The sequence below is a fragment of the Rhizobium sp. NPDC092011 genome (genome assembly GCF_044756305.1).
In the GTDB taxonomy this organism is placed as follows: domain Bacteria; phylum Pseudomonadota; class Alphaproteobacteria; order Rhizobiales; family Rhizobiaceae; genus Rhizobium.
In genome coordinates this window covers 57166-114231 of the sequence record NZ_JBIVSO010000008.1, presented here as the reverse complement: position 1 = coordinate 114231, position 57066 = coordinate 57166, and the positions used below count along the sequence as shown (strand labels likewise).

53 protein-coding genes and 1 pseudogene (2 of these 54 cut by a window edge) are annotated in these 57066 nt (G+C 60.2%); 18 read left to right on the top strand and 36 right to left on the bottom strand.

Translation table 11 applies throughout. From position 1 onward, the window contains the following. The 9 genes from ACIQJ2_RS26340 to ACIQJ2_RS26300 form a co-directional block, all read right to left on the bottom strand. Positions 1–443 carry the start of an ABC transporter permease gene (locus tag ACIQJ2_RS26340; protein ID WP_400670482.1) on the bottom strand. Its footprint begins 454 nt before the window's first position, so 443 of the gene's 897 nt are visible here — the first part of the coding sequence; its start codon is at positions 441–443; the stop codon falls past the left edge of the window. 11 nt (positions 444–454) lie between these two features. After that, the gene (locus ACIQJ2_RS26335) at positions 455–1390 is read right to left on the bottom strand and encodes an ABC transporter permease (protein WP_400670480.1); all 936 of its coding nucleotides are present in this window, start codon (positions 1388–1390) and stop codon (positions 455–457) included. Between the two features lie 2 nt (positions 1391–1392). After that, a complete protein-coding gene (locus ACIQJ2_RS26330; protein WP_400670478.1) occupies positions 1393–2388 on the bottom strand; it encodes an ABC transporter ATP-binding protein in 996 nt (331 codons plus the stop codon). Next, entirely contained in the window at positions 2385–3401 is a 1017-nt protein-coding gene (locus tag ACIQJ2_RS26325; protein WP_400670476.1) for an ABC transporter ATP-binding protein, read from the bottom strand. The genes ACIQJ2_RS26330 and ACIQJ2_RS26325 overlap by 4 nt, the downstream gene beginning before the upstream one ends. Continuing rightward, complete coding sequence (locus ACIQJ2_RS26320; RefSeq protein WP_400670474.1) at positions 3394–4257, bottom strand: metallophosphoesterase; 864 nt, start codon at positions 4255–4257, stop codon at positions 3394–3396. Before ACIQJ2_RS26320 ends, ACIQJ2_RS26325 begins: the two co-directional genes overlap by 8 nt. A 66-nt stretch (positions 4258–4323) precedes the next feature. Next, positions 4324–5964 carry an ABC transporter substrate-binding protein gene (locus ACIQJ2_RS26315; protein ID WP_400670472.1) on the bottom strand — a complete coding sequence of 547 codons (1641 nt, stop codon included), beginning with the start codon at positions 5962–5964 and terminating at the stop codon, positions 4324–4326. A 136-nt stretch (positions 5965–6100) separates the two neighbouring features. Beyond that, positions 6101–7630: an alkaline phosphatase family protein gene (locus ACIQJ2_RS26310; protein WP_400670469.1), complete on the bottom strand. Its 1530-nt coding sequence runs from the start codon at positions 7628–7630 to the stop codon at positions 6101–6103. Next, on the bottom strand, positions 7623–8432 hold the full coding sequence (locus ACIQJ2_RS26305) for a DeoR/GlpR family DNA-binding transcription regulator (RefSeq protein ID WP_199147230.1): 810 nt from the start codon (positions 8430–8432) through the stop codon (positions 7623–7625). The genes ACIQJ2_RS26310 and ACIQJ2_RS26305 overlap by 8 nt, the downstream gene beginning before the upstream one ends. A 134-nt stretch (positions 8433–8566) precedes the next feature. After that, positions 8567–9094: a GNAT family N-acetyltransferase gene (locus ACIQJ2_RS26300; protein WP_400670466.1), complete on the bottom strand. Its 528-nt coding sequence runs from the start codon at positions 9092–9094 to the stop codon at positions 8567–8569. 466 nt (positions 9095–9560) lie between these two features. Here ACIQJ2_RS26300 and ACIQJ2_RS26295 point away from each other — a divergent pair, with 466 nt between their 5' ends. After that, on the top strand, positions 9561–10211 hold the full coding sequence (locus tag ACIQJ2_RS26295; RefSeq protein ID WP_400670464.1) for a Pr6Pr family membrane protein: 651 nt from the start codon (positions 9561–9563) through the stop codon (positions 10209–10211). Positions 10212–10327: 116 nt separating this feature from the next. Here ACIQJ2_RS26295 and ACIQJ2_RS26290 read toward each other — a convergent pair whose 3' ends face one another. The 12 genes from ACIQJ2_RS26290 to ACIQJ2_RS26235 form a co-directional block, all read right to left on the bottom strand. Next, the gene (locus tag ACIQJ2_RS26290; RefSeq protein WP_199147233.1) at positions 10328–11095 is read right to left on the bottom strand and encodes an SDR family oxidoreductase; all 768 of its coding nucleotides are present in this window, start codon (positions 11093–11095) and stop codon (positions 10328–10330) included. A gap of 289 nt (positions 11096–11384) precedes the next feature. After that, positions 11385–12134, bottom strand: coding sequence for a 2OG-Fe(II) oxygenase (locus ACIQJ2_RS26285; RefSeq protein WP_400670462.1), 750 nt, complete (start codon positions 12132–12134; stop codon positions 11385–11387). 170 nt (positions 12135–12304) lie between these two features. Continuing rightward, positions 12305–16006 carry an autotransporter domain-containing protein gene (locus ACIQJ2_RS26280; RefSeq protein ID WP_400670460.1) on the bottom strand — a complete coding sequence of 1234 codons (3702 nt, stop codon included), beginning with the start codon at positions 16004–16006 and terminating at the stop codon, positions 12305–12307. A gap of 169 nt (positions 16007–16175) precedes the next feature. Further along, positions 16176–17252 (bottom strand): ABC transporter ATP-binding protein, encoded by a 1077-nt coding sequence (locus tag ACIQJ2_RS26275; RefSeq protein WP_400670458.1) that lies wholly within the window; start codon positions 17250–17252, stop codon positions 16176–16178. 82 nt (positions 17253–17334) lie between these two features. Next, positions 17335–18633 (bottom strand): D-tagatose-bisphosphate aldolase, class II, non-catalytic subunit, encoded by a 1299-nt coding sequence (locus ACIQJ2_RS26270; protein ID WP_400670456.1) that lies wholly within the window; start codon positions 18631–18633, stop codon positions 17335–17337. Beyond that, entirely contained in the window at positions 18630–19583 is a 954-nt protein-coding gene (locus ACIQJ2_RS26265; protein ID WP_400670454.1) for an SIS domain-containing protein, read from the bottom strand. Before ACIQJ2_RS26265 ends, ACIQJ2_RS26270 begins: the two co-directional genes overlap by 4 nt. 12 nt (positions 19584–19595) lie before the next feature. Then, positions 19596–20453, bottom strand: a complete 858-nt coding sequence (locus tag ACIQJ2_RS26260) for a carbohydrate ABC transporter permease (RefSeq protein ID WP_400670452.1) — start codon at positions 20451–20453, stop codon at positions 19596–19598. Then, a complete protein-coding gene (locus ACIQJ2_RS26255) occupies positions 20453–21370 on the bottom strand; it encodes a carbohydrate ABC transporter permease (RefSeq protein ID WP_199147249.1) in 918 nt (305 codons plus the stop codon). Before ACIQJ2_RS26255 ends, ACIQJ2_RS26260 begins: the two co-directional genes overlap by 1 nt. Next, complete coding sequence (locus tag ACIQJ2_RS26250; RefSeq protein ID WP_400670449.1) at positions 21367–22623, bottom strand: ABC transporter substrate-binding protein; 1257 nt, start codon at positions 22621–22623, stop codon at positions 21367–21369. The genes ACIQJ2_RS26255 and ACIQJ2_RS26250 overlap by 4 nt, the downstream gene beginning before the upstream one ends. Further along, the gene (locus ACIQJ2_RS26245) at positions 22616–23614 is read right to left on the bottom strand and encodes an N-acetylglucosamine kinase (protein ID WP_400670447.1); all 999 of its coding nucleotides are present in this window, start codon (positions 23612–23614) and stop codon (positions 22616–22618) included. Before ACIQJ2_RS26245 ends, ACIQJ2_RS26250 begins: the two co-directional genes overlap by 8 nt. Next, positions 23611–24405 (bottom strand): DeoR/GlpR family DNA-binding transcription regulator, encoded by a 795-nt coding sequence (locus ACIQJ2_RS26240; protein ID WP_400670444.1) that lies wholly within the window; start codon positions 24403–24405, stop codon positions 23611–23613. The genes ACIQJ2_RS26245 and ACIQJ2_RS26240 overlap by 4 nt, the downstream gene beginning before the upstream one ends. Before the next feature lie 182 nt (positions 24406–24587). Next, positions 24588–25904, bottom strand: a complete 1317-nt coding sequence (locus tag ACIQJ2_RS26235) for an alpha-glucosidase/alpha-galactosidase (RefSeq protein ID WP_400670442.1) — start codon at positions 25902–25904, stop codon at positions 24588–24590. 107 nt (positions 25905–26011) lie between these two features. Here ACIQJ2_RS26235 and ACIQJ2_RS26230 point away from each other — a divergent pair, with 107 nt between their 5' ends. Continuing rightward, positions 26012–26881 carry a helix-turn-helix domain-containing protein gene (locus ACIQJ2_RS26230; RefSeq protein WP_400670440.1) on the top strand — a complete coding sequence of 290 codons (870 nt, stop codon included), beginning with the start codon at positions 26012–26014 and terminating at the stop codon, positions 26879–26881. A gap of 24 nt (positions 26882–26905) precedes the next feature. Here ACIQJ2_RS26230 and ACIQJ2_RS26225 read toward each other — a convergent pair whose 3' ends face one another. From ACIQJ2_RS26225 to ACIQJ2_RS26190, 8 genes are all read right to left on the bottom strand, one after another. Further along, entirely contained in the window at positions 26906–28468 is a 1563-nt protein-coding gene (locus tag ACIQJ2_RS26225; protein ID WP_400670438.1) for a glycosyltransferase family 39 protein, read from the bottom strand. Between the two features lie 186 nt (positions 28469–28654). Further along, positions 28655–29542, bottom strand: a complete 888-nt coding sequence (locus ACIQJ2_RS26220) for a cation diffusion facilitator family transporter (protein WP_400670436.1) — start codon at positions 29540–29542, stop codon at positions 28655–28657. Positions 29543–29686: 144 nt separating this feature from the next. Continuing rightward, on the bottom strand, positions 29687–30253 hold the full coding sequence (locus ACIQJ2_RS26215) for a manganese efflux pump (RefSeq protein ID WP_199149390.1): 567 nt from the start codon (positions 30251–30253) through the stop codon (positions 29687–29689). 425 nt (positions 30254–30678) lie between these two features. Next, positions 30679–31413, bottom strand: coding sequence for a tyrosine-protein phosphatase (locus ACIQJ2_RS26210; RefSeq protein WP_400670433.1), 735 nt, complete (start codon positions 31411–31413; stop codon positions 30679–30681). Continuing rightward, positions 31413–32267 carry a carbohydrate ABC transporter permease gene (locus tag ACIQJ2_RS26205; RefSeq protein WP_400670431.1) on the bottom strand — a complete coding sequence of 285 codons (855 nt, stop codon included), beginning with the start codon at positions 32265–32267 and terminating at the stop codon, positions 31413–31415. The genes ACIQJ2_RS26210 and ACIQJ2_RS26205 overlap by 1 nt, the downstream gene beginning before the upstream one ends. After that, positions 32257–33198 (bottom strand): carbohydrate ABC transporter permease, encoded by a 942-nt coding sequence (locus tag ACIQJ2_RS26200; RefSeq protein ID WP_400670429.1) that lies wholly within the window; start codon positions 33196–33198, stop codon positions 32257–32259. Before ACIQJ2_RS26200 ends, ACIQJ2_RS26205 begins: the two co-directional genes overlap by 11 nt. Positions 33199–33308: 110 nt before the next feature. After that, complete coding sequence (locus ACIQJ2_RS26195) at positions 33309–34616, bottom strand: ABC transporter substrate-binding protein (protein WP_400670427.1); 1308 nt, start codon at positions 34614–34616, stop codon at positions 33309–33311. A gap of 17 nt (positions 34617–34633) precedes the next feature. After that, positions 34634–35506, bottom strand: coding sequence for a metallophosphoesterase (locus ACIQJ2_RS26190; protein WP_400670424.1), 873 nt, complete (start codon positions 35504–35506; stop codon positions 34634–34636). Positions 35507–35622: 116 nt separating this feature from the next. On the opposite strand from ACIQJ2_RS26190, the gene ACIQJ2_RS26185 reads away from it, so the two are divergent. Further along, positions 35623–36228, top strand: a complete 606-nt coding sequence (locus ACIQJ2_RS26185; protein WP_400670422.1) for a TetR/AcrR family transcriptional regulator — start codon at positions 35623–35625, stop codon at positions 36226–36228. Between the two features lie 67 nt (positions 36229–36295). Here ACIQJ2_RS26185 and ACIQJ2_RS26180 read toward each other — a convergent pair whose 3' ends face one another. Further along, on the bottom strand, positions 36296–37045 hold the full coding sequence (locus tag ACIQJ2_RS26180) for an SDR family oxidoreductase (RefSeq protein WP_199149384.1): 750 nt from the start codon (positions 37043–37045) through the stop codon (positions 36296–36298). Between ACIQJ2_RS26180 and ACIQJ2_RS26175 the strand changes: the two genes are divergently transcribed. Both ACIQJ2_RS26175 and ACIQJ2_RS26170 read left to right on the top strand, forming a co-directional pair. Beyond that, complete coding sequence (locus ACIQJ2_RS26175) at positions 37046–37423, top strand: hypothetical protein (protein WP_199149383.1); 378 nt, start codon at positions 37046–37048, stop codon at positions 37421–37423. It begins immediately after the preceding gene. 216 nt (positions 37424–37639) lie between these two features. Continuing rightward, complete coding sequence (locus ACIQJ2_RS26170) at positions 37640–38125, top strand: hypothetical protein (RefSeq protein ID WP_400670420.1); 486 nt, start codon at positions 37640–37642, stop codon at positions 38123–38125. A 137-nt stretch (positions 38126–38262) separates the two neighbouring features. On the opposite strand, the gene ACIQJ2_RS26165 is transcribed toward ACIQJ2_RS26170, so the two are convergent. Together ACIQJ2_RS26165 and ACIQJ2_RS26160 are read right to left on the bottom strand one after the other, a co-directional pair. Next, positions 38263–39492: a dihydrolipoamide acetyltransferase family protein gene (locus ACIQJ2_RS26165; RefSeq protein ID WP_400670417.1), complete on the bottom strand. Its 1230-nt coding sequence runs from the start codon at positions 39490–39492 to the stop codon at positions 38263–38265. Between the two features lie 2 nt (positions 39493–39494). Next, positions 39495–41573: a transketolase C-terminal domain-containing protein gene (locus tag ACIQJ2_RS26160; RefSeq protein ID WP_400670415.1), complete on the bottom strand. Its 2079-nt coding sequence runs from the start codon at positions 41571–41573 to the stop codon at positions 39495–39497. A 119-nt stretch (positions 41574–41692) separates the two neighbouring features. On the opposite strand from ACIQJ2_RS26160, the gene ACIQJ2_RS26155 reads away from it, so the two are divergent. The 11 genes from ACIQJ2_RS26155 (at position 41693) to ACIQJ2_RS26105 (ending at position 51248) form a co-directional block, all read left to right on the top strand. After that, the gene (locus tag ACIQJ2_RS26155) at positions 41693–42172 is read left to right on the top strand and encodes an Lrp/AsnC family transcriptional regulator (protein WP_199149379.1); all 480 of its coding nucleotides are present in this window, start codon (positions 41693–41695) and stop codon (positions 42170–42172) included. 95 nt (positions 42173–42267) lie between these two features. Beyond that, entirely contained in the window at positions 42268–43158 is an 891-nt protein-coding gene (gene paaX / locus ACIQJ2_RS26150) for a phenylacetic acid degradation operon negative regulatory protein PaaX (protein ID WP_400670413.1), read from the top strand. Positions 43159–43457: 299 nt separating this feature from the next. Beyond that, on the top strand, positions 43458–44465 hold the full coding sequence (paaA, locus tag ACIQJ2_RS26145; protein ID WP_400670411.1) for a 1,2-phenylacetyl-CoA epoxidase subunit PaaA: 1008 nt from the start codon (positions 43458–43460) through the stop codon (positions 44463–44465). Positions 44466–44496: 31 nt separating this feature from the next. Continuing rightward, a complete protein-coding gene (gene paaB, locus ACIQJ2_RS26140) occupies positions 44497–44781 on the top strand; it encodes a 1,2-phenylacetyl-CoA epoxidase subunit PaaB (protein ID WP_069061017.1) in 285 nt (94 codons plus the stop codon). Continuing rightward, a complete protein-coding gene (gene paaC, locus ACIQJ2_RS26135; protein WP_400670406.1) occupies positions 44781–45563 on the top strand; it encodes a 1,2-phenylacetyl-CoA epoxidase subunit PaaC in 783 nt (260 codons plus the stop codon). The genes paaB and paaC overlap by 1 nt, the downstream gene beginning before the upstream one ends. 9 nt (positions 45564–45572) lie before the next feature. After that, on the top strand, positions 45573–46097 hold the full coding sequence (gene paaD / locus ACIQJ2_RS26130; protein WP_199149375.1) for a 1,2-phenylacetyl-CoA epoxidase subunit PaaD: 525 nt from the start codon (positions 45573–45575) through the stop codon (positions 46095–46097). Between the two features lie 25 nt (positions 46098–46122). Beyond that, entirely contained in the window at positions 46123–47199 is a 1077-nt protein-coding gene (gene paaE, locus ACIQJ2_RS26125; RefSeq protein WP_400670402.1) for a 1,2-phenylacetyl-CoA epoxidase subunit PaaE, read from the top strand. A 29-nt stretch (positions 47200–47228) separates the two neighbouring features. Then, a complete protein-coding gene (locus ACIQJ2_RS26120) occupies positions 47229–47984 on the top strand; it encodes a Phenylacetic acid catabolic protein (protein ID WP_400670400.1) in 756 nt (251 codons plus the stop codon). A gap of 68 nt (positions 47985–48052) precedes the next feature. Continuing rightward, the gene (paaZ, locus tag ACIQJ2_RS26115) at positions 48053–50110 is read left to right on the top strand and encodes a phenylacetic acid degradation bifunctional protein PaaZ (protein ID WP_400670398.1); all 2058 of its coding nucleotides are present in this window, start codon (positions 48053–48055) and stop codon (positions 50108–50110) included. Between the two features lie 4 nt (positions 50111–50114). Further along, positions 50115–50633 carry an acyl-CoA thioesterase gene (locus tag ACIQJ2_RS26110; RefSeq protein ID WP_184706203.1) on the top strand — a complete coding sequence of 173 codons (519 nt, stop codon included), beginning with the start codon at positions 50115–50117 and terminating at the stop codon, positions 50631–50633. Next, positions 50634–51248 carry a transferase hexapeptide repeat family protein gene (locus ACIQJ2_RS26105; protein WP_400670391.1) on the top strand — a complete coding sequence of 205 codons (615 nt, stop codon included), beginning with the start codon at positions 50634–50636 and terminating at the stop codon, positions 51246–51248. A 73-nt stretch (positions 51249–51321) separates the two neighbouring features. On the opposite strand, the gene ACIQJ2_RS26100 is transcribed toward ACIQJ2_RS26105, so the two are convergent. The 4 genes and pseudogenes from ACIQJ2_RS26100 to paaG form a co-directional block, all read right to left on the bottom strand. Continuing rightward, positions 51322–51918 carry a TetR/AcrR family transcriptional regulator gene (locus ACIQJ2_RS26100; protein ID WP_400670389.1) on the bottom strand — a complete coding sequence of 199 codons (597 nt, stop codon included), beginning with the start codon at positions 51916–51918 and terminating at the stop codon, positions 51322–51324. A gap of 110 nt (positions 51919–52028) precedes the next feature. Continuing rightward, a pseudogene (paaK, locus tag ACIQJ2_RS26095) lies at positions 52029–53337 on the bottom strand (phenylacetate--CoA ligase PaaK). A gap of 145 nt (positions 53338–53482) precedes the next feature. After that, the gene (gene paaI / locus ACIQJ2_RS26090; RefSeq protein ID WP_400670386.1) at positions 53483–53926 is read right to left on the bottom strand and encodes a hydroxyphenylacetyl-CoA thioesterase PaaI; all 444 of its coding nucleotides are present in this window, start codon (positions 53924–53926) and stop codon (positions 53483–53485) included. Then, a complete protein-coding gene (paaG, locus tag ACIQJ2_RS26085) occupies positions 53923–54711 on the bottom strand; it encodes a 2-(1,2-epoxy-1,2-dihydrophenyl)acetyl-CoA isomerase PaaG (RefSeq protein ID WP_400670384.1) in 789 nt (262 codons plus the stop codon). The genes paaI and paaG overlap by 4 nt, the downstream gene beginning before the upstream one ends. A gap of 100 nt (positions 54712–54811) precedes the next feature. Here paaG and paaN point away from each other — a divergent pair, with 100 nt between their 5' ends. Then, positions 54812–56473 carry a phenylacetic acid degradation protein PaaN gene (gene paaN, locus ACIQJ2_RS26080; protein WP_400670381.1) on the top strand — a complete coding sequence of 554 codons (1662 nt, stop codon included), beginning with the start codon at positions 54812–54814 and terminating at the stop codon, positions 56471–56473. A 50-nt stretch (positions 56474–56523) separates the two neighbouring features. Beyond that, positions 56524–57066: the 5' end (the start) of a 3-hydroxyacyl-CoA dehydrogenase NAD-binding domain-containing protein gene (locus tag ACIQJ2_RS26075; RefSeq protein ID WP_400670378.1), read on the top strand. It continues 1506 nt past the right edge of the window; 543 of the gene's 2049 nt are visible here — the first part of the coding sequence; its start codon is at positions 56524–56526; its stop codon lies beyond the right edge, outside the window.

The window sequence follows — 57066 nt, the reverse complement described above, 5'->3', positions numbered from 1 at the left end:
ATGATCATGAAAGGCATGGCCAACTGCGCGTCGACCATCATAAGGATCACCTGGTCGACCCAGCCGCGAAAATAGGCGGCGAGAAATCCCAAGGTCACCCCGATGGCCGTTGTGATGATGGTGGCGGCCACCGCGATGATGATCGATATGCGGATCGAAGCTATGACGCGGGAAAACACGTCGCGCCCGAGCTGGTCGGTTCCGAGAAGATGTGCGAATGAGCCGCCAAACAGGGCAGGCGGGCGAAGGCGCGCCAGAACGTTGGTGGCCATGAAATCATAAGGCGTCAACCAGTAGGCGAACAGCGCGACGAAGAGCATCAGCGCGAGCCAGAAAATCGCAATCAGTACCAGCGGCGGCCAGGCGGAAAAAAAGGCGCTAAGACTGCTCTTGCGCCGTACAACGCCGCCAAGGGGTGCTGCGTGTTCGATTTCGGCAGACATCGGTAATGCTCCTATGTTTCAGCTTGCTGCGGGGCGCGCATGCGTGGGTCGATGACGCCGTAGAGGAGATCGACAAGAAAATTGGACACGACCATCATCGCGCCGATGAGCAGAAGGATGACCTGAACGACGGCAAGGTCGCGCGAGGTGACCGAGGAAATCAGCAGGCGACCGATCCCCGGCCATGAGAACACGCTTTCGACCACGACAGCGCCGCCAACCATCGAGCCGAGCATGAAGCCGAAAATGGTCACGATGGGCACGGCGGCGTTGAGCAAGACGTGGCGAACGACGATTCTGGTCCATGGCACACCTTTGGCGCGGGCAGTCCTTACGAAAGGTTGCCCAAGCACCTCGACCATGGCCGAACGGGCGTAGCGCGCGATGACCGCTGCGCCGGCGATGGACAGCGTGACGACGGGCAATACCATGTGGAGCGGGGTCGCATAGCCGCCGGACGGCAGCCACCGCAATTGAACCGCAAAGACAAGTGCCAGCACAAGGGCGAGAACGAAGGTCGGTACGGTAAAGCCCAGCACCGAAATCGACATGATCAGCCGATCGAACACGGAATTGCGATGCAGAGCGGCGGTGATCCCTGCCAGGAGACCGAGTGCGGTCTTCAGCAGTAGCGTGGGTGCCATGATGGCAAGTGTTGCCGGAAGCCGGTCAAGTACGACATCAAGGGCAGGCCGGTTCTCGCGCATCGAATTGCCGAGATCGCCGTGAAGTATGGCGCCCAGATATTTATAGAATTGCACCCAGATCGGCTGATCGAGACCCCATTGACGGCGGAATGCCTCGATGACCTCAGGCGGGGTCGTCGAGACGTCGAAAAACCGGCTAAGCGGATCGCCCGACAGACGCATCACGAAAAAGGCAAAGGTAACGATGATGAACAATGTCATCAACGCCCGCAAAAGCCTGGAGAGAATAAACTGCGCCATGCTCACACCGCCTCCATACCGGAGAGGGAAGGGTTGTTGACCAGGTGGCATGCCGCGGCTCGTCCGCCCTTCCCAACAAGTTCGGGACGGATAGAACGGCAGGCGGCGCGCATCTCCGGGCAACGGGTATGGAACGGACAGCCTCTGGGCATATCTATAGCACTCGGTGGATCACCGTTCAGCACGATCCGACTGCGCCGGCTGCGTCCCGGTACAGGCACAGCCGAGACAAGCGCCCGCGTGTAGGGATGGGCCGGATTGGAGAAGATATCGTCGACATCTCCGATCTCGACGATACGCCCCAGATACATGACGGCGACGCGCTCGGCGATCTGACGGATCACCTTGAGGTCATGGCTGACGAACACGCCGGTGAAACCGCTACGGGTACGGATATCCTCGAGCACGTTGAGGACTTGCGCCTGTACGGATACGTCGAGCGCTGAAACGGGCTCGTCGAAGACAAGCAGTTCCGGATCGGTGACGAGCGCGCGGGCGATGATCACGCGCTGGCGCTGACCGCCCGACATTTCATGCGGATAGCGATTGCCGTGATGGGCAAGCAGGCCGATTTGCTCCATCATCTCCGCAACGAGCGCGCTGCGGTCGGCAGCCGGGAGTTCCGGTCGACGGACGATGAGCGGTTCCTCGATCTGGCGCCACACAGGGATACGAGGATCAAGCGCTGCAAGCGGATCCTGGTAGACCATTTGCATGCGCCGGCGCATGCGACGCCAATTGGCGTCCACCCTGGCGCTGACCCGCTCGCCTCCAAAGCGGATCTCGCCGCCGCTTGCTGGAATATGTCCAAGCAGTAGCCGGGCAGTCGTCGACTTGCCGGAGCCGCTCTCGCCGACGATGCCAAGCATTTCGCCAGGTGCAACGGTGAAGGAAATGCCATCGACCGCTTTTAGTCGCTTGGTCGCGGAGAACAACAGGCCGCGTTCGCGCAGTTTGAAAGTGCGGCTCAGATTCTGGACTTCGAGCATGCCCTTCATGAAATGGCCCCTGCTGCGACATGCGTCGGCACGATTGATGGAGCTATGAGCATGCAGGCAGCGCGATGCGTGATCTGGTCGCCCACCGCCCGGAGTGTCGGCACGGCAAGCGAACAGGTTTGCATCGCCAGGGAACAGCGCGGGGCGAAGGGGCAGCCGGACGGCAGACGGTCGGGCGGCGGCACCGTGCCGGGGATCGCCGTCAGCCTGCGGCGCGGCCCTTCGAGATCCGGCAAGGCGGCGATCAGGCCGCGCGTATAGGGATGGGCAGGCCTGGAAAACAGCGCTGTCGTCGGCGTGTCCTCGACGACACGACCGCAATACATGACGACGACGCGCTCGGTCATTTCCGATACCATGCCGAGATCGTGAGAAATCAGCACGAGCGCCATGTTGCGCTCGCGGCGCAAATCATCGAGCAGGTCGAGGATCTGCGCCTGAATGGTCGCATCCAGCGCCGTCGTCGGTTCATCGGCCACCAGAAGCTCGGGATCGCCGGCCAAAGCCATGGCAATCATTACGCGCTGGTTCATGCCACCGGAAAACTCATGCGGATATTCGCCCATACGGCGAGAGGCATTGGCAATGCCGACACGGTCGAGCAGGCGTTCCGCTTCCTTGCGGGCTGCCGCGCCATGCAGGTTTCGGTGCAGCGCCAGGGCTTCGGTCAATTGCCAGCCGATCCGGTGCAGCGGGTTCAGGGAGCTGGCCGGATCCTGGAAAATCATGGCGACGCGCCCGCCGCGGATCGCATTGAGCTCCGCTTCAGCCAATCCGAGGAGTTCGCGGCCATTCAGTTTCACCGAACCCTCGACCCGGGCATTGGCGCCAAGCAGGCCAAGGCTTGCCATCCAGGTGACCGACTTACCACAGCCGCTTTCACCGACGATGCCAAGGGTCTCGCCACGATGGACAGACAGGCTGACGCCGTGCAGGGCGCGCGCAACGTTATGCCTGCTGCTGAAATCGACAGAGAGGTTGGAGATCTGAACAAGCGGGCCAGTGTCAGCCATGTTGCGGTTCCATCTGCTGCTCGCGCAATTTGCGCAGGACGTTGCGATCGACGGTGATGAGATGCCGTGCGGCACCTTCGAGCACCACGCAGCTCAAAACACCCGTTGCGTAGATTCCGGTGTCGACATTGATGCGATTGGGCAGGCTTTCAACGGAAGCGCCTGACGTGTGGCCATGCACCACGACCTTCCCAAAGTCCGTCATCGAGGTCAGAAACGGGTCGCGGATCCATGTCAGGTCTTCCTTGCGCTGGTTCGTCAGACTGCGGTCAGGATTGACGCCGGCATGGGCGAAAAAATAGCCGCCCTGCTGATGAGATAGCGGCAGTCCGGCGATAAAATCCCTGTGATGCTGAGGCATGCGGGCAATCAGCGCCAATCGCAGGACTTCGGCCGCCACGGGATCGGCCATCGCGCACAGGACCTCCTCGGGAGGAAAGCCATAGGATGCCAGGGTCTCAAGCCCGCCCTTGCGGCCCCAGAGCGGCAGGATGGTTGCGTCGGTCAGGAACTCATTGAGCCAGGCATCGTGGTTGCCGCTGATGCAGACGACGCCCGTCGTGTCGTCGGCGGCACTTTGCTGGGCAGCGACCCGCTCGATGACCGACCGGGAATGCGGTCCGCGATCGATCAGGTCTCCCAGGTAGACGATGGTTGCGCGCTCGACGGGATGCCTTGCGCGATCGGCATCGATCGCCGCCTGCATGGCCAGGAGGTGATCGAGATGGCCGTGGATATCGCCAATGGCATAGATGCGTCCATTCTTGGTATCGGCGGGCGGCACATCGCAAAAATGGCTCCAGCTACCGCTGCTCATATCGATCGGGAGGGGCTGCCGCATGAAATGGTTGGTCACAAAATTCGTCCTGGAGGGTCGGGAATGCGGCGGGCAGGCGCCAAAGCGCCCGCCCGCTTGATCTTTCTAGTTCTTGACGGCGAAATGGCCGGGCGTGAAATCCATCGCGAACATGGCGGACGGCGCCCATTCGATATTGGCCTTCTTGCCGTAAAGAATGGCGTTCTGGTGCAGCACGATCATGCCGGGATCTTCATTCTCGATGATGTCGAGCGCGCGTGAGAAGGCTTTCTTGACCTCGGCACGGTCGGTGGAGGTGTTGAGCACGTTGCAGAGGCGGTCGAACTCGTCATTCTGCCACATGCCGGCTTTCGGATTGGTCTTGGAATTGTAAACGCCGTTCGGGCAGTTGTTGGCGAGAAGGGCTGCCGGGAAGGCGAAATAGGCCGTGTTCGAAAGATCCTGCATCATGCGGTCGGGGCTCGGGTCATTGGGATTGTCGATGACGGAGAAGTCGATATTGAAGCCGATGGCCCGCAGGTTTTCGAGGTTGTACTGTGCGATGGTCAGTTCGTTGGGATAGTAGTTATTGTGAACGCGATAGGTGATCGGCTCGCCCTTATAGCCGGACTCGGCCAGCAGCCGCTTCGCGAGCTCCGGATCATAGCTTGAGGTCTGGTGATCGGTGGCGAAGAGATCCCCGAATAGCGGATGCTGAAACCCTTGCGGGACTGCGGTGCGGCCGCCCCAGAGAGCGTCGACAATGGTCTTCCGGTCGATCGAATGGCTGAGCGCCTGACGTACCTTGACGTTCTTGAGCGGGCCATTGTTTTCGTCAAGCGCGATGAAGCGAACATTTGCGACGGGTCCGCCGACGACTTTGAAATCGGGCGATCCCTCGATCATCGGAACCTGGTCTGAGCCGACATCGGATATGATGTCGTACTCACCTGACATCAGTCCGTTCACGCGGCTGGCAGCTTCCGGCACGATAAGGATATTGAGCTTGTCGATCGGAGGCTTGCCGCCCCAGTAGTCGGAATTGGCGACCATGTGAACGGCTGAACCGGGCTCCAGCTTTTCGACCTTGTACGGGCCGGTTGCAATCGGCTTGGCTGCCCAGGCGTTCCAGCTTGCAGCTTCCATAAAGCCGCGCCTGGAGATGATGCCGGCATAATTGACGCGGGCAAGGCGAGCCTCCGTATCAAGAGTCGCCTTCTTCATGACGATACGAACAGTGAGATCATCGACGGCTTCGACATGATCGAGCAATGGCCATTCGGAGGCACGGCTGGCGGCAACCGTCGCCGGCGGTACGATGCCCTTGCTGCCATCGGGGCGGGTGAAGTTGGTTTCACCCTTGTCGCGAGCTGCAACCTGCTCGGGCAGCAAGCCGAAGCGTTCGTCGGAGAAGGAGAAGGCGACGTCCTTGGCGGTCATGATATCGCCGTTATGGAACCTGACGTTCGGACGCAGCTTGAATTCGAGCGTCTTGTCGTCAATCCATTTCCATTCGGTCGCCAGACCGGGTTTGAATGCAAGATTTGGGTCTTGCAGATTAAGAGCGATGAGCTGCTCGAATACCGAGTTCTGGAATTTACGTGCCGCGGTGCCGTTATTTTCGTTGATTTCGATCGAGCCGGCCGTGCCCATCGACTGGACGGCTACGTTGATGGTGGTATCCCGAGCTAGCGCAGATGAGGTGACGCCGAGCAGGAGGCTGCCGATCAGGGCGGCATGAGTGACGGTCTTCAGGGTCGTGTGCATTGAGGTCTCCGATGAGGCCGCTTGCCCGCGGCATGGCTTCGCCGTTACCGGCCGAAGAGGATTTCGGCAGGCTGGCGCGATCGATGGACGCCGCGAGATCACCCCGCAGCGCGATGGGTTCTAGAAACGGTACTCTTTACTCGGCTGGCGACCCGACGAGCCTTGTCGAATGGCTGGACGCCGCAGCTGCCTGCGAGGCCCAAGCCTCGTCGACATAGCTTTGTGACCCGATGCGGCCAAAGCGCAGGTGCGAGGTCTTCCCCTGAGCCGTGGCTGTAAATTCTTCAAGGACTGGAGCGGAAACCGGTTCGCCGTTCTCCAGCAATTCATGCATCACGCGACCGGTCATCGTGTCTGGCGCCGCAACGCCCAGCATATGCAGGCTCGTCGGCGCGAGATCGGTAATGCCGGTGCGAGTGGTGACGATTTGACCGCCGGCCTTGAGCCCGGCGCCATCGGCAATCAGCACGGCCGTCAGCTCGGCCAGATGCAGGCCGCCATGCGTACCACCGCCGACCTCGATCTTGTAATTGCCCACATCGCAGATCGATTTGCCTCGTATGCCGAATTCATTGGGCTCGTCGTCCCCGGCAAGATTGATGTATAGATCCGGCGCGCGGTAATGCGCGGCGCCGGTCAGCTCCAGCGCCAGCGTACCCTCGATCGTTCCATGGGGCGAACCGGGCTCGATGGCGCGGGTGAAACTGGCTCCATACCAGTCTTGTGCCACGACAGCATCGAAGGCCGCTTGCAGCAGGCCCTGGTCATACTCGCGCAACCACAGGCCCGGCGCTCTGCCGCGACGGAATATGATGTCTATGCCGTCGTCGAAGCGCGTGGCCGCACGAATTCCGGCCGCCTTGAAGGCATCGTCGAGATTGATGAACTGCGACGACGTCGAGTGGCCGTGATCGGAGGTGATGAAGACGGCGATAGCGTCGCGCTCCGGCTGATGTTCACGCCAATCGAGCAGAGCGCCGATGGCCGCATCGCACTGGCGCAGGCTTTCAAGCTGCCCCTCGGCGCCGAGGCCATGAAGATGGGATGCACTATCGACCTCGGTCAACCAGATGATCGAGGCGCTCGGCTTCCTGGCCGGCCAGATGGAGTTGATGAAGATATCGACGGCCTTTGCCTCCGCGCCGCGTTCGAAGCCGGTGCTGGGGACCTTGTGACGCGCCGTGATGTCGATGGCGAGATCATGCGGGAAGGCAAGCTGCGGATGACGGACATTGAAACCCGTTTGGCCGAGCTCGGCGCCTTTCCAATTGAGCGCAGTGAACGAGCCTTGGCCGCTCGACGTGACGACGGCGAAGGATTTACCGGCTTTGGCAAGCGTTTCACTGAGATTGACCGTACGCACCATGCCGCCGGCATAATGGGCCTCGCCATAGCGCCAATCGTGAATGGTGTCGGTGCCGGCAAGTCTGCTACCGCCGCTGCGGGCGTAGAAATCATTGCCCAATACGCCGGTACTCTCAGGTTTCGCACCATTCGCCAGCGCCGACAGCGCGCCGCGCGTTTCGCTTGGAAACACTGTGCGATGATCACTGCTGACGACACCCCTTTGCTTGAGGGCGTGAAGGTTCGGCATGGTGAGGGCATTGATCTGGTCGGGTCTAAGCCCGTCGACGCCGAGAATGATGACGTGGGCAATGTCACTCATGATTATGTGCCTCTGCTGCAGGAAATGCATTCTCCGCCGCGTCGGGGTAAAGCACGTTGGTGCCGGCTTCCGAGAGCAGAGCGGTAAAATGGGGCGCGAGCTGTTCGTCGGTGACGAAGGTGCCGATATCCTTGAAGGGGATCGACTGGTAGCGACCCGGCGCGCCGATCTTGGTGTGGTCGGCCACGTAGATCGCTTCGCGCGACTGGCTGACGATCTGCAGTTTGAGCCGCATATTGTGGCGGGTTTCCTCGACAAGACCGAAGCGCTCGTCAAGGCCGTAAACACCGACGATGGAAAGATCGAAGCTGCAGTTTTCGATGGCATCGAAAACCTCGTCGCCCATCAGCATCTTGGCCGATGCGTTATATTCGCCGCCGGTGAAGTGAACGCGATGGCGCTGGCCCGCCTGCAATGCCTCACCGATGGCGGGCATATTGGTCATGACCGAAACTGTTGGGCCATCGCGCATCGCTTCCGCCACCGCCAGCACGGACGAACCACCGGTCATGAATATCCACTGGTCGGCCTCGATGAGCGAGGCGACCTTGCGACCGATGGCCTGCTTTCCAGCCCGCTCCATCAACACTCGCTCTTCGAGCGGCGCCTTGCGATCCGACGGGATCGCACCGCCATAAACGCGGCGCAACGCGCCATTGCGCTCAAGCGCCACCAGATCGCGACGCACCGTCTCGGTGGAAACCCCGAACGCCTCGGCCATCGCCGCGATCGACATGCCGTGGCCGCCGTTTACGAGGCTGACAATATTCTGATGCCTGCCGGCTGCTGGAAGTTTCGACAAAGGCCTCTCCTTGCTGCTGGAATGAGACTTAGCGGCTCGAGATTACAGTCGCGTGACGTTTGATTGAAGTTTGTGTCACAATGACGGAGATCCAACATTATCGCACAAACTGCCACATATAGTAGTTTGATGAGCTATGCGCCTGAAGGGAGCGCCTTGCTCAGCATGACACTGCGGTAGTTGGTGTGGGACCATTGTTCATAGCCGATGAAGCGAAATCCGAGGCGAGAATACCAGTTAACCAGATGCGTGGCCGGCTCGGCCGTATCGAGCGCCAGTTCACCGGCGCCGCTTGCGATTGCCTGCTGTTCGGCAAAGTCGATGAGCTGGCGGCCGAGCCCATTCGCCTGCAGGCCGGGCTCTATGCCGAACTGCGCGATGCTCGACACTTCAGGTCGGTCATACCAGCCGCAGCCTTTGGTCTGGCTCATTGTCTTGAACAGGATCGTGCCGCGGATGGTTCCGTCCATCACGCCAACGAAGCATTGGCCTTCGGCGATGCGCGAAGCGGTAACCTCATCGCTTTGGTGTGTCGCCATAAATCGCAGTCCCATCCGGGCGAGGCCGCTATAGGCGCGATGGAGCAGTGCCGTCATCTCGCTTACGGAGTCGGTCTCCATCCAAGGGCGGATGGTGAAGCTGGAGGGGGTCGGATTTTTCATAAGGGATGCTCGGATTGCTATCGTTGATATGGAGACGAAAAAGATCGATCGGCCGCTGGAAATGGAAAGGAACCTTCTTGCAGAAGGGGCAATCTCACGCCATTCAGTATATGCGCTCGTTCTACAGGATCGCGTGGCGTTCAAAATTACAGTTGCGTGAAATTTATTTGAACTTTGTGTGTTCGGCCCATCTAGAGGGCATCAATCCATAAAGTACCACATAGAAGCGGATTCAGCCCACAGCGCGTTTCGGCGCTCTTAGATTTGGCTCCAGGAGCTGGAACAATGCTGCGGGACGCGACCGAGAAGAATTGGCTTCGCCGTGGCGCTCAATCATTCCGTCAGAAACTGTTCCGCATTTCGAAATGATGCGCTAGAGACAGGCTCTGTCGATTTGGCGGGCATCGTTCGTGTGGAATGTTTGCTTGCGCGGGCTGGATCGTGTCTTGGAGTTTTGCGGGTCTATATGTCCATAAGAGGTTCAGTCCGCTTCTGCCGCTGCGGTCTCGCATTGCTGGCGTTGACCGGCATCGTTATTTCTTATGTCGCCATCATACCGGGCGCGCATGTCTCACGCATGAGATTGACGACGAACTTTCTCAGCTATTTTACGATACAGTCCAATATTCTGCTTGTTGTCACTCTGTTATCGGCAGAAATCGCACCGTCATCGCCGATTGGGCGATGGGCCAGGCGTGCGACAACGAGAACCGCTGTCTTCCTCTATGTGGGGGTCGCGGGCGGGGTCTATCTATGGATGCTGAGGGATGTCTGGCACCCCCGCGGCTGGCAGCTACGCGGCGATCAGCTGCTTCATTACTGCATCCCCTTGCTCGTAGCGCTGGATTGGATCTTCCTCGTCGAGCGCGCCAGACTATCCTGGAAAGATGCGATCTGGTGGCTGTGTTTTCCCGCGCTCTACTCGGTGTATTCGCTCGTCCATGGTTATTTCTCGGGCTTCTATCCCTATCCCTTTCTGGACGTAAACGACATCGGCCTTCAGGCTGTGTTGGCCAATATGGCACTTCTGGCCGCGCTTTTCCTGCTCCTTGGAGGCGCGCTCATTCTTATCGATCATATTGCTGCAAAGGTCGGCAAAGGGATGCCGCAAGCCTGATCACTCCGGCATGTCAGGAGAAGTATGCCGCACTCTTCCATCGGGAACGCAATCGAGTGCTTCCGCATCTCGAAAGGAAGCGAAAGCACTCGGCTGATTGAGCGCGCAGCAGCTGGCTAGATTGCCGTAAAGCCGTTGTCGACGAACAGATGGACGCCATTGACGAAATTGGAATCATCAGAGGCGAGATAGAGTGCAGCCCGTGCCACATCTTCCGGTTCGCCGATGCGGCCCTGCTGCGCGGCGATTGCCGCATCCGAAACGTCGACGCCGAGGGCTTGCAGCTCGGCGACTTCGCGCAGGCCGTGCGGCGTGCGGATAAAGCCGGGGCACACCGCGTTGCAGCGGATGTTGCGATCGCGGAATTCGACGGCAATGGCGCGGGCAAACATATGAACGGCCCCCTTCGTCGTGTCGTAGAGCACTTCCATCGGCGTCGCAGCCACCGCCGAAATCGAGGATGTGCAGACGATGGAGCCGCCGCCGGCAGCGATCATGCCCGGCAGGACCGCCTTGGTCATCAGGAACATCGACCGCACATTGACACCGTGCAACCATTCCCATTCCTGAAGCGTGGTTTCCAGAAACGGCTTGATGACAATGGTGCCCGCGTGGTTGAAAAGCACGGTCACCGCTCCGAAGCGCTCCTCGATGCCTTTGACGGCGGCATTCACGGCTGCTTCGTCCGAAACGTCTGCCACCCAATGGTCCGCGATGCCGCCGGCGCTGCGGATGGACTGCACCGTTTCCGCCGCCGCATCGCCGTTTCTGTCGATAATCGCGACTTTGGCGCCTTCCGCCGCGAACAAGCGCGATGCCGCTCCGCCCATCCCCGTGGCGCCGCCTGAAATGATGGCAATCTTGCCCTTGAGCCTATCCGTCATATACCCCCCCGTTTGACATCCGTTATTTGCCGCGGGCTGGCCACGGCCCGCGGGGATAGTCCGACAGCCTCGAAGGCCTCGTTGGTCCCCAAGCTTGTCGACAGCCTGCCAGAACAATTGCACTTCAAAGCCATCCGAAGCAAGGAGGTCGCGAAAAGCATTTGTCTGGTGAAGAAAGCGCCGTCAACCGGGACATATCCGGGCGGTTCAACTGTCGAGCAGTAAGCCTGGCGGATTATCCGACCCATCTGATTTGATGGTTACGCCCTCAGGCAGGGGGCGTCGGCCTTCACCGTGCATCGTGAAAAATGATGCCGACAGTGTGCCGCTTGCCTGAACGGACGCGGCTGACGCCGTGCCTGAGATTGACGCGATAGCTCCCCTTCGTACCCTGCACGGGCCTGTTGTGGACTGCGAAAGCAACGGCATCGCCCTGGCGAAGCGGTACGACGTCCACCCGGCTCTGCATGCGTGGGCGCTGCTCCGTCAGCACGAATTCGCCTCCCGTAAAGTCTCGTCCGGGCTCTGAAAGCAGGATTGCCACCTGGATGGGAAACGCAAGGTCGCCGTAAAGGTCCTGATGGAGGCAGTTGAAGTCCCCCGGCGCATATTGCAACAACAGAGGCGTGGGGCGCGTCTGGCCGGCCTCATGACACCGCTTCAAGAAAGAAGCATGTTCATCGGAATAGTGCTCCTCGATACCCATGCGCTCGTTCCATCTATTGGCGATGCCGGCCAGATGCGGATAAAGCGCTGTGCGCAATCCACCCAGCAACCCTGGCAACGGATATTTGAAATAGCGATATTCGCCCTTGCCGAAGCCATGGCGTGCCATGACGATGTGGCTGCGGAAATGCTGTTCCTGGGGGTAAAGGCCGGACAGGGCATCGCATTCCTCTGGCGTCAGAAGCTGCGGGAGAACGGCGCAGCCAAAGCCGTCAAGCTCGCCCGCAAGTGCTTTCCAATCATAGGCATCGACGCGAACATCGGCAGATCCTTCTGGCGATGCGGCGGGATTGGTGGATCTCAGGCTACTCATGGCATGTCCTCGATTTGAGCGGCCACAGCTGGCATTGCGCGCCGTGGCTTCAGATAGCTCAAACCCTAGCCTTCAGATCAGGACGACAGCCACCCGATTTGCGATCGGCCGTGAGCAGAAAGGAATATTTGCCCTATATCGGCGTTTAGGGACGCTACGCCGATCCGCTGTTAATAGCGTGCCTGCAGGAGGAGCCTGAAGAGGTGAGCGCGGTTCTCGGCGCCGAAGCTGCCATTGTAGTCTAGCGCAAGCGAGACCTGCTGGCTGAGGGCGATATCGAACCCCGCATCGACAACGAGAGAGTCCCGATCGACGACGGTTCCGCTTTCAGTGAAGATATCTCCGCCCGCAAATGCCATGCGGGAGGGAATATCGCGATCGCCGAAGGCATGGCGCCATCCAAGCGAGCCATAGAGCTTGGCCGGCATGTCAGCGAGCGACATCTCCCGCTCGGCGCGCGTACCGAATGTGGCAAAGGTAATCGCAGACTGATCGGCGCTGCCGCTCAGGGCGGCGGCTCCGCCGCGCTCCGCAAAGGAGCTGGTGCGCACGTCGGTAAAGGTCACGTTCGCAAAGGGTTCAAAACGCGTATCGCCCATTGAGATTTCGTAGGCCAGTTCGCCGAAAACCTGCGCCGTATAGGCGTGGTAGTCGGCTCGCACTGCGTCGGTAAAGCCGGTGAAATCGATATTGCGAAGGGTCGAAACGGATTGCAGGCTGTAGGTGCCGCCAAGCCGCAGGGCCAATGGACCCCATTCCCTGCCGGCGTAAAGCCCGACATTGTAATTGTCCGTATCGGCGTGGGCTGCCACGCCGGCTTGATTGAATCGACTGCGGCCGTAGCCGGCAAGCGCACCGATCCGCCATTCCGAGTCATTGAGGGTGGTGTCGAAGCCGAACAGCGTGCCGCCGGTATTGCTGCTGCCATTGTCGGAAGACGTCCAGCCACCGTATGGCGCGCCCCAGAATGCCGCCAGGCCGTTGGCCGGGTCGGAGAGAATGCCATCGATGGCCCTTTGCGACTCGGTTACCCGACGTTGATCGGTATTGGCATAGCCAAGGCCCGCATCACTCGACAATCGCGCCTGTTTGGTGCTGCCGACAACGCCTCCCTGCATGCTGCGCAGGCGATCGATGGCGGCATCGCGGATGAAACGGCCATTGTCGAAAGCCGTTTCGGCGAGCGAGATATGGAGGTCGCCGGCAAGCTGTTTCAGCGCCCCGGACGCTTCCCCCATGCTCAACACGGCAACGGCGCCGTAGAGCGAATTCGAAGCTCCCAGGCTTTCGATGCCATATGCCGCCGAACGCTGGTTTGCGTCGGTGCCTGCAACGGCAAAGGACGTGCTGTTGCGTTCAAGAGTAAGGCCGACCGTGCCGCTCGAATAGTCGAGAATCGGATTGACGAAAACGTAGTTCGACTGGACAGCATCGAAGCTTCCGGAAACGCCACCGGACGCGGAGAGAATGGTGTAGTTTGTCGACGCTTTCAGGCCTGCGCCCACAAGCGAGAGCGTTCCGCCGTTCAGATTGGCCGTTCCGGTTACATCGATCCGATCGTTGGTCGTGCCGTTGCTTTCGACGAGAACGGTCGAGCCGCTTTGGGTCGTCAGGTCGCCATGGACCGTCAACGTGCCGATGCCGTTGTTCCCGGGTGAGAGCGTCGCCCCGCTGCCGACGACGGTCGAGCCGACGGTCCCTGTTCCACCGAGCAGGCCATAGCCACTGAGATTGATGGTGCCCCCAAGCGTTCCGTCGACGATGAGGTTGCCGCCGGAGACCGAGGTTACACCGCTGAAGGCGCTGGAATTGCCTGTCAACGTCACGGCGCCGGCTGCAACGTAGAGCGAACCTTTGCCGTCTATTGCGGCGGTTAATGTCTGGGGAGCGCCGCCGAAATTGAAGACGAGGGAGCCGTTGCCGCCGCCGAAATGAATCGCATCGACATCGAGTGTGGCAACGCCCGTGGCGGTCTGGCCGAGTGCGGAGCCGATATTCACCGAGGCAGTCGAGCCGGTCTGGGCGGCGATGGTGAGGCTTGGTGCGGAAAGAGTGGAGCCACCGCTCAAGGTTAGGCTGGCGTTGCCCGCGTTCCCGACGGTCAAGCCGTTGCTGGCCGATAACGTCGAACCGTCTCCGGTCACGGTGACTGCACCGTTGCTGCCTGCCGCATTGCCGATGGTGGCGGTCGCGGTGTTGACTGCGCCTCCTTGAATGACATCCAGTGCACCGCTGCCGGCATCGCCAACGACCAGTCCGCCCTGGTTGTTCCATGTGGAGCCTGTGCCGGTTACCGTAGCCGAACCAGTAGAGCCCGTGGACGCGCCAAGGCTGGCGTTTTGGCTCGACAATGCAGCCTGCGACGAGACGGCAAGGCTTCCCGTACCGCCGCTTGCGCTGCCGACATCGAGATCGCCGTTGATCTGCCAATGGCTGCCGGCGCCGCTGACGAGAGCCTGGCCATTGCCGCCAGCGGCGGTGGCCAGAGATGCGTTGCCGGTCGAAAGGCCGCCGCCCGCCAGAACTTTCAGCGAGCCGCTTCCCGCAACACCGTCCTGCAACTCGCCACTCATGTCGAAATGGCTGCCATTGCCAACGACAACGAGGGTGCCGCTGGAGCCGGTTTCCTTGCCGAGCGTCGTCGTGGCTGCGCTGGCACTCGCCGAACCCGACACGGTGAGGGAGCCCGAACCTTCATTGCCGACGGTAAGGTCGGCATTGATATCCCAGTGGGAGCCGGTACCGTCGACGGTCACCGCGCCCACCGCATTCTTGCCATCGGCAACGATGGCGGTGCTGCTTCTGACTGCGCCACCGGTACTGATGTCGAGTTTGCCATCGGTACCCGAACTATCCGCATCGGTATGATCGCCACCAACCAGCAAGGCGCCGGTGTCCCAAAGCGAGCCGGCACCGCCGATGGTGACCGAGCCGCTGGCGAAGCGACCGATGAGAGCGGACCCGCTCGACACGGTTGCGCCGGAATAGACCGAGAGCGCAGCGGCACTGCCTGAGCCGACGGTCAAACGCCCGCTGGTCGTCCACTGCGAACCGAGGCCGGAAACGGTTGCCGAACTGGAGCCGCCAGCGTTTCCGAAACCGATCGTCGCATTGTCGTTCGAAACGGACGCACCGGTCGATATGGCGATCGAACCGGTACCGTCGTGACCGACGATCAGGTCTCCATTGATCAGCCAGCTCGTTCCTGCGCCGGAAACGGATACGTAACCCGAACTGCCGGTGCCGTAACCGAGCGTGGCGTCACCGGTACTTGCTGTTGCGGCATCCGTCAGATCGAAAGAGCCTTGCCCGCCATAGCCGATATATAGCGGCTGGCCAGCGGAGAGCGTGAATGACGACTGGCCGCTCACGCTTATGCTGCCATTACTGCCCGCCGCCGAGCCGATATAGACCGGTCCGCCACCCCGATATTGGCCGCCGGCGCTGATCGCGAATGTTCCAGCGCCCTGGTCGCCGACGAGCAGGGCCCCGCCGTTTTGCCATTCAGCCGCGCCGCCGGTCAGATCGAGAACACCGTTCGCGCCGGCATGGGAGCCGATGGAACCAGATGTCGTTTGCAATGTACCGAGAACGGTCAATGTTCCCGCGCCATCAAGCCCGACGGTAAGGTCCGCGGTCGACGCCGAAGTTCCGGCAATGATTTCCGGGGTAAAGGCGCCGCCGTCGACGACGGCCGAACTGACGGAGCTTGGGACGGACGCGGCCGTCCAGTTGGCTGTGTTGTTCCAGTTGCTATCTGCCGAGCCGGTCCAGGACAATGGTGCCGCGCCGGCCACTGCCGGGCTGAGGCAGGCCGAAATCGGAACGAGAAAGGTCGAGATGCGCAAGGCGGCGCGGGCAGCAGCCAGCATTTAAATAGCTTCCTACAACGTGATGTTGCACAGTTGTAGAAACGACATTTATGGTTAACGTTCGGTAAATCTGGCGCTGATTTACTCCTTTCGCCGCAGCCCGGCACATGGTTTTTGCGTCACTTGATCGCCCGCAAGGATATCCGATCAGATTTGGTGCCCGACCTGTTCAGTCCCTGTTGGACCCGATTCGCCGACCGGTCGCTCCATCGAACAGGTGCAGCTTCCCTGTGTCGGGCTTGAGCGAAATGGTGTCGCCGGCACGAGACCCGATGCGCTCGCGCAAAGCCAGGACGATATTGTCGGAACCGATGCTCGCGACGATAAGTGTCTCGGCTCCCGTGGGCTCGACCACCACGACTTCGGCATCGATCCCGCCTTCCGCGACTGCGATGTTTTCCGGCCGGATGCCGTAGATCACCTCGGTTCCGCGTGTCACACCAAGCCCTTCCGGAAGTGGCAGGCGAGCACCCCCATCGGCGATGAATTCGACGGGGCCGTCTGAACTTACTTTGCCGCGGATGAGGTTCATGCCGGGAGATCCGATAAAACCGGCGACGAACAGGTTTGCCGGCCGATCATAGAGTTCGAGAGGCGAGCCGATCTGCTCGACATACCCATCCCGCATGACGACGATCCGATCGGCCATGGTCATGGCCTCGATCTGGTCATGGGTAACATAGATGGTGGTCGTGCGCAGGCGCTGGTGCAATTGTTTGATTTCAGAGCGCATCTGCACCCGCAGCTTTGCATCCAGATTAGACAGGGGTTCGTCGAACAGAAAGACCTGCGGCTGGCGCACGATCGCTCGGCCCATGGCAACGCGCTGGCGCTGGCCGCCGGAAAGATTGCGCGGATAGCGGTCGAGCAGGTTTTCCAGGCCGAGAATCTGGGCGGCCTCCCGTACCCGTCGCCTGATTTCTTCCTTGGGCGCCTTTGCCAGCCGGAGCGAAAAACCCATATTGGCCTCAACCGTCATATGGGGATAAAGCGCGTAGGATTGAAACACCATGGCGATATCGCGGCTTTTGGGCTCGACATCGTTGACCACGCGGCCGCCGATCGCAACATCGCCGCCGCTGATTTCCTCCAGTCCGGCAATCATGCGAAGAAGGGTCGACTTCCCGCAGCCGGAGGGGCCGACGAGAATGACAAATTCGCCATCCTCAATATCGATATCCACACCGTGCAGAACTTCGAAATGACCGTAGCTCTTGCGGACATTCGCCACGCTTACAGATGCCATAATGTTCTCCAGATAGAAACGCGTGTTGTTCGATCGCCGGCGCCATTGCGGATCTTCGGAGCCGGGCGGGCGTCGAATTGATCTATGCGATGGTTGCAGCAGAGTAGGGTGCCAAGGCCGCATCGATTGCGGCGATGCAAAGATCGCGCGCAGTGGGCGAAACCGTCCTGGCGACCACCGCCGGATAGAGCCGGCTCAGATACTGGCTGATGAGTGTCTCGGGAATGTCGCCATCGAGACGCGCAAACAGGGCTTCGACGGCCGCCGCCGCGCGCTTGTCCGGCCAATAATAGCGGATGCGGTCGCTATAGCTGAAGTGTCGCTGCAAGCGTTGCTCCTCGAGCGATCCGCCATAGTGCGAGTCCCAGTTGGCCGGATTTTCCAGCATGACGGTTTCCATGGTTGCGTAAATCGAACCCGGCAGGCTCCCGCCATGGAGGGCGGTTGCGATGGCGTCTAGGCCATAAAGCGCCTCGCGCAAGGCGAAGGTCAGGCCGGGGCCAACCTTGAGGATCGCAAATCCGCCATCCACAAGGGCGGCCAGCGCTTCGGCTGGCTGATAATCCGTGGAATGGGCCTCGAAGAGCAGGCCGGGCATGTCGCTGAGCGCTCCGATTAGGGATTGCGCCCGATCGGGCCGATAGATGGCGACATTGGCATTGCCGAACTCGACGCCGGGCTGCACGACAATGGCGATCACCCGCTCCAGCGCGGTCTCAATACCTGCTTTCGCGAAGGCTCTGCGATGGACCGCAAGCGTCTCCATTGCGGCCTGCGGCCGTGTGACCTCGAGCTCTTCGAGCGCATGCGTGGCGCCGCCCGGAGGCGGAACCTCAGTTCCGATGATATAGACAGGCGGCTTGCGACCGGAACGGACTGCCGCATCTTCGGCCACCCTGGCGAGCCTTGCGGCCCGCTGTGCGGTCACCTCGTCCGCCAAGGCAACCGGTTCGCCGACGCAGCCCATCGATGTGTCGAGGTGGATCTTGTCGAAGCCTGCCTCGACATAGGCTGCTATCATCGCTTCAGCCTTTGCCATTGCCGCCTCTGCGGGCAACTTCTTCCACGGGTTCGGCCCCAGATGGTCGCCGCCCAGGATGATGCGATCGGCGGGAAAGCCGACCGTCGAGGCGATATCTTCGACGAACTGCCGAAAGTCACGTGGCGTCATCCCGGTGTAGCCACCCTCCTGATTGACCTGATTGCAGGTCGCTTCGATCAGGACGACGGCCTCGTCCGAAAGCCCGCGCTTCAGAGCCGCTTCAATGACAAGGGGATGCGCGGAACATACCGACGTGATCCCGCGCGGCAATGTCTTGACGCGATCACCGAAAAGCCGCCTCAGCGCAACGTGGCGATTGTGTTCGATGGACGCTCTCATCCGAGCATCACGACTTTGGTCAGGTGGCGTGGGGAAACCGTATCGACGCCCTTGGATTGCGCTGCCCGCTCGCCAAGGATCTGCAGGGCAGGAAGCACGCAGAGGCTGGCGAGTGCCGGATCGCAATCGACAGGAAACTCCAGATCGCCGGGGCCGCCGAAACCGATGACTGTCGCACCCTTCTGCCGCAACTCGGCGACCAGTAGTGCCTCCACATCCTTCTGATCGGCGCTGTAAAGCATGATAACGGCCGTCTTGTCGTCGACAAGGCTGATCGGCCCGTGACGATATTCGAGCGGGTGAAAGCCCTGCGTCATGCTTTGGCTCATTTCCATGAGCTTCAACGCGCCCTCGAGAGCAATGCCGTAAAGCGAGCCGCTGCCGAGGAAGACGAAATGTGAACGCCCCGTGATAGCGCCGGGCAAAGTCTTGTCGAGCTGGTCGGCAAGGAGGCGTGCGGACTGGACGATCGCGGATGGTACCTCCATTCCGACCATCTGCATACCCAACAGCAGCATAAGGCTTGCCGAAACCGTCATGACGATCCCTTCGTCGCCATGGGTTTGAGCTTCGATCAGGCGATCGCAATTCTTGGCAAGCGAGCTCTCCGGCTCGACCGTAATGGCGGTGACGAAGACTCCGGCCTTGCGGCTTGCCTTCGCCGCAGCCACGGTTTCCGTCGTTTCGCCGCTGCGTGAAAGGGCGACTAGATGGGCCTTTTGCCAATGCGGCCAGAAGGCGGCCGGGCGGTTCAGCCATTCCGCACCGGGTACGGCAATCGCAGGATAGCCGGCGCGATTGGCATAGGTCGCAAGCGACAAAGCAAGATTGTAGGATGTGCCGCAGCCCAGAAAAACCGTCAGTTCGGCATCGTGCGGGGCGGAGATTGATCCGATTGCCTTTTCCCAGAAGGGGAATTGCTCGAAGATCACCTTTTCCGTCGTGTTCATGCTAGCTCCGATTTACTTGACCGATCCGGCCAGCAGACCGCTGACGAGGTATCGATTGAGAAAGATGACGACCAGGGCAGGAATGATGATGGCAATCGATCCGCTCGCCGTGATCAGCCCATAGTCGATGAAATTCTTGGTGACGAATTCCGGGATCAGCACCGTCAATGGCTTCGTCGCCTGCGGCGAGAAGATAAGCGGGACGAGATACTGCCCCCACGCACCAAGAAAGGTCAGGATCGCCGCTGCCGTAAGCCCCGGACCAGCAAGCGGCAGGACGATGTTGAAGAAGATGTAGAGCCTGCCGGCGCCATCGAGCTGGGCCGCTTCTTCAAGCGCGATCGGCAGCGCTTCAAAGACGCTGCGCAGCAGCCAGAGAGATAGAGGCAGATAGGCCGAGACATAGATCAGCGCCACGCCGACATAGGTGTCGACCAAATGGAGGCTGATCATGATCCGGTAAAGCGGGATCAGGACTGCATAGCCGGGAATTGCAAGCGTCGCCACAACTGCGGCAAACAGGAAGCCTCGGCCGGGAAACCGGATGCGTGTGAAGGCGTAGGCACCGAGCGCCGAGATGGCGACGCAAAGCAGCGTGGCTGCAACCGACGTCACGATGCTGTTGATGAGCGCAGCACGAAACTGCGACCAGACCTGAACCCCGCCAATTCGGGCAATGTCGATGCCGAACAGGCGTGAGAAGTGATCGAGCGTGAAATGCTGCGGGAAGAAATGGATCGGGCGCGCCGAGAAATCCTCGGTTGGCGTCACCGAGCTTGCAAGCGTCCAGTAGATCGGACCCAGCGACCAGATCAGGAGGGCCACGACACCGGCCCCGATCAGCAAACGATATGAGAGGCTCTGTTTCATCAGTCAAACCGGGTGTTGCGATAGACGCGCAGGACGTAGACGAGCGAGACAAGCAGCGAGACCAGGGTGATCACGAGCGAGAGCGCCATGCCGTAGGAAAATCGCAGGTTCTGGAATGTCTCGAGATAGATCTGTACCAGAACTGGCCTTGTCTCGAGGCTGGAGCCGGCCAAGACCCAGGCTTCGTCGAAGAGGTTGAAAGCATTGACGGTCGCATTGGTCATGGCGACTGCAATCGCGCTGCGCACCAGCGGAAGCGTGACCAGGGCGAACATCTGCGTGCGCGTCGCGCCATCTATTCTCGCCGCCTCGTAGAGATGGGTGGGAATGCTCTGCATGGCCGCGAGCACGATGACGACGGTCAATGGCATCATGCGCCAGACGTGAACCACCGTTACCGCGATGATGGCACTCGTGCGGTCGTTGAACCAGACGTGGTTGTCGAAGGGCAGCCCTGCCGCCGAGAGAATGCCGTTCAGCAGTCCCGCGCCGGGCTGATAGATCCAAAGCCAGATCACCGCATTGACGACACCCGGCAACGCCCAGGGCAGGACGACGGCTGCGAGCAGCCATTGCCGACCGACCTTGACCTGATTGATGAGGGCAGCGGCAAGGACGCCGAACACCGTCTCAGCCACAACGGCCAGAACAACGTAAAGAAGCGTGTTGACCCAGGTTGTTGCCAACTGCCCGTCGGAGAACATGCGGGTGTAGTTCTCCAGCCCGATAAAGGGCGTTCCCGCCTGCATCGGATTGATCCTGTGGAGGCTATCCCAGACGGTTCGGCCGATCGGATAAAAGACGAGGGCGGCCATCGTGATCAGGATCGGGGAAACAAGCAGTATCCCGAGCATGGTGTCGGCTTTTACGCCGGCACCACGTCTGATCCTGCCACCGGCAGAAATTGCTAGTGTCATTGCGCCGACGCCTGCTTTGCTGCATCCGCAATGCTCTGCATGGCCTGATCGACGGTGACCTGACCCTTGGCCGCGCTATTAATCGCGGTATTCACGGCGCTCGAGAATTCAGGGTACCAGGGCGGCGTGCCCTGTGGGAACAACGGCTCGACCGTCTTTGATTGCGCGACAAGCGCGTCACCGCTTTGCAGCTGACCAGAGGTGTTCAGCTCGGCAAGCGCAGAGGTTCGGGTCGGCAAGGCGCCATTGGCGGCATTCTTCTTTTGGAACTCCTTGCTGGTGAACCATTTGACGAAGGCGATGGCCGCTTCCTTGTTTTGCGAAACGCGGGGGATGGCGAGCGCCTCCGGAAGACCGAAGCTACGGGTTTCGCCGCTTTCAGTCGGCACCAGGATCGCATCGACCTGGCCTGCCACTTTCGATTGCTTGGGATCGTTCATCTGGCCGATGCGGCCGGGCTCGCCCGAAATCATGATGCTGGTGACGCCCTGGGCGAACATGCTCTCGTTGATCTGGCTGTCCTTGAGATTGGTGGAGGCCGGGTCGACCAATCCTTCCTTCAGCAGCATCAACTCGAAGGCAAGCGCCTTGTAGCCGGCGGAATCCTTCGAGACGAAGAGGGGTTTGAAGTCCTTGTCGAACAGCTCGCCGCCGAACGCCTTCGTCAGCAGATACCAGCTCGTCGAAGCGCCCTCGGTCGGGGAGAGCGGCAAGCCGATCGGATAGGTCGCGATCTTCTTTTCCTTGATCTGCTTGGCCGCCGCAACCAGTTCGTCCAACGTCTTCGGCATCTTGGTAATACCGGCATCGGCAAAATGCTTCTTGTTGATCAGCATGACGCGAAAGTCGTTTGTGTAGGGCACGCCAAGCAGATTGCCGTTGACGGTGAAGATTTTGGAGACGCCGATATCCTTGACCGTATCAGCATCGATCACGTCGTTGAGCGGCAGGTACCAGTCGGCGGCGCTGAACTGGCCGGTCCAGGACCAGTCGAACTCGGTGACATCCGCAGGTGCGGCACCCGCGATCAGCGAGGTGACGAGCTTCGGGCGGATATCGTCCCAGGAGAGGGTCTGCATGTTGACATGGATGCCGGTTGCGGCTTCGAAATCGCCGGCAATATAAGCAGCCTGCGGCGAGGGCATGAGCACCGTGATCGTTTGGCCGGCGAGAGGCTTGGCATCCTGAGCGGCAGCCGGAACGGCGGTGATCAATGCCGCCAAGGCGACGAATGGCAAAGTAATTTTACGCATGTTCCCTTCTTTCCTTGTTATTGAGGTCTGCTTCACTTGAATGCACCGGCGCGGTCACGACCGTGGCGGCAATTTGCCTGATCCAGCCGTCATCAACCGGCCAATCGAGGAGTTGGGCGGCAGCCAAAAGGGCGCCGCCGATGGGTGGAAGCTTCGGTTCCGCCGCAGGGCGACCGATGCGCTGCTCGAGTGCGGCAAGCAGCGTGCTGCTCGCAAAGGTGCCCCCCGCATAGGTCCAGTCGGCGGTCCCATCGCAATGCGGCGATATCGCCTGGATATGTTTTGCAAGCTCGGCTGCAGCCTGCTCGATCAGTTGTTTGGCGCCAACGTCTCCATCTGCAGCAACGCGGTCGACGAGGACGGAAAGCCCGGCAATATCCGCACGCGGATTTTTGAGCTCACTCGCCCAGCCCCCAAGCGCATTGAGGGGATCTGAAGCGTCGAGACCGAGAAACGCGAAGATGGCCTTGGCCAGTGCGGTTGGCGCTGCGCGTCCGTCAAGACACTGGCTGACGAGACTAAGGGCGGCGCGTCCGATCCAATAGCTGCTGCCTTCATCGCCGATCACATCGCCCCATCCGCCGACACGGGCAGACAGGCCGGCGGCATTGCGCGCCCAGGCCATCGAGCCTGTGCCGGAGAGGATGAGAATTCCCGGCTGGCCGGCAAAGGCGCCGAAATGGGCTGCGTCGACATCGTTGAGAACAAGCTGCCGTGCCTTGGGAAAGCTACTCGCAATCGCCTCTCGCTGCTGTTCGGATAGCCGCTCGACTTCACCATAAGCGGGCAGGGCGGCGGCAATCGCTGCAAGCCGAGCTTCAGCCAGGAAGGGGTGCAGCGCGCGATTAAGCTCTCGCCGCCAGTTCGGATTGTCCATGGGGTTGACCCCGCCGCTGCGCGACATGCGCAAGACATTGCCTGCCCTATCTGCAAGGGCCACCAGAACCTTGCTGCCGCCGCCATCGATGCCAAGGATCAGGTCCTCGCTCATTCGGGCGCTCCCAGCTCCGCAATCGTCGTCTCGACAGCGAGATTGACAAGCTCGCTGAGCCAATGGGGCGGGAGCCCGGCATCGGTGATCACTTTCGCCGCATTCAACGGAGCGACCTTATAGGTCGCCATCGTGCCGAACTTGGAGGAATCGGCGAGCACGAAGCGGTGCGCCGAGCGGCTGAGCATGCATCTGTTCAGGCTCGCCTCGGCGCTATCGACGCTGTAGATGGCACCATCCGGGCTGATCGCGCTTGCGCCAAGGAAGAGCTGATCGAACCAGATCGACTCCAGCATGGCTTCGGCCTGCGGCCCGACGAGGGATGCGTTTTCGCTGCGCAACTGGCCGCCGAGCAGCACGACTTCCAGATTGGGAATGTTGAGGAATTCCTGAGCGACCGTGAGCCCATTGGTGAAGATACGCAGCGGCATCGGATTGATGCGGATGAGGCGCGCAAGCTGCAGGACGGTGGTGCCGGCATCGAGGAAGATCGCCGTTCGCGGCGTCAGCAGATCATAGGCTGCGGTCGCAATCGCGCGCTTGGCGGAGAGATGTCGCTTGGCCCGTTCCTGAAAGGCAAGCTCCACCGACGAACCCTCGGCGATCCTCGCGCCACCATGCACGCGATCGATCGCGCCTTCTCTCTCGAGAACCTGGAGGTCTCTGCGCACCGTTGCCAGCGAGGCGCCGATGGCGTCGGCAAGCGCCTGGATGGTCGAAAATCCATTCGCATAAAGATGGCTGCGAATAGCATCGAGACGATCGACTTTCACTCCCCCGGCCTGACTCAACGAAGGTTCCTCTTCAGCAATCGTTTCGATTTCGCTCAGACTTCCACTCAATACGATCAATGTCAATCACGAATCTGATTTATTTTGATCTTTTCGGAATGCCCTTGATCAGAAAGACAAAACGCGGGCCCTCTCTCGAGGGACCCGCGTTCTACAGTTGCTACCTCGGCGACGTGCCGAGATCAGTGATATGCCGGCAGCAGGTCACCATGTTGCGCGATCAGATCGTCCACAAGCGCCCAGATCTGGTCCGGGGACAATTCCGCCGAGGTGTGCGGATCGAGGAGTGCCGCTTGGTAGATGCGCTCACGTTTCCTCGTTAGCGCCGCCTCGACCGTCAACTCCTGAACCGAAACGCTCAGCCTCATCACGGCCGCAAGTTGTGAGGGTATGCGCCCGATGCGGATCGGCTGAATGCCGTTGTGATCGACGTGGCAGGGCACTTCGACGATGCATTCATCAGGCAGGTTCTGGATCAGCTCATCGTTCGGGACATTGCCGTAGATCAAGGCCGGTTTGCCGGTGACGGCGGCATGAATGATGCCCGCCGCATATTCGTTGCTGCGGCAGACGTCGATCGGCTTGCCACCTTCGAGACCGCGGCGCAATTCGTGCCACTCGGCAATCTGGTCCTCGCAACGGCGGATATATTCGTCCAGCGGGATGTTGAGCTGTTCGACCAGATCATCGCGTCCTTCCTTGATGTACCAGGAGGTATATTCTGAAAAATGCTCGCTCGATTCCGTGACGAAATGGCCAAGCCGCTTCAAGACGTCGAAACGAACTTTGTCGTCGGCGGGAATGCGTCCCCCATCCGCCAGAGACCGCAGACGCGGATAGAGATCTTCGCGACTGCCATCGGCATGCAGCTTTTCGTATTTGAGAAAGAAGGCGACATGGTTGATGCCGGCGGAAAGATAGTTGATATCGGCGATGCTTTCGCCAAGGCAAGCGGCAAGATGGCCAGCCGTGTGCTGGACGCTGTGGCAGAGGCCAACGGTTCGAATGCTCGGCGCGATCTCCTTGATCGCCCAGCAATTGATCGCCATCGGGTTGACGTATTGCATCAGCAAGGCATTGGGGCAGACCTCTTCCATGTCGCGGCAGATCGCCTCGAGGACGGGAATGGTGCGAAGCCCACGGAAGATTCCACCGATCCCGAGCGTATCGGCGATTGTCTGCCTCAAACCGTACTTTTTCGGAATTTCAAAGTCGGTCACGGTGGCTGGCTTGTAGCCGCCGACCTGCATCATCAGAATGACGAAATCCGATGCCTGCAACGCCTCCCGGCGATTGAGCGTCGCTTCGATCCTGACCTTGTCGAGATGAAGCGCCTCGCAGATTCGGCGAGCAACAATCTCGGATGTCTTCAGGCGATCGGGATCGATATCGAACAGGCTGATGACGAAGTCACCGCCGATCTCGGACGACAGCACGTCGCCTAGAATGTTTTGAGCAAAAACGGTGCTTCCGGCACCCACGAGGCAAATCTTCGGCATGGCTGGTTTCCTCTCAGCAATTCATGTCGAAGCAATCCCTCTTTCAAACAAGAATTTCTTCCTGTTATTTTGGTAATTATTCCGGGATTCGAGTGAGGCGGTGATCCATGGCAGAGAAGTTCGATCCGGAGCGTGAGACATTGGCGACCTCACAAGGCCGGTTTTGGGTGGAGCGCCATATCGCCAGCACCATGGCGAGTGCGCACTGGCACAATCACGTCGAACTGAACCTCCTTGCTGAGGGACGGATGACCTATCTCTTCAATGGCAAACAGGAATATGTCGAGGCCAATCGGCTCATCCTTTTTTGGGCGGCCATACCGCATCAAACCATTGAGGTGAGCGCCAACGCTTCACTCATCTGCATCTACCTGCCTCTCGCGGACTTTTTAGGCTTGTCGGTTGATCGTGACATCAGGCGTGCAGTCATGCAGGGCAAGTTTCTGAACAGCCCGCGTGTGGATATATCCGATGCGATGGCGGCGAAGCGCTGGGTGGAGGATTGGGATGGCGGCGACCCAGGGCGGCGGGAACTCGTCGCAGATGAGGTCAGGTTGAGGGTGCGTCGTATGATCCTCGACAGCAAGGCCGAAAGGAAGTCGTTGCCGGTCCTGTCGAATGCAGCCTCTTCAGGCTCGGCGGTACGCCATGCCGAAGCCCTCACGGACCTCATCAACGAGCATTTCGCCGAGCCGCTCAGTATGCCACGGCTTGCCGGGCTTGCAGGTATTCATCCCACCACCGCAAACAAGGCATTTCGGGATGTCCTCGGAATATCCGTGAACGAATACCTCACCCGCTATCGCATAGCCCGCGCCATGCAATTGCTTGCAGATACGGACATCTCAATTCTCAACATCGCTTACGATTGCGGCTTCGGGTCCAGCAGCCGTTTTTACGAGGCTTTCAAAAACCGTACCGGACAGACGCCGCTGGCTTTCCGCAGGATGTTCGGTGATCCAGGAGGCGTCGAATAGGCGGCTCAGGCTCGCCTTCATTCGTCACTGTGCGGTAGGATAGTACCAAGAATAACCGAAATGATAGCGGTCCGGTTCCTTGCCGTAGTAATAGGGAAGGGCGATATCCCGTTGATCGGGAAGTTGAATTGCCTTTCCGAACTTTGCTTCGAGCCACTGTTTCAACTCGTCCGGCATGGACGATTGGCTTCCGTCACGTTCGTTCCAGACGAGCAGGACAGGTCCTTTCCCAAGGGCCTGGGTGCTAAGGTCCGATGCCGGGTAAGCCGTGGAAACCACTGACGTGTCGGGCATGTTCACGCGTATATTGCCCGCCTTGTGCCATGTCGTGGTGACGATCGCCGAGGGCTGCTTTCCTTCCGCGGCAATGACCTTGTCCAGGAAGGTGCCATAGGGCGTATTCAGATGCTGATAGGAATGGAAGAAACACGCAAGGAGAATGTCGCCTGCGATGACCATGGGCAGCGCCACCATCATGACGATCGGAATATAGAGAAACTTTCTGATGTCCGTCTGGCTTTGTCGTCCGGCAGCGTCGAGCTTGAGGCAAAAATAGGCCGGCACGAGAAACAGGAACGGCAGGAGCCAGCGGTCGCGAAGCTCCGTGAGCGTCACGATGAATATCAGGGCGAGCAGGATGATCGCGGTGCTCGCAAGGATCCTCGCGATGAAATCGCTCCATTCGCTTCTCGCGCGCAACGATCGCAGGAAGGATTGACGGAAGACGAGAAGGAAGATCACCGTTGTCGGTACGATGATTTCTACCGTCGTCTTGATCAGATCGGCAATTCCGTGGGCAATGTCGGAGAACTTTCCGCCGGCCCCTTGTTCCGCCATGGTGTTGACCGTCGACGTCAGGACGAGATCCATGTTGGAAATCATCCAGGCCGCGTGCGGCAGGACCACCAGAACGGCAAGCGAAAGCGTTAGCAGAAGCCGGGGATCGAAAAGCCGCTTGCGGCCCTCGGGATGACAGAAGGTTGCGACAAGGACGCTCAGGATGACGAGCGCGAAGTTGTATTTCGTCAGCATCCCGAGCCCGGCCCATAGGCCAATCATGGCGTAGGAAAAGAGGCTGGGCCGGCGAATCGTCGAAACGACGAAATAGATGAACACGACCACCGCGAGCAGCGTCAGTACGGTGTGTGTGAGATCTCTCTGCGCCTGCCAGAACATCTGCGGCATCGTGAAAAGAGAGAGCACGCCGATCGCCGCCAGCCGCTTGTCAACCACAAGCAGGCGCAGCAGCTTGTGATAGGTAATGTAGACGCAAAAGAGCATCAGGTTCTTGACGATGACGAACGACGCTACGCTTGTGCCGAAAATCTCGAAAACGCCGTATTGAAGCCAGTTATAGAGGGGCGGCTGCGCGTCATATCCCCAGGCAAGCCATTGTGAGACGACGAATTGCTGGGCTTCATCGATCCGAAGCGAGTCGGAAATGGCGATGCGGATAATCGTCTGTACCAGGAAATATGCCGCCAGGGCCCAGGATACCCAACGGAAGTCGGAGGTCGCGCCAAGGCTGCCGGTCGACGCATCGTCTTCCAATACAGCGGCAAAGCTGCCATTCCCCAGAGGTTTCATCCCGATCTCCGTGCCTGTGCCAATGGCGTCATGTTGGCGCAATGTCACAGATATAACGCGCGCGCAACGGCTTCCGGCATAATTCTGGACGTTGCTGTGCGGTCTTTTGCCGCCGCGCGCGGCAATCCGCGCGGGCGCTCGTGCCGGCAGGGAGGCCCGGTTTCCGGGCTCGCCGGCGAAAAAGCCCTAGACGACGACGATTCCCTTGTGCTTGGCCTTGTGTTCGGGCTCGACATGGATCGTGACGATCGCTCCCGATATGGCCTTTCGCAGCGCATCCTCGATCTTGTCGCAGATGTCATGGGATTGGCCGACGCTCATCTCGGCTGACACGACCAGATGGAAGTCGATAAAGGTCGCTTTCCCGGCATGGCGCGTCCTCAACGCATGTGCCTCGATGGCGTCGTCCGCGTTGAGCGAGATGATTTCCTTGATCCGTGCCAGCTCCTCGGGAGGGGCCGCCTCATCAAGCAATCCGCTTGCGCTCTCTTTGAGGACACCCCAGCCGCTCCAAAGGACATGAACTGCCACTAGGGCGGCAATCGCGGCATCGAGCTGTGTGATGCCGGTCAGAATAACCAGAACCACGCCCACGACGACGCCAACGGAGGTGACGACATCGGCCATCAGATGCTTGCCATCCGCCACGAGCGACGCCGAGCGCTGGACGCGTCCCTGTCGAATGAGAAGGCTTGCCCATGCGACATTGATGATCGTGGCGACCGAGCTGACGGCAAGGCCGGTCCACGCCGCGTCGATCGGTTTGGGATGGAGGAAACCCATATAGGCTTCGTGCATGATCGCGAGAGCCGCGACCACAATCAGCGAGCCCACCAGAACGGCCGACAGATACTCGGCCTTGTGGTGGCCGTAAGGGTGCTCCTCATCGGGTGGCTGGGACGCGATCTTGACCGACAGGATAACGGCCAAAGCCGACACCACGTTGATGATGCTTTCAAGCGCGTCCGACAAAAGCGCGACACTTCCGGTGATCCAATAGGCGGCATATTTAATCGCCAGGACCGCAAGGCTGATAAAGAAACTTCCAAGTGCGATTTTTAAAGATCGTTCCATGTCGGTCCTGGTCCCGTGAGCGGTTGGCGAGCCTGTCTTACCGGCGCCAAACCCGTCGTTTGAAATAATGAAGTGACATGGCTGCCGAGACAATCGCCTCGAGGGCGGGTGGTGCCCGCCATGCCCGGAAATCTCTCTTGCGTATCAACCAAGCAGATGCTCATGGAGAATGGAGCTCCCAAGCCCGATAAGCGCCAGGCCCGCGACTGCTTCGGCAATTCGGCCGAAGCGAGCGCCGATAAGCCGGCCGATCAGCATGCCGCCCGACGACATGAGAAATGTCGCGGCACCGATTGCCATGGCGATAATGACGATATTAACCTGAAGGAAGGCGAGCGAGACGCCGACGGCCATTGCGTCGAGACTTGTGCCGATTGCCGTTGCCATCAGCACGGCAAACGACATGGCGGGGCGATTATCGCCCTTTTCTTCTTCCGAGCCGCGGATAGCTGCATAAAGCATATTTGCCCCGACCGCACCCAGCAGGCCGAACGCGATCCAATGGTCGACAGCACTGATATATTGGGCGGCGGCGATACCTGCCGCCCAGCCGATGATGGGCGTGATCGCCTCCACGATGCCGAATACAACGCCCGTTCGGATGGTTTCGATGAGGCGAGGGCGGCCTAGCGCGGCACCACGGCCAACCGATACCGCAAACGCATCCATGGACATGCTGAAGGCCAGCACGACGACTGCAAAGAACGACATTTGAACAACCTTGCGGACACAGGAAACCGGGTATCCTCCGCCCTGTCCGAGCCAGGCGGGGTTCACCACGGTCTTGCCGAGTCGATCTTTCGACTGAACGCGCCACGTGCGCAGCGCACGAGCATGTTGACACGTTCCCGCCGGGCCGGCGGTGGCTACTCCCCGATAGGCGCAGCAGGTAGTGCATCGATCTTTGCGTGTCAACCAAAGCCAATGAAATAAAATGTGAAATTACTGTTATATAACAACAATTTGTTGGGCGTTTCTCAGTTGCAATTGCACATGCAAATCAGTCGCAAAAACTCCAGGCCTCCTTCGGCTTTTGGGCGGACAAGCGCAGTCGACGACGGAGCTGCCGATGTCGAGCTGCGCGTGGCTCTTTGCTGAAACGCGGAAAGGAATTTGCTCTTATTCCGCGACGGCGGCTATCCGAGCAGACGCTTTCTGAGCCGCTCGATCGCTGCGGGTCGGAGGCCTGCCCAGACGAGATAATCCGCCGCTGAACGATATTCGGTCTCGATGAAATCGATTGTCGCAGCCATCGTCCCCGGCTCGCAGGCAAGCAGCGGGCGGAATTTCTCGATGTCGCCACCCTGCGCCACCGCATTGGCCAGGATGTCGTCGATCATGGGCGCAATCATCGGGCCTGTCAGTGCATAATCCTCGAGAATGGTTGCCGTGTCGACGCCGGCGGTCGCAAGCAGCAGCGCTGCGATAATGCCGGTTCGGTCCTTTCCGGCCGTGCAATGGAAAAGCACGACACCATCATCGTCCGCCTCGGCGATCAGCGACAGCACTTCGCCTATCGCCTGGCGGCGCTCCCGCAGGGCGCGAATATAAAGATCGAGCAGGGTGTCCGTATCAGGCCCGTAGGTCGGGGCCAAGGCATCGAAGAGCGAGATATTGTGATAGCGCACCGCCTCGTTGCGGCCGAAGGGATTGGGTTGGTGTTCAAGCTCCGTGGCATTGCGCAGGTCGATCACGACGTGCACGCCCTCGGCGACGAGGGATGCCATGCCCTCTTCATCGAGACGATGCAGACCGTCGGCGCGCAGGACACGGCGCCAGAGCGTGGTTGTGAGGCCGGCGGAGTAGCCGCCAAGATCGCGAACGTTATAGGTGCCCTTAATGGGCAAGTGACGCATGGCTTTGGTGTCCATCACCGTATTCCCGATTTCATGAAGGAGGAAACGACCTGTCGCTGCAGGACGATATAGAGGAGGAAAATTGGAAGGCTAGCCATCGTGGCGGCGGCCATCAGCGGTCCCCAAAGCGTGCCTTCCGAGGTCATGAACATCTGGATGCCGATCTGGATGACGCTATTTTCCGGCGTCCGAGACAGAAGAAGCGGCCAGAAATACTCGTTCCAGGTTGAAATGAAGATCAGGATAGCGAGCGAGGCGATCGTGCCGCGCAGATTGGGCGTGATCACCTCCCAGAGGGTGCGCCAACTGCCGGCACCATCCATGCGGGCGGCCTCCAACACCTCTCTTGGAAAGCTGCGCATGGTCTGCAGCAACAGCAATATGGCAAGGGCCGAGGCGAAATGCGGCAGGATCAGAGCGGTGACGCTATCGAGCAGGCCAAGGTTGGCGACGATCAGGTAGTTCGGGATCATCACCACCTGCAACGGCACAAGCCACGTCAACGCAACGAGAATATGGACGATCCGGTCGCCGGGGAAGCGCCAACGCGCGAAGGCATAGGCCGCGAGCAAGCCTGTGAGTAGCTGTATGACGGTAACCACGACCGACACTATCAGTGTATTGACCAGCATCCGGCCGATCGGGATCGCATTGAGTGCGTAGATGTAGTTGTCGAGCGAAGCCGTGGTCGGCCAAATGCTCTTCTCAAAGACGCGGTTTGCCGGCCGCAGCGATGTTACGATCATCCAATAGACGGGAAAGAGGCAGAAGAACGATAGGACCACCATGACCACATGGCCGGCGGTCTTTTCGATCCCGAGGATGGCGTTACCGCGCCGAGGCGGTCGTGCGGAGGCATCAGTTGTCATAGAAGGAAAACCTGTCGATCAGCCGGAACAGAACGTAGGCCAGCACGCCAAAGCCGATGAAGAGGACGACGGCGGCCGCCGAACTCCAGCCGACCGAAAGGCTGGAGAAACCGAAATCCCAAAGGAGATAATAGATATTCGTCGTTGCCCCGAGCGGACCGCCGCCGGTAAGCACATTGATGTAGGAAAAGCTCCATTGTGCGCCGAGCAGGATGGTCATCATCACCAGAAACAATACGGTAGAACTGAGGAGCGGCAGCCTGATGTCGCGAACGATGTCCCAGCGACTGGCGCCGTCCATGCGCGCGGCTTCGATCAGGGACGGGTTGATATTGGCATTGGCGGCCGAGAGGATCAGCGTCGAAAAGCCGATCAGCTTCCATCCGGTCAGCACCGTGATCGTCCAGATGGCGATCTTCGGGTCCTGCAGGAAGCGCGGCGCCAGAATTCCCATCGATTTCAGGGTGATGGCGACCATGCCGTGGCCTGGGTCGAGCAACCACCGCCACAACACAGCGGCAACGACGGGAGCCACGATCATCGGTACGAAGATCACTGCGCGATAGATGTTTCGCGCGCGCGCCGGCAGGTCGGCTGTGAAGATGGCAATCGCCAGCGGCAAGAGAACAGCGAGCGGCAAGAGACCAACGACATAGATCCCGGTGTTGCGCAATGCCTGCCAAAACTTCGGAAGCGAGAAGATGTTGACGTAATTGGTCCAGCCGACGAACGTCATCGGCGAGGTCGCCAGCATGTTCCATTCGTAAAAGCTCAGCCGAAAGGCGTCGATCAGCGGCCAGTAGATCCAAAGGAGAAAGGTGGCGATGGCCGGCGACAGATAGAGCCACGGGAGATAGCCGGATTTTCGAGACCCACGGCGCGGCCTGGCGGATGCGACCGATGATGCGGTGGAGGCGGTGATCGTGGTCATGGTGCGCTTGCCTGCCCCTTCTCTCATGACGCGTCGGTGCAAGTTCCGGAATATCGTGCGGTTTTGCGGCACCTCCTCCCGCCATCGGTCGGGAGGAGGTTATTGTCAGTTCAATTGGTGCGCGCCGGCATCAGCGCCTGAGCGGTATCCTGCGCCGTCTTCATTGCGTCTGCCGGGTCGCCGCCACCGAACACTGCCTGTTCGGCGCCGTCCATCATCGCCTTGGCGATCTGACGATAGTTTGGACCGGGGAACGACTCCCAGGGCTCCAGCACGTCCAGCTGCTTCAGATTGGGCTGGACAAGAGGATGTTCCTTCACCCAATTGCCGAGATATTGCGGATCGTTGACGATATCGGTGCGCAACGGCAGATAGCCGATTTCCGACGTAATGACCGTATAGGCATGCTTGGATGTCATGAACTTCATGAGTTCCCAGGCGGCCCGTTGCTTGAGCGGATCGGCACTCATGATGACAAGCGCGCTACCGGAATTGTTGGGGCGTACCGGCTTCTCTGCGAAGCGCGGCATCGTCGTGGCGCGCAGATCGAAATTGCCGGTAGCGCCCTTCACCAGATAGGCCTGGATGGCAGAGGTCTGCAGATACATGCCGACCGTTCCGGCCGCCATTCCGTCCATTGCGGCATTGATATCCAGGTTGGAATAGACGCCGGCTGCGTAGAGATCGTGCAGCATCGATACGGCTTCGACAGCGGCCGGTTCGGCGAAGGTCAGCTTTTTGCGATCCGCTGAAAGAACATCGCCGTTGTTGGAACGGATCAACCCCTGAAACAGCCAGTCGCCCGCGGATGGTCCGAAAATGCCGGTGGCAAGGCCATCCTGTCCCGTCTTGTCGACGATTGCCTTGGCCGCAACCTTCACCTCGGCCCAGGTCTGGGGCGGCTGGTCGGGATCGAGGCCGGCCTTGCGGAAGAGGTCGGCATTGTAAAACAGCACCGGCGTCGAGAAGGTATAGGCAAGTCCGTAGGTCTTGCCGTTATAGACGCCCAGTTTCAAGCCCTTCGGCGACATGCCTTCGAAATGCGACGACAGCTCTCCGGCAGGTACCGTATCCTCAAGGGCAACTGCTCCGAGATTGTTGACGAAGAAGTCGAGGTCGGAAAATACCATCTGGGCGATATCCGGCCCGTGCCCGGCGGCAACGTCCGCCTGGATGCGCGTGCTGATGTCGGAAGACGGTACGCCAATGCCGTTGACCTTGATGTTCGGATTGGCGGCTTCGAATTCTGCGATCAGGCGCTTGGTGGCGGCTGCGCCGTTCCCTGTGGAGGCGAGGTTGTAGTTGTAATAGTTGATGGTGACGGGTGTATCGACCCTGGCCGGGATCTGGCCTGCGAACGCCGCCGATGCGAGCGTCGCCAAGGCAAAGCCGGCGCCGATAAACGATCTGCGTTTCATTCTGGAGACCTCCCCGGTCATTCGGCGGCCGCGAGCGCTGCCTGTTCTTCGTACCGTTTGATGAGTTCGCCCATGTCGGCGAAGGTGAAACTATGCAGTTCACGTCGTTCGGAGGGCTGCGGCACGAAGGAAACCGTCAGGCCGGAAGGGCGCACGGTGCCGATTGCGAACGAGGCGCCCGACAGCATGCGTACACCCTCATGCAGATAAAGCACGTCGGTTGCCGCGTGTTGGCCGACGCCGACAATCACCGGAATTCCGTGCCAGTTGCTGACGCGATCGAAGTGGATATGGCCTGAAAGAATGCCGATGACATTGCGGCCCTCAAGCAGGACGCGCAGCTTTTCCGTGCCGGCGATTGCCAATGCTTCCCATTCAAGGTCCGGATTGGCGTCAAGCGCCGGGGCGTGATGCATGACCAGCAGCTTCGGCAGGTCGGGATGGTTGGCAAGTTCGGCCTCGAGCCATGCAAATTGTGAGGCTTCGAAGCTCCCGCCGATCTTGAACGGATGGCTGGAGTCCATGACGACGATATGGATGCCGTCGATGACTGCAGCGTGGTCGTAGGGCGCGCTGAAGTCTTCAATGCGGTCGGTCATCGACTTGTAGAAACCGTCCCGCTTGTCATGGTTTCCGAGCGCGTAGAGGACGGGAATGCCGAGATCGGCTTCACGCATGATGCGCTTCAGTTCCTCATAGGAGCCGACATCGCCGCGATTGGTCAGGTCTCCGCTCGCAATGATGAAACTCGGGGTCGGCTCCACCTTTTTGACATCGGCAAGGATGGCGACCAACGTCTTCGATGTGTCGGAGTAAAGATGGTCGTCGGTTACGGTCGGGTCGGAGATATGCAGGTCGGTGAGGTGAATGAAGGTCGTGTGGGCCGTCATGACGTCGGTTCCTGTGCGTGGTGCGCTTTCCGGCAGATGCCTTGCAAAGGCGCTTGCTTGTGTGACGACACATCGATACACAGGCGACATGACAGGTGAATGAAGGTTCATTCAGAATGGAACTAGATCCAGCTCGACGCGAGCGTATCCTCGATGCCGCCGCGAAACTGATCGTCGCAAACGGTCTGCAATGCTCCATGGCGGCGATCGCCGAAGCCGCCGGCGTGGCAACCGGCTCCATCTACAATTACTTCAAATCGAAGGACGATCTCATTCGCGGGGTCTATGCGCAGTTGACCTCGACTGTGGCCGCGCATCTTGTCCGATCATCCACCGAGCAGGCCGCCCCCCGCGAGCAGATCATCCGCTATATTTACGACTACATCGACTTCATCTGGCAGGATCGCCAGCGGGCCCTCCTGTTCGAATATCTCTCCAACGTACCGCTGATTTCGGGCGAGGAAATGAGTGCGATTTTCGGTGAGGTAACACGGTATTCCGTTGGTCTGATGGCTGCGGGCAAAGCCGCCGGCCTGCTGCAGGACCTCCCGCCTTCGACGATGTCCGGCTATATCGGCGGCGGCATCCGCAACACGTTGAAGTGGCGCCGTTTCAATCCTGCGCCGCTGTCGGATGATGAGCGCGACGCGATCGCGCTCATGTCGTGGAACGCGATCGCCGTCTTTCCGGCAAGCGCGATAACGGCTACGAGTCAGGATTGAAAGAAGACCCAGCTGCCTGCATCTCAGGTTGCCCGATAAAGCAGCTGGGTCGGCCGATCGCCGGCCGTTATTTCACCGCGGCGTTGCCGCCATCCGCGAAGAGGGCGGATCCGGTAACGAAGCTGGCCATGGGACTGGCGAGGAAAAGGGCCGCAGAGGCAATTTCCTCGGGTCGAGCGATCCGCTTCATTGCATGCAGTCCGGCGGCCCAGTCTTTCTGGCTTTGATCACCCGCCATGTCAGTGTCCACACCACCGGGCAGAAGCGCGTTGGCGCGAATGCCCTGCGCGGAGTAGTCGGCGGTAATTCCCTTCACCAGCCCCATCAATCCGGCTTTCGAGGCGCCATAGGCGGCCATGCCGGGAATGCCGACGCTCGTGCCGACGAAAGTGGAGGTGAAGACGATCGAACCGCCGCCGCGGGAGAGCATCGCCGGAATCTGGCTGCGCGCGCCGAGATAGGCAGAGGTCAGGTTGGTGGTCAGTGTATGCTGCCAATCCTCCGGCGAAAGCTCGGCAAGCGGCTTCATTGCGCCGACCGTGCCGGCATTGTTGACGGCGATGTCGAGGCCGCCGAATTCGCTCACGGCAGCGGCGACGGCCCGTTCATGGGTATCGGGCACGCCCACATCGCCGACGACGATGATCGCCCTGCCGCCCTTCGTGCGGATTGCCTCCGCTACCTCCTCAAGCTGAGCCGGGCGCCGCGCAGTCAAAACCATTGCCGCGCCTTGCTCGGCAAACATCAACGCGACCGCGCGGCCGATGCCCAAAGATGCGCCGGTCACGATCGCGACCTTGTGTTCCAGTAGAGCCATATGTCGGAATCCTTTTGTTGTCGTTCCGGGTCGCACCCTATTCAGCTCGGTTTCGGTAGCCACCCGCTTCTTGCGGCAAGAGAAAAAACCGTGTCGATTTCGTTTAGCGACAGCCAATCCGCGCAGAGATGCCGACACTCGGCCAGCCACCTCCGCCGAACCGCGATATGTCCGGCGCTGCCGTTGGCGATCAGAGATATGCGGATTGTCGGCCCTGTTCCGGGCTTCGCCGAGCCGGGACTTCAGCTTCAAAACACCGACGCCAAGGCGGGGCAAAACCCTGCAAAAAGCCAGCAATGGCAGGGATTTCAGGCGAAAGGCGGCTCGTGGCACGATCTCGTCTTGCAAAGACCGCAAGTCACGGTTATGTCGCAATGACAGACCGAAGCCCTGCGCGCCTCCAATCCCAACTGATCCCTCGTCAATTTCAATGCGTCAGTGAGCACATACCCGGACAAGATGGTTAAACAGACAAAACCCTTCATTCTCGAAATCAAGAGCTCCCGTCGAACCAAAGCGCAACCGATCGAACAGAAGAGATCGATCTGGGGCGCATTCGCTTCCGAGCTTAAGCAGGATCTAGCGGAAGGGGAGGTGTCGTCAGTTGACAAAGCCCCGAGCGAACACTGTCCTGAGCCGATGGATGTGGGCCTGGCTGCGGCTATCGAGCACGAAGAAATGCAGGATCTGCCGCCCGCATCCGGCTTCATCGAGAAATGGGCTGCAAAAAGAGCGGAAAAGCCGAAGGCTGGTGCAGCCGATATCGTTGCGGCATTCCTTTCGCGGATCGAGAGACAAAGGGAATTGCTCGCGGAATTCGAGGCGGACCCTGCCGGCTTCACGAACTGGCGTTCGGCCTGGTTTCGCAAGGTCGCTGGCGGCTTCGGCGTCAGCATCGGCCACGATCGGATCGATGCGGGCAATGGACTGCGTTATATCGTTGTCGACAGCCTTCGCGATGTCCACGAGTTTCTCGATGATCTCGGCCAGCATGTTCAAACGGACCACAAGTTCCAGCGCGCCTTGAAAGAGAACCGCAAGCTCCGTTCCGACCGCCGGACTGGCGCCTCCGCATTATAATTGACGATTGTCGGTTGGGTACAAGAACGGGTTGATTTCGTATCCTTGGCGGCCCGGCCGTTCTCGTCCAGTCAATGTTGCAGCGGACCGTCATCTTCACTTTGACTTATCGCTCTCGTTCTAACCGAGACAGGCGCCTATTGAGGCCAGTTCTCCAGAGTTCGGACAAACTCAGTCAACCAGGAATTTGTCTGGTGCCCATCGAGCGAACGGTGGTCGATCGTTAGGGACACATAGGCCATCGGTCGGATCTGGATCGCGTCGACCCCATCGAGCTCCCGGACGACAACGCGTTTTTCCAGCTTGCCGACCCCAAGAATGGCAGACTGCGGCTGGTTGATGATGATGGGGGACGCCAGCAGCGACCCCGAGATCCCATGATTGGAAATCGTGAAGGTTCCGCCCTTCATCTCCTCGCCCTTAAGGGTATTGGATCGCGCCCGGTTTGTCAGATCCTGCAGCCGGTCTGCAATTTTCTCGAGCGATAAAGTCTGCGCTTGCCGGATGACCGGGGCCACCAAGCCTTTCTCGCCCAGCGCGATTCCAACGCCGATATTGACGTCCTCGAAGATCTCGAGGCTTTCATCATGCCACTGGCTGTTTACCTCGGGCACCACTTTCATGGCCGCCACGGACGCCGCCAGGAAATAGGCAGTGTATGAGAGGTTTATGCCCTGGGCTTTCAACCGCTCCTTATGGATCTCGCGATGACGCATGATCGCCGTGAAATCTGCCTCGAAGACCGCTGTGACTTGTGGGGCGGTTGCCAGGGATTGAGCCATGTGTTTTGCGATCGAAAGACGCATGGTGGAATGCGGCAGGATCCGGGAGCGACCCTCCATCGACACCGACGAGACTGGAGATTCCAGCGGCACCTTGCCATGTTCTACGGAACCGGGGTGAGATAGCGGCGGGGAGGCTGTGGACGTATCGCTTTCGCGCGCATGCTCCATGTCGGCGCGTGTCACGCGCCCATCCTTGCCGCTGCCCGTGAGCGTGGCCGGATCGATCCCATATTCCCTCGCGGCCTTGCGCACCGCAGGTGAATAATGTGTCTTGGCGCGTGTTGCCGCATCGCTGTGCACCTGCGTCGGAGCAATCATCGCTTCGACCGCAACACCGTTGGCGGGGACGATCATGCGCCCAAGCGTCGCTCCGGGTGTCGCGTCGTCACCATCCGTCATGGCGATTTCGCTCAGGATACCGTCGCAAGGCGCCGCTATCTCCTGCGTCACCTTATCGGTTTCAAGTTCGACAAGCGCATCCCCTTCTTTGACATGATCGCCGATCTGCTTCAGCCAATTGCGGACAACCGCCTTCGTGCCTTCCTGCTCGATGGGAGCAGTGATTTCGATCGAGTTGGCCATACTCAAAACTCCAGCAGTTCGGCAATGCGTTTGGTGATCCGTTCCGTCGACGGCACGGCCCAATCGAGGAGAACGGGATTATGCGGGCTTGGAATATCCGGCATGGTGAGGCGAGAGACCGGGGCGTCGAGATCCATGAAGGCCTTGTCGGCAACGACGGCGGAAATTTCCGCGCCAAATCCACCGGTTTCGAGGTCTTCGTGGACGATGAGGCATCGATGGGTCTTGGCGACCGAGACGAGCACTGCCTCCTGGTCCCAGGGCATCAATGTTCTTAGATCGATGATATCGGCCGAGATACCTTCGGCAGCCTCCTCGCATCGCTGCACCATGGCGCCCCAGGTCACGATGGTAATGTCATTGCCGGTGCGGGTGAGATTTGCCTTGCCGAAGGGCAGCGCGAAATCGTCGCCTGGATAGGGGCGGCGCGCCCATGCATGATCGAGCATCGCCCGGTGTTCGAAGAAGATGACGGGGTCATTGCCGCGGATCGAGGTGCGCAGCAGGCCGACCGCGTCGGTAGCATTCGACGGAACGGCCACTTTCCATCCGGGCTGGTGGACGAAAGCGACTTCGTTGGTCTGGCTATGCCAGGGATCGCCGCATTTGAAGAAGCCGCCCGGCATGCGGACCACGATGGGCGCTGCGAAGCGGTTGTTGGTGCGCCAGCGAATGGTGCCGCAGTCGTTCAGCTGCTCTGTTGCGGGTTCGGCATATTTTCTGAACTGGATTTCGGGAACCGGGACCAGTCCGGCTAATGCCATGCCGACTGCCCGGCCGATAATTCCCTCTTCGGAAAGAGACGTGTCGAAAACCCGCTCGTCACCGAATTTCTCCTGCATCCCGAGGGTGACGGCATGGACACCGCCTTTCGGGCCAACGTCCTCGCCGAAGATCACCACCCGTTCGTTGATCGACATCTCGTGTTCGAGGGTCTTGCGAATGGCGGTGACCATGTTGATGCGCGCGCCGGATGTCTCGGCTTCCGTCGTCGTCGCCCGTTGCGCATAGCCCATGGGATACTGGCCGCCCATGGTCTGCATGTCGCCATCGAAGAAGACATGGCGGGTTACCGACGAGGGGTCGGCGACCGACCTCTCCTCGGCTGCAATGCGGGCGCTTTCGGCCATCCGGCGCGCGTCGCTTTCGCAGGCATCCCACTCCTGTACCGTCATCACGGCGGGCACGAGGAAGTCTCTGAGGCGGGGTAGGGGATCGCGCTCCCACTCGCGCCTGACCGTCTCTTCGCTCTTGTAAGTTTGCGTATCCTGAAAGCTATGTCCCTCAAGGCGCGGAACCGTCAGCCTTAGCAAAGCGGGCTTGCGCTCTTCCCGGACGAAGGAGACCGCATCCTGGATGAGATTGGCCGCCTCGGCGGGATTGCATCCGTCGCCATCAAATACTGCTAGATTTTTCCAGCTCGCGAGGTTGGCGGCGATATTGCCGCCGGGCGTTTGCACTGTCGACGGGACTGAAATGCCAAAGCCATTATCCTCGATATAGAACAGCATCGGCAATGCTTGCGTTGTCGCGGCGGTGAGGGCTGCCCAGAAGCCGTTCGAGGCAACCGAACCATCGCCGCCAAGAACGACGCCGATATCCCGTGCGTAGTCCTGACGACCCAATGTGGTCGCGTAATATTTCATTGCCTGTGCCCAGCCGGCGGTCGGCGTGTATTGAGCACCGACGCCGCCGCACATGGGCAGCGCCGAAGCGCCTGAAAGATTCGGATAATTGAAGACGACGCCGATATCGCGCCCGTCGGAATAGCCGCCGGCACGGCCCATGGCGGAGCCGAGGGCATCGACCGGATCAACCCCGAGAGACAGCAGAAGCGGCCGCGAGCGATAATAGCCGCAAGTCGCATCGTGCAAGCCTGTGAGCTGCGTCCCGAGCAGGATCTGCGCCATGTCGTGGCCACGCGCGGAAAACTGATAGAGAACCTTCTTCTCGGGAACGAGCCGCTTCTCTTCCATCTCGTCGAGGGCCCTCGAGAGTTGGACAAGATAGGCGACCTTGCGCCAGTCGATGCGATCGTCGGGCGCGTTCCGCTCATGCTTTCTGACGGCGAGATGGGCCATGTGATCCTCCTCCATATGGCCCACAGATTCTAATTCAAAACACCCGCTGTATTCCTTTCAATTTCCTGGATTGCGCGGTAGTGTTTGAAATGTCTATTTCATGAATGGCGATTTTTTGAATGGAAAATTTCGATCTGGATCATGTCGACAGGGCGATTCTGCGTGTTTTGCAGGACGAGGGCGATATCAGCCAGTCGGCGCTCGCAGAAAAGGTCGGAGCGTCGCCTGCCTCCTGCTGGCGCAGAATAAAGGCGCTGGAAAATGCGGGCGTACTCGGTCGAACAGTTCGCCTTGTCGATGCAGACAAGATCGGCAAGGGACTAAACGTGTTCTGCCAGGTCAAGATGAAGACGCACGATCCCGCGACCCGTCGCGATTTCGAGCAGTTCATCGCGAGTTATCGCGAAGTTCTCGAATGCTACTCGATGTCCGGCGAGTGGGATTATCTCATCCGAGCCGTCGTCGCCGATGTCAGGGAGTATGAAGGGCTTTTGATGCGGGGAATCCTGACACACGAAGCCGTCCTCAGCTCTTCGTCGCACTTCTCGCTGAAATGTGTGAAATACACGACGGCGTTGCCGACGAATGCATCCCGATAGAGAGCATATCTTTCCTTTGATGCGGGCTTGCCTTGAACATTCCCGGCGTCCCACGTTAATAGACCTCCAGTTTGCCGAGGCGGAGCGGAGCGCGATTGTCGACTGATAGTGTGAAACCTGGAGATGATCTGAGCGACGCGGTTGCGGCGCTGCTCGTCGATCTGCCCATCAAGGCGGCAAGTTTCATCGTGACGATCTATGGCGACGTCGTCGAGCCGCGGGGAGGGGTGATCTGGATCGGCAACCTCATCGAAACCTGCAAGAGCGTCGGCATTACGGAAACGCTGGTGCGGACCGCGGTCTCGCGACTGGTGACGGCAGGCCAGCTTGTCGGGGAGCGGGAAGGCCGCCGCAGTTTCTACCGGTTGACGGACACGGCCCAAAGCGAGTTTGTCGAGGCCGCCAGCCTGTTTTACGGGCCGGAACCTGCAGTTCGATGGCAATTCGTCCTCATCAATGGCCCTGCTCCCGAGGAGATAATGCAGGGTCTGGAGCGGGATGGTTTTGCCAGGTTGAATCCACGCCTGGCGGTGGGAACGCATCCGGCGCCGCCGTTGCCGGGGCGCGTCGTTGTCTTCGATGCCCAGCTTGCGACCGACAACGGCGCTTTGAGGGAATTTGCGGAGGAGGCCTGGAACCTGCCGCGCTTCGCCGAGGCCTATGAAGAATTCGTCGGTCGCTTCGGGTCGTTTTCGTTTGATGTCGGCGATTGTGCGACGCTTTCGCCGTTCGATTGCCTGATCGCGCGGCTGCTTCTCGTTCATCAATATCGCCTGATCGTGCTGCGCGAGCCGCATCTTCCCCAATCGGCGTTGCCGGATAATTGGCCGGGCGAAGAGGCGCGACGCCTCTTTGCCGATCTCTATTTGCGCCTCTCCAAGAAGGCCGATGGCTATGTCGGCCGCCGCTTCGTCAATGATGCTGGCAAGCTCCAGGAGGCAACTGCGGCCAGCCGAGCCAGGCTCGATCGCCTCGTATCCCGCTGAAAGCCCAGTATACTCAACTACATAGCGACTTCGTTACGCTGGGATAGTCTTTCGCGACCATGAATGTCACAAAAATTTCCGAAAATTGATTTGAACTGTGACATATCGCGTGCTAATACAGTGACCGATCGGTCGGCTAATTCCATCGCTGACGATGTGAGGTTTCGTGGAGGAGAACGAGAAACAGGCCTATACTGACGGTGCCGTGAAGCGACGGCCCTGCTGACACGCTTCAAGACAACTGCAGGCCTGCGATCATTCTCGAGCGCGCAAGACGCGGAAAGACGGAGGAAAGATCAATGTATGCACAGATGGTGAAAACCGACGGCACCCGCATCCGTTCCCTCGACGAGATGGATCCTCAGGAGCGCGCCTTCCAGGAACGCGTCGATGCCGGCCAGAAGATCGAGCCAAAGGAATGGATGCCGGAAGGCTATCGCAAGACCTTGATCCGTCAGATCAGCCAGCACGCCCATTCCGAAATCGTCGGCCAGCTCCCCGAAGGCAACTGGATTACGCGCGCACCGACGCTGGAACGCAAGGCGATCCTGCTTGCCAAGGTTCAGGACGAGGCGGGCCACGGCCTCTATCTCTACTGCGCCGCCGAAACGCTCGGCATCAGCCGCGACGAGATGTATGAGCAGCTCCATTCCGGCAAGGCCAAATATTCCTCGATCTTCAACTATCCGACGCTGACCTGGGCCGATATCGGTGCGATCGGCTGGCTGGTGGATGGCGCTGCCATCATGAACCAGGTTCCGCTGCAGCGCTGTTCCTATGGTCCCTATTCGCGGGCCATGATCCGGATCTGCAAGGAAGAGAGCTTCCATCAACGCCAGGGCTTCGATGTCCTGATGAAGATGGCGAGGCAGGGCACGCCGGCTCAGAAGGCCATGGTGCAGGATGCGCTGAACCGCTGGTGGTGGCCGTCGCTGATGATGTTCGGCCCTTCGGACGATGCCTCGGTGCATTCGGCCCAGTCGATGGCCTGGAAGATCAAGCAGAATTCCAATGACGAGCTGCGTCAGAAATTCGTCGACCAGACCGTGCCGCAGGCCGAATATCTCGGCCTGACCGTCCCCGATCCCGCTCTGAAGTGGAACGATGCGAAAGGCGGCTATGATTTCGGCGAGCCGGATTGGGAAGAGTTCTTCAACGTGATCGCCGGCAACGGCCCATGCAATGCGGAGCGACTGAATGCCCGCAAGCAAGCATGGGATGATGGTGCGTGGTTCCGCGACGGCTTGACGGCGCATGCCGAGAAAGCGGCCGAACGCCGTGCCGTCGCCAGGGTCGCCGCCGAATAAGGCGGGTCGAATTTTTCAGGGAGTGAAAAACATGTCCAGCGAATGGCCGCTTTGGGAAGTCTTCATCCGTGGTCAGCATGGCCTCAACCATCGCCATGTCGGCAGCCTGCATGCGCCAGATGCCGAAATGGCAATCAACAATGCGCGCGATGTCTATACCCGCCGCAACGAAGGCGTCAGCATCTGGGTGGTGCGCTCGTCCGAGATCACCGCCAGTGCGCCTTCGGAGAAAGGGCCACTGTTCGATCCCTCCAATTCCAAGGTCTATCGTCATCCGACCTTCTTCGACATTCCCGATGAAGTGGGGCATATGTGATGGCAACCGCAGCACTGGATCCGGCGGTCGACCAGGCCGCTCTTGTCGAATTCCTCCTGCGCATCGGCGATAACACGCTGATCCTCGGCCATCGCGTTTCCGAATGGTGTGGCCGCGGGCCGGCGCTGGAAGAGGATATTGCGCTCGCCAACACCGCGCTCGACCTGATCGGCCAGACCCAGCTCTGGCTCGGGCTTGCGGGCGAGGTGGAGGGCAACGGCCGCTCGGCCGATGATCTCGCCTATCTGCGCGACGGTTACGAGTTCCGCAATATCCTGCTGGTCGAACGCCCCAATGGCGATTTCGGCAACACACTTATGCGGCAATTTCTCTTCGATGCCTGGCACTATTTGCTGCTGAGGGCGTTGAAAGGCTCAACCGACCGGCGCATTGCCGAGATCGCCGAGAAGGCTTTCAAGGAAGTTTCCTATCACCTCGATCGCAGCCGCGACCTGATCATCCGCCTTGGCGACGGCACGGCCGAAAGCCATCGCCGCATGCAGGAAGCCTTGGACGAACTTTGGCCGTTTACCGGCGAAATGTTCGTCGGCGATGCCGCCGATGCAGCGCTGGCGCAGGCCGGCGTTATCCCGGAGCCGCAAAGCCTCAAAGCCGGTTGGGACGAGATCGTCTCTGACACGCTGACGGAAGCGACGCTGAAACGTCCGGCGGATGGCTATATGCATAAGGGTGGCCGCCGTGGCGTTCATACAGAGCATCTGGGCTTCATCCTCACTGAGTTGCAATTCCTGCAGCGCGCCTATCCGGGCGCAACCTGGTAGGAGGCTGGCATGGCGACCGCACTCCACCCTCCGGTCGAAGAGATCTGGCATTGGCTATCGGAAGTGCCGGACCCGGAGATCCCGGTAATTTCGCTGACCGATCTCGGCATCATCCGCGATGTCGGCTGGCAGGAGGATACGCTTGTCGTCACGGTGACGCCGACCTATTCGGGCTGTCCCGCAACGACGGTGATCAATCTTGATATCGAACGGGCGCTCGCAGAAAAAGGCGTCGACCGGGTGCGGCTGGAGCGACGGCTGTCGCCAGCCTGGACGACGGATTGGATCAGTGCCGAGGGCCGCGAGAAGCTGCGCGCCTACGGCATCGCTCCACCGATCGACGGTACTGCTGCCGACGGCATCTTGATGAAGCGTATCGACCGGCTCGCCGGCCGCTCGAACCTCACCATCGCCTGTCCGCGTTGCGGCTCGGCAAATACGGAGAAGATCAGTCAGTTCGGCTCGACGCCCTGCAAGGCGAGCTATCGCTGTACCGACTGTCTGGAGCCGTTCGACTACTTCAAGTGCATTTGACCCCAACAGGACGAGGCCCGCATCCATGGCACGTTTCCATCCCCTGACCGTCACCGATGTACGCCGCGAGACGCGCGATGCGGTTGTCGTCACGCTTGCGCCATCCGAGGAGGATCGGGCTGTCTTCGACTTCACGCAGGGGCAGTATCTGACCTTCCGCCGCAAATTCGATGACGAGGAGCTGCGTCGTTCCTATTCGATCTGTGCCGGCAAGGACGAGGGCATCTTGCAGGTCGGCATCAAGCGTGTCGATGGTGGCTGTTTCTCGACCTGGATCAATGAAAATCTGAAGGCCGGCGATACGCTGGAAGCCATGCCGCCGATGGGCGCCTTCTTCAGCGCGATCGAGCCCGACGTGGCAAAGCATTATCTCGGCTTTGCCGGTGGCAGCGGCATCACGCCGGTTCTCTCGATCATCAAGACGGTGTTGGCGCGCGAGCCCCGCTCGGTTTTCACCCTCGTCTATGCCAATAGGCAGATCAGCTCGATCATGTTCCGCGAGGAGCTGGAGGATCTGAAGAACCTCTATCTCGGTCGCCTTTCTGTCCTGCACGTGCTCGAAAGCGAGGCGCAGGAGATCGATCTTTTCACCGGCCGGATCGACGCTGAGAAATGCAAGGCGCTCTTCAAGCACTGGATCGATCTGACGTCGGTCGCGACCGCCTTCATCTGCGGCCCCGAGCCGATGATGCTCGCAATCGCTGCGGCGCTGCGCGAGCACGGCATGCGGGACGACCAGATCAAGTTCGAGCTGTTCGCCTCCTCGCAGCCCGGCCGTGCCCGCCGCAAAGTGGAGAGCGCCGCCGCAGCCGATCATGGAACGAGCTGCGAGGCAACCGTGACACTCGACGGCGCGACGCGCGTCTTCAAGTTTCCAAAACATGGCCAATGCCTGCTCGATGCCGCGCTCGAAAACGCGATGGACGTGCCCTATGCCTGCAAGGCCGGCGTTTGTTCCACCTGCCGGGCCAAGGTTCTCGAAGGCGAGGTCGAGATGGAGGTCAACCATGCGCTCGAAGACTACGAGGTGCGCCAGGGCTACGTGCTGACCTGTCAGTGCTATCCGCTCACCGACCGCATCGTCGTCAGCTACGACCAATAGCGCCAAACCGCATCGAAGGGAGGAACGAAATGTCCGAGACGATGCCGATCGAGCAATATCTGCAGGAGGGCGGCGTGCTGTCCTCGCCCGACAATGTGACCCCGCGCTATCGCGGCGAGTTGTTGCGACTGATGGCAAGCTTCGTCGATAGCGAACTGGCCGGTTCCGCCGGCTTTGCCGATATCATCAACGACGCGCCCGGCATTCAGGAGCGGATTTCCGCGGCACGCATCGTTCTGGAAAAGACCGACCACGCCGGACAGGTCCTGAAAGTCATGGAGACTTTCGGCGTCGATGGCGGCCGCTATGCCGTCCATCATCCCTGGGCGGCGCGGCTATCCCGTGACGCCGACATCGGCGCTGTCAGGCAAGGCGGCGATATGCGGCTTTCCGTTTTCCATTACCCGCTTGAGGGCTGGATGGATGCGGTCATCATGAACGTTCTGATGGGAGCGGCCAGCATCGTACAGCTGAAAGAGTTGGGGCGTGTATCCTACCAGCCGTTGGCCGAGGTCTTTCGTATCATTCTGCCGCGCGAAAGACGGCACGCGGAACTTGGCGCTGCAGGTCTTGCCCGCATCGTTGCCGATGACGAGGGACGGGTGAAGGCACGCGCTTCGGTCGCCTATTGGTATCCGCGCGTTGCGGAGAGTTTTGGCCATGCCGGTTCCACCCGCTTCGAAACGTTGTCGCGCTTCGGTCTGCGCCATCAACCCAATGAATCCCTACTTGCCGAGTGGCAAGCCGATGTCGATGCGCAACTCTCTGCGCTCGGATTGATTTAAGCGATCCCTGGAAAACCGCCTGGCGGCCTCCATTCGGGATTGTTGGAAAATGAAGGAAGGAAACACGGATGAACATCATGGCAAATCAGCCGCGCCGGCTTGAGAGCTATGTCGGAGGCACTTGGGTCGCCGGTGCCAAGGAAGGCGTAGCGCTGCTCGACGCCTCGACCGGTGCACCCGTTGCGTCAATCGATTCCTCCGGCGTCGACTTCAAGCAGACGCTGGCGCATGGTCGCGACAAGGGCGGTCCGGCGCTCAGACGCATGTCCTTCCATGAGCGCGCCGCAATGCTGAAGGCGCTCGGACAGGCTCTGCTCGAGAGGAAGGAAGAGTTCTATGCGCTCTCGACGGCAACGGGCGCCACGCGGGCCGATAGCTGGGTCGATATCGAAGGCGGCATCGGAACGCTGCTGTCCTACGCTTCCAAGGGTCGGCGCGAGCTGCCGAACGCGCGCGTGCTGCTCGATGGCGATGTGGAGCAGCTCTCCAAGGATCAGAGCTTTTCCGCGCAGCATATTCTAAGCCCGCTGCAGGGTGTTGCCGTTCATATCAACGCCTTCAACTTCCCCTGCTGGGGCATGCTGGAAAAGGTGGCCCCGACCTTGCTCGCCGGCGTTCCCGCCATTGTCAAGCCGGCAAGCCAGACCGCTTACCTCGCCGAACTCATGGTTCGCCGCATCATCGAGACCGGCCTGCTGCCGGAAGGTGCGCTGCAGCTTGTCTGCGGTTCGGTCGGCGATCTCCTTGATCATGTCGAAGGCCAGGATGTCGTTACCTTCACCGGTTCCGCAGCGACCGGCCAGCGTCTCAAGACGCATAAGGCCATTATCGAAAACTCCGTTCGCTTCACCATGGAGGCCGATAGCCTCAATGCGGCCGTTCTTGGCCTTGATGCCGGCCCGGGCACGGAAGAGTTCGATCTCTTCGTCAAGGAAGTCGCCCGCGAGATGACCGTGAAGGCTGGGCAGAAATGCACGGCCATCCGCCGCGTCATTGCGCCGCGTGCCTACAGCGATGCTCTCATTTCAGCATTGAACGATCGTCTCGGCAAGACCGCGATCGGCAATCCGGCCGACGAGACGGTTCGCATGGGGCCGCTCGCGAGCCTCGATCAACGCGAGGAAGTGCGTGCCCGCATCCGCGACCTAGCCGTCGATGCCGAGATCGTCGGCGGCGATCCCGACAATCCAAGCGTCATGTCTGGCGACGCGAAGGCAGGCGCCTTTCTCAATCCGGTGCTCCTCTATTGCGACAAGCCAGGCTCGGCGCGGGCGATCCACGATGTCGAGGCCTTCGGTCCCGTCAGCACGGTGATGCCTTACGATACGGCGGAAGAGGCGGTCGATCTGGCGCGGCGTGGCAAGGGCAGCCTTGTTGCCTCCGTCTTCACCAATGACCCCGGTTTCGCCGAGGAGGTCGTTCTTGGCCTCGCGCCGTTCCATGGCCGTGTGATGATCGGCAACCGTGCGAGTGCCAAGAGCTCCACCGGGCATGGTTCCCCCTTGCCGGGCCTCGTCCATGGCGGTCCTGGCCGCGCCGGCGGCGGCGAGGAGCTTGGCGGCATCCGAGCCGTGAAGCACTATATGCAGCGCACGGCCGTCCAGGGCACACCGCGCCTGTTGTCGGCGGTCACCGGTCGCTGGATGGAGGGGGCTGCTGCGCGGACCGGTAGTGAACATCCGTTCCGCAAGTCACTTGCCGAACTCAAGATCGGCGATCAGCTTGTCACCGCGAAACGGACGGTCACGCTCGACGATATCGAGCATTTTGCAAGCTTCACCGGCGACACCTTTTACGCCCATATGGATGAGGAAGCCGCAAAGGCCAATCCATTCTTCGACGGTCGCGTCGCCCACGGCTATCTCATCGTCTCTTTCGCCGCCGGCCTCTTCGTCGATCCGGCGCCGGGTCCGGTCCTTGCAAATTACGGCGTCGACAATTTGCGCTTCCTGACACCGGTCAATCCGGGTGATACGCTTCAGGTGCAGTTGACCTGCAAGGAGATCAATCCCCGCGCCAATGCCGAGCATGGCGAGGTGCGTTGGGATTGCAAGGTAACGAACCAGCTGGACGCCGTCGTCGCGCAGTATGACGTTCTGACGATGGTGGCGAAAACGAGAGAGTGAGCGCATGACGACGATCGAGCAAGACCCGCATCGCCTGGAAATGACCGTGCTGATGACGCCGGATATGGCGAATTTCAGCGGCAAGGTGCATGGCGGCGCACTTCTGAACCTGCTCGATCGCGTCGCTTTTTCCTGTGCTTCCCGCTATTCCCAGCAATATGCGGTGACTTTGTCGGTTGATCAGGTTCTGTTCAAGGAGCCGATCAATGTCGGCGAACTCGTGACCTTCCGCGCCTCGATCAACGATACAGGTCGCACGTCGATGGAGGTCGGCATAAGGGTCGAGGCGGAAAATATCCGCTCCGGCGAGCGCCGTCACACGAACTCCTGCTATTTCACCATGGTTGCCGTCGATGAAGCTGGCCGCCCGGTCCGCGTTCCAGAATTGGTGCCGGCAACGCCGGTCGATATCCGTCGACACAAGGCCGCCCAGCTACGCCGCACTCTGCGTCGCGAATTCGCGCAACGGCTTGAATCGGTGGCCGAAACCGGCCGGGATGTGGAAGGTTTGGGAGGCGATTGAATGGCGCAGATCTATTCCTATGATGGCGTGATACCGGTCATCGACCCGGCGGCCTTCGTGCACCCGGCCGCAACCGTCATCGGCGATGTCATCATCGGCCCCGCCTGCTATGTCGGGCCGGGCGCCGTGCTGCGCGGCGATTTCGGGCGCATCGTGCTTGAGCGTGGCTCGAATGTGCAGGAGACCTGCGTCGTGCACAGTTTTCCGAACTTGGAAGTCACGATCGGCGAGGCGGGGCATATCGGCCATGGCGCGGTGCTGCACGGTTGCAAGATCGGCGCCAATGCGATGGTCGGCATGAACGCGGTCATCATGGATGAGGCCGTCATCGGTGAAAACGCCATCGTTGCAGCCATGGCCTTCGTTAAGGCCGGCGCGGAAATCCCGGCAAACAGCCTCGCGGTCGGCTCGCCGGCGCGTGTCGTGCGAGAACTTACGGCAGATGAGATCGCCTGGAAGCGCCAGGGCACATCAATCTATCAACGGTTGGCACTGGAGGCAAAAGAGAAGCTCGTCGCCGTCGCGCCCTTGACCGCGCCCGAGCCTGATCGCCGACGCATTCGCGCCCCGGAATACGATCCGCTGATTCTCGAAAGAATGAAACTCGGCGAGTGATCCGCTTTAGAATCAGCGAAATAGAACATGGCGTCGTCCGAAAACCGCGCGCGGTTTTCGGCTTCGTGCTCCGTCAACGGACGGCCTTGACCCCTTCGAGGATGAGGGTGGTGGCAATATCGGCATATTCGTCGCGGGTGATCGCCCCGTCGGGTCGGAACCACATATAGACCCAGTTCATCATGCCGAAGAGTGACATGGTGACCGGCATCAGCAACGGCCTGTTCTTGTTCAGATCCGGATTAAGGGCTTCAATAATGCTGGAGAAGCGCTTGACGATCCGCCGTTCGATCATGCGCAATTCCGAAAGCTGCTCGGGCGACAGGGCGTGCGTCCCGTTCAACTGCACCTGATGCTCGTTGTCGGCACCCTCATAGTTCTTCAGCACGGCTTTCACGAGCAGCCGCAAGCGTTCCTGCGGCGTCACATTGATGCGGTCAGCTGCTTCGATTGCACTTTCGAGCTCGGTCAGATGCGTCTGCACGATATCGAAAATCAGGGCGTCCTTGCCGGGATAGTAATGGTAGAGCAAGGCTTTCGAGACATTGCTATGCGAGGCGATCATCGACATGGAGGCTTTCTCCATGCCGACCTCGGCGAAGACAGCCGCGGCGCTCGCCAGGATACCACGCTGCTTTTCCTCGAAATCAACTGCGCGCGTGCGTGCCATGTTGTCCTGCTCTGCTCATTCCTGCCTGACTATATCTGGGCCACCAGAGGCGACCGACCTTTCCTATATACAATCAAATCCTTGCCAGACTATCCTGGCAGAGGAGCCGATCACTCTTTCGGGCGGTTATCGACCACCCGTTTTGCCTTGCCCTCGGAACGGGCGACGCCGCCCGGTGCATGCACGGTGATTTTCGTCGTAACGCCGACCACACTTTTAATGTGGTGGGTAAGCTCCTTTGCCGAAACGCCCCGTGCGGCTTCGTCCGCAGCCTCCAGCGTGCATTCCACATGGACGGTCATGTTGTCCATGCGGCCAGCACGCGTCAGCTCGATTTGGAAATGCGGAGCAAGCCCGCGGCATTTGAGGATCTGCTCTTCAATCTGCGTCGGGAAAACATTGACGCCACGCAGGATCATCATGTCGTCGGAGCGACCCGTCACTTTTTCCATGCGGCGCAGCGCGCGCGCTGCCGGGCAGGAGCCGCGTCAGGTCGCGGGTGCGATAGCGGATGATCGGAAGTCCTTCCTTGGTCAGCGTTGTGAAGACCAGCTCGCCGAGTTCGCCATCCGGCAGGACGGCGCCGGTTACCGGATCGATGATCTCGGGATAGAAATGATCCTCCCAGATATGCAGGCCATCCTTGCTTTCGACGCATTCGCTGGCAACGCCTGGCCCCATCACTTCCGACAGGCCATAAATGTCGACGGCGTGCATGTCGAAAGCCTGCTCGATTTCCTCCCGCATGGCATTGGTCCAGGGCTCGGCGCCGAAGATGCCGACGGCGAGGGAGCTTTCTCTGGGGTCGATGCCCTGGCGGCGGAATTCGTCGAGGATCGACAGCATGTAGGACGGCGTGACCATGATGATGCGCGGCTTGAAATCCTGCATCAGCGTGACCTGCCGTTCCGTCATGCCGCCCGAGATCGGCACCACCGTGCACCCAAGCTTCTCGGCGCCGTAATGCGCGCCGAGGCCGCCGGTGAACAGTCCATAACCGTAGGCGACATGCACGAGATCGCCGGCGCGGCCGCCGGCGGCGCGGATGGATCGGGCAACGACGGTCGCCCACGTATCGATGTCCTTCGCCGTATAGCCAACGACCGTCGGCTTTCCCGTCGTGCCGGAGGAGGCATGGATGCGTGCAAGCTTCTCGCGCGGCACGGCGAACATGCCGAAGGGATAGGTGTCGCGCAGGTCCTTCTTTGTCGTGAAGGGGAACTTGGCGAGATCCGAAAGCGTTTTCAGGTCGGAGGGATGGACGCCCGCTTCATCGAAGCGTTGCCGATAGAAGGGGGAATTCTCGTAGGCATGGGTCAGCGACCATTTCATGCGCTCCAGCTGCAACGCGGAAATCTCGTCGCGCGAGGCTGTCTCTATTGCCTCAAGCTCGCCGGCCCGCGGTGAAAGGTTTTCCATGAATCTCTCCTCCAGAAATGCTAGAGATTTTCCGTTTCCCTTCGAAACGCGGAAGGTCTCTATCCTCTTGTTTCTCCGTGCATTCCGGAAGGAAAATGGCCATGCACTTTTCCCAGAAATGCTCTAGATGCTCCCGACGTGAAGTCTATTCCGGCAGGAGCGCGCCCTTGACCGTGCGCGAGTGGCCGCGAAATTCCGCGATCTGCTCGCCGTCCTGATTGGTAATCGCGATGTCATAGATGCCGCCGCGTCCACGACGCGACATTTCCCGCGCCGTCGCCTTCAGCCGGTCCCCCTTGAATGCCGGTGCGATATAGGTCACCGAGCAATGCTGGCCGACGGTGCGCTGATTGTACGTATTGCAGGCAAAGGCGAAGGCTGAATCTGCCAGGGTGAAGATGTAGCCGCCATGGCAGGTGCCATGGCCGTTCGTCATTGCTTCGGTCACGGCCATCAAAAGGGTTGCTTCGCCCGGCGTGACGGAAAGCAGCTCCACACCGAGATGGCGGGTAGCATTGTCTTCTTCCCACATCGACTTCGCACAGGCCTCCGCGAGCTGCTGCGGTGAAAGATTTTCGCTGATGCTCATCGTCCCCTAAACTCCGGTTTGCGCTTTTCGAGGAAGGCCGTAACGCCTTCGGCATAATCGGCGCTGCGGCCGGCCTCGCGCTGCAGATCGCGTTCGAGATCGAGTTGTTCGTCGAGCGAATTGGTCGCCGCCGCCTGTATCGCACGCTTTGTCAAACCGAGGCCCATTGTCGGACCTGATGCAAGCCGGACGGTAAGCGCCTTTGCTTCATCCATCAGCTTGTCGTCATCTATAGCGCGCCAGATCAGGCCCCAGCTTGCCGCCGTTTCCGCATCCAGTGGTTCTGCGGTGAGTGCCAACGCCTTGGCGCGCGCCTCGCCGATGAGCCGGGGCAGGCTCCAGGTGCCTCCGGAATCCGGCACAAGGCCAATTTTCGCGAAGGCCTGGATGAAGCGGGCCGAGCGGGCGGCAAGCGTGATGTCGCAGGCAAATGCGATATTCGCGCCGGCGCCGGCGGCCACGCCATTGACGGCGCAGACGACGGGTTTTTCCAGGCTGCGGATCAGCCGCAGAAGCGGATTGTAGAATGTCTCGATCGTATGGCCGAGATCCGGCGCACCCTTGCGCGGGTCGCGGTCGCCGAGATCCTGCCCGGCTGAAAAGCCGCGGCCGGCGCCCGTCAGGAGAACGGCACGGATATCTGCATCCTTATGGGCGCGCTCGAAGCCGGCGCGCAGCGCAAGATGCATTTCCTCGTTGAAGGAATTGAGTTTGTCGGGCCGGTTGAGCGTGAGGCTCAAAACGCCATCGGCAAGGACTGACAGAACAGTTTCGGAATCGGACATGTATCCTCCCTGTCACCCTTCCCGGCGGTGACCTTGAAAAAACTCTTGCATAAACCGACCGGTCAGTCAATTATAAAAACAACGATTGGGAGGCACAAAAATGACAGCACTTTTCGACCGCCATCATCCGACGCTGCAGGCTGCGCTGGATGCGGCCGTGAGACGCGATTACTGGTCCGCCTACTCGGAAATTCCAAGCAGCAAAATCTACGGCGAAACCGCCAGGATCGACGGTCTTGCCGACTATGAAGCCAGACTCGGCAAGACCTTTGAGATTGCCGGACATCCGGTGGAGGGCAGGGTGGGTGCGGAAGTTTCACCCTATGGGCCAGCGCTCGACATCAGCTACCCCGCTGCATCCAGCGATGCGCTTGTCACGGCATCGCAGGCCGCCGCATCGCAATGGGCAGCGGCATCCATTGATGTGCGCATCGGCGTATGTATCGAGGCTCTTTCCCGCCTCAACGCCCGCAGCTTCGAAATGGCAAATGCCGTCATGCATACGACCGGGCAAGGCTTTGCCATGGCGTTTCAAGCCGGCGGCCCGCACGCGCAGGATCGGGGTCTGGAAGCCGTCGCCTATGCTTATGCCGAGATGACCCGCACCCCGGCGCAAGCGATCTGGACAAAACCGCAAGGCAAGAACGATCCGATCGTTCTGGAGAAGCATTGGCGTATCGTGCCGCGCGGGATTTCCCTCGTGATCGGCTGCAATACCTTTCCGACCTGGAACAGCTATCCGGGCCTGTTCGCCAGTCTCGCGACCGGCAACACCGTCATCGTCAAGCCGCATCCAGCGGCGATATTGCCGCTTGCCATCACGGTTGAAATCATCAGGCAGGTGCTTGCCGAAGAGGGCTTCGACGCCAACGTGGTGCTGCTGGCAGCCGACGCGGTGGGTTCCGAAATCACGAAAGACCTCGTCCAGCATCCTGCGACCGCCATCATCGACTACACGGGTTCCAACAGCTTCGGCGCATGGGTGCGGGCCAATGCCGGCAAAGCCGATGTCTACACGGAGGAGGCCGGCGTCAATTCGATCGTCATCGGCGCGACCGACAATTTTGCCGGTCTGTGCGACAATATCGCCTTCTCGCTGTCCCTCTATAGCGGCCAGATGTGCACGGCCCCGCAAAATATCTTCGTGCCACGTTCCGGCATCGCGACGAATGAGGGCCACAAGAGCTTCGATGCTGTGACCGCCGGCATCGCCGGCGCCATCGATAGCCTGTTGTCCGACCCGGCTCGCGCTGCCGGCGTCTGCGGCGCGATCGCCAATCCGGCGTCCGTTGCAAGGGTGAGCGAGGCTCGGTCGCTTGGCCGCATCGTGCGTGATTCAGCACCAGTCGAGGGAATGGGCGAGGCACGCACGGCAACGCCGCTGATCCTTTCGGTCGACGCGACCGCGGAGGCAGCTTATGCCGAGGAACGTTTCGGCCCGATTGCCTTCGTGGTCGCCGTGGACGACGTGGCTGCGGGCGTCAACCGTGCAGCCGAACTCTCAGAAAGCAAGGGCGCGATAACAGCCGCGCTCTACGAAACCGATGAGACCAGCGTATTGGCAGCAGCCGATCGCTTCGCGAAGGCGGGTGTCAATCTCTCGGTCAATCTGACCGGCGGCATATATGTAAACCAAAGTGCCGCCTTCAGCGATTTCCACGTGACCGGCGCGAACCCGGCGGGCAATGCCAGCCTGACGGACGCGGCCTTTGTCGCCAACCGCTTTCGCGTCGTGATGTGGCGGCGACCCGTCGCGGCTTAATCTCCGTTGCCGGATCGCAAACTCTATCGCCCATCGAGACTCGAGAGACCATGACCGTCACAATTACGTATGAAGGCGCAATCGCCGTTGTCACCATCGACAATCCGCCCGTCAACGCACTTTCGCAGGCATTGCGACAGGCGCTGATGGAGGCGGTTTTCACCACCGAGGCGGACGAAGCCGTCAGCGCCGTCGTCCTCGCCTGCGCTGGCCGCACCTTCATTGCCGGAGCGGATGTCAACGAATTCGGCAAACCGCCAGTCCCGCCTCATCTTCCAGAGGTCGTTACCGGCATCGAGCGCGCGAAGAAGCCGTGGATAGCGGCAATTCATGGCAGTGCGCTTGGCGGCGGGCTCGAGGTCGCGCTCGGTTGCGCCTATCGTGTTGCCGCCGCGTCGGCAAATCTCGGCTTGCCGGAGGTGAAACTCGGTATCGTTCCCGGCGCCGGCGGCACGGTTCGTCTGCCACGGCTGATTGGGGTTCCGGCTGCGGTTGAGCTCGTGACCGGCGGCAATACGATCGGGGCTGGAAAGGCAAGAGAGCTGGGTCTCGTCGATGCGGTGGTCGAGGGCGACCTCCTGTCGGCAACCGTC

Excerpts from the sequence above, each read along its gene's own strand:
- ACIQJ2_RS26235 (WP_400670442.1), bottom strand. The coding sequence starts at position 25,904 with ATGCCGAAGATTTGCCTCGTGGGTGCCGGAAGCACCGTTTTTGCTCAA.
- ACIQJ2_RS26165 (WP_400670417.1), bottom strand. The coding sequence starts at position 39,492 with ATGGCCAACTCGATCGAAATCACTGCTCCCATCGAGCAGGAAGGCACG.
- ACIQJ2_RS26180 (WP_199149384.1), bottom strand. The coding sequence starts at position 37,045 with ATGGCTCTACTGGAACACAAGGTCGCGATCGTGACCGGCGCATCTTTG.
- paaD (WP_199149375.1), top strand. The coding sequence starts at position 45,573 with ATGGCGACCGCACTCCACCCTCCGGTCGAAGAGATCTGGCATTGGCTA.
- ACIQJ2_RS26100 (WP_400670389.1), bottom strand. The coding sequence starts at position 51,918 with ATGGCACGCACGCGCGCAGTTGATTTCGAGGAAAAGCAGCGTGGTATC.
- ACIQJ2_RS26120 (WP_400670400.1), top strand. The coding sequence starts at position 47,229 with ATGTCCGAGACGATGCCGATCGAGCAATATCTGCAGGAGGGCGGCGTG.
- ACIQJ2_RS26260 (WP_400670452.1), bottom strand. The coding sequence starts at position 20,453 with ATGAAACAGAGCCTCTCATATCGTTTGCTGATCGGGGCCGGTGTCGTG.
- ACIQJ2_RS26105 (WP_400670391.1), top strand. The coding sequence starts at position 50,634 with ATGGCGCAGATCTATTCCTATGATGGCGTGATACCGGTCATCGACCCG.
- paaI (WP_400670386.1), bottom strand. The coding sequence starts at position 53,926 with ATGAGCATCAGCGAAAATCTTTCACCGCAGCAGCTCGCGGAGGCCTGT.
- ACIQJ2_RS26175 (WP_199149383.1), top strand. The coding sequence starts at position 37,046 with ATGTCGGAATCCTTTTGTTGTCGTTCCGGGTCGCACCCTATTCAGCTC.
- ACIQJ2_RS26250 (WP_400670449.1), bottom strand. The coding sequence starts at position 22,623 with ATGCGTAAAATTACTTTGCCATTCGTCGCCTTGGCGGCATTGATCACC.
- ACIQJ2_RS26265 (WP_400670454.1), bottom strand. The coding sequence starts at position 19,583 with ATGAACACGACGGAAAAGGTGATCTTCGAGCAATTCCCCTTCTGGGAA.
- paaZ (WP_400670398.1), top strand. The coding sequence starts at position 48,053 with ATGAACATCATGGCAAATCAGCCGCGCCGGCTTGAGAGCTATGTCGGA.
- ACIQJ2_RS26215 (WP_199149390.1), bottom strand. The coding sequence starts at position 30,253 with ATGTCGTTCTTTGCAGTCGTCGTGCTGGCCTTCAGCATGTCCATGGAT.
- ACIQJ2_RS26205 (WP_400670431.1), bottom strand. The coding sequence starts at position 32,267 with ATGACAACTGATGCCTCCGCACGACCGCCTCGGCGCGGTAACGCCATC.
- paaG (WP_400670384.1), bottom strand. The coding sequence starts at position 54,711 with ATGTCCGATTCCGAAACTGTTCTGTCAGTCCTTGCCGATGGCGTTTTG.
- paaE (WP_400670402.1), top strand. The coding sequence starts at position 46,123 with ATGGCACGTTTCCATCCCCTGACCGTCACCGATGTACGCCGCGAGACG.
- ACIQJ2_RS26300 (WP_400670466.1), bottom strand. The coding sequence starts at position 9,094 with ATGAAAAATCCGACCCCCTCCAGCTTCACCATCCGCCCTTGGATGGAG.
- ACIQJ2_RS26185 (WP_400670422.1), top strand. The coding sequence starts at position 35,623 with ATGGAACTAGATCCAGCTCGACGCGAGCGTATCCTCGATGCCGCCGCG.
- ACIQJ2_RS26335 (WP_400670480.1), bottom strand. The coding sequence starts at position 1,390 with ATGGCGCAGTTTATTCTCTCCAGGCTTTTGCGGGCGTTGATGACATTG.
- paaN (WP_400670381.1), top strand. The coding sequence starts at position 54,812 with ATGACAGCACTTTTCGACCGCCATCATCCGACGCTGCAGGCTGCGCTG.
- ACIQJ2_RS26190 (WP_400670424.1), bottom strand. The coding sequence starts at position 35,506 with ATGACGGCCCACACGACCTTCATTCACCTCACCGACCTGCATATCTCC.
- ACIQJ2_RS26285 (WP_400670462.1), bottom strand. The coding sequence starts at position 12,134 with ATGAGTAGCCTGAGATCCACCAATCCCGCCGCATCGCCAGAAGGATCT.
- ACIQJ2_RS26225 (WP_400670438.1), bottom strand. The coding sequence starts at position 28,468 with ATGAAACCTCTGGGGAATGGCAGCTTTGCCGCTGTATTGGAAGACGAT.
- ACIQJ2_RS26310 (WP_400670469.1), bottom strand. The coding sequence starts at position 7,630 with ATGAGTGACATTGCCCACGTCATCATTCTCGGCGTCGACGGGCTTAGA.
- ACIQJ2_RS26325 (WP_400670476.1), bottom strand. The coding sequence starts at position 3,401 with ATGGCTGACACTGGCCCGCTTGTTCAGATCTCCAACCTCTCTGTCGAT.
- ACIQJ2_RS26210 (WP_400670433.1), bottom strand. The coding sequence starts at position 31,413 with ATGGACACCAAAGCCATGCGTCACTTGCCCATTAAGGGCACCTATAAC.
- paaC (WP_400670406.1), top strand. The coding sequence starts at position 44,781 with ATGGCAACCGCAGCACTGGATCCGGCGGTCGACCAGGCCGCTCTTGTC.
- ACIQJ2_RS26270 (WP_400670456.1), bottom strand. The coding sequence starts at position 18,633 with ATGAGAGCGTCCATCGAACACAATCGCCACGTTGCGCTGAGGCGGCTT.
- ACIQJ2_RS26220 (WP_400670436.1), bottom strand. The coding sequence starts at position 29,542 with ATGGAACGATCTTTAAAAATCGCACTTGGAAGTTTCTTTATCAGCCTT.
- ACIQJ2_RS26315 (WP_400670472.1), bottom strand. The coding sequence starts at position 5,964 with ATGCACACGACCCTGAAGACCGTCACTCATGCCGCCCTGATCGGCAGC.
- paaB (WP_069061017.1), top strand. The coding sequence starts at position 44,497 with ATGTCCAGCGAATGGCCGCTTTGGGAAGTCTTCATCCGTGGTCAGCAT.
- ACIQJ2_RS26280 (WP_400670460.1), bottom strand. The coding sequence starts at position 16,006 with ATGCTGGCTGCTGCCCGCGCCGCCTTGCGCATCTCGACCTTTCTCGTT.
- ACIQJ2_RS26245 (WP_400670447.1), bottom strand. The coding sequence starts at position 23,614 with ATGAGCGAGGACCTGATCCTTGGCATCGATGGCGGCGGCAGCAAGGTT.
- ACIQJ2_RS26160 (WP_400670415.1), bottom strand. The coding sequence starts at position 41,573 with ATGGCCCATCTCGCCGTCAGAAAGCATGAGCGGAACGCGCCCGACGAT.
- ACIQJ2_RS26200 (WP_400670429.1), bottom strand. The coding sequence starts at position 33,198 with ATGACCACGATCACCGCCTCCACCGCATCATCGGTCGCATCCGCCAGG.
- ACIQJ2_RS26230 (WP_400670440.1), top strand. The coding sequence starts at position 26,012 with ATGGCAGAGAAGTTCGATCCGGAGCGTGAGACATTGGCGACCTCACAA.
- ACIQJ2_RS26155 (WP_199149379.1), top strand. The coding sequence starts at position 41,693 with ATGGAAAATTTCGATCTGGATCATGTCGACAGGGCGATTCTGCGTGTT.
- paaA (WP_400670411.1), top strand. The coding sequence starts at position 43,458 with ATGTATGCACAGATGGTGAAAACCGACGGCACCCGCATCCGTTCCCTC.
- ACIQJ2_RS26330 (WP_400670478.1), bottom strand. The coding sequence starts at position 2,388 with ATGAAGGGCATGCTCGAAGTCCAGAATCTGAGCCGCACTTTCAAACTG.
- ACIQJ2_RS26290 (WP_199147233.1), bottom strand. The coding sequence starts at position 11,095 with ATGACGGATAGGCTCAAGGGCAAGATTGCCATCATTTCAGGCGGCGCC.
- ACIQJ2_RS26195 (WP_400670427.1), bottom strand. The coding sequence starts at position 34,616 with ATGAAACGCAGATCGTTTATCGGCGCCGGCTTTGCCTTGGCGACGCTC.
- ACIQJ2_RS26255 (WP_199147249.1), bottom strand. The coding sequence starts at position 21,370 with ATGACACTAGCAATTTCTGCCGGTGGCAGGATCAGACGTGGTGCCGGC.
- ACIQJ2_RS26110 (WP_184706203.1), top strand. The coding sequence starts at position 50,115 with ATGACGACGATCGAGCAAGACCCGCATCGCCTGGAAATGACCGTGCTG.
- ACIQJ2_RS26295 (WP_400670464.1), top strand. The coding sequence starts at position 9,561 with ATGTCCATAAGAGGTTCAGTCCGCTTCTGCCGCTGCGGTCTCGCATTG.
- ACIQJ2_RS26275 (WP_400670458.1), bottom strand. The coding sequence starts at position 17,252 with ATGGCATCTGTAAGCGTGGCGAATGTCCGCAAGAGCTACGGTCATTTC.